This window comes from Streptomyces sp. MB09-02B (assembly GCF_033794485.1).
Taxonomy (GTDB): Bacteria; Actinomycetota; Actinomycetes; order Streptomycetales; family Streptomycetaceae; genus Streptomyces.
This window is the reverse complement of the sequence record NZ_JARGEE010000017.1, coordinates 1-46,680: the sequence shown is the minus strand read 5'-3', so window position 1 is coordinate 46,680 and position 46,680 is coordinate 1. Positions and strand designations below refer to the sequence as shown.

Annotated in this window: 36 protein-coding genes and 6 pseudogenes; 25 read left to right on the top strand and 17 right to left on the bottom strand. The window is 69.1% G+C overall.

Translation table 11 applies throughout. From position 1 onward, the window contains the following. The first annotated feature begins 164 nt into the window (after positions 1 to 164). The gene (locus P1P70_RS04835) at positions 165 to 557 is read left to right on the top strand and encodes a peptidoglycan-binding domain-containing protein (RefSeq protein WP_319234861.1); all 393 of its coding nucleotides are present in this window, start codon (positions 165 to 167) and stop codon (positions 555 to 557) included. A gap of 36 nt (positions 558 to 593) precedes the next feature. After that, positions 594 to 1,430 carry a peptidoglycan recognition family protein gene (locus tag P1P70_RS04830; RefSeq protein WP_319234860.1) on the top strand — a complete coding sequence of 279 codons (837 nt, stop codon included), beginning with the start codon at positions 594 to 596 and terminating at the stop codon, positions 1,428 to 1,430. Positions 1,431 to 1,448: 18 nt separating this feature from the next. Here P1P70_RS04830 and P1P70_RS04825 read toward each other — a convergent pair. From P1P70_RS04825 to P1P70_RS04815, 3 genes and pseudogenes are all read right to left on the bottom strand, one after another. After that, a pseudogene (locus P1P70_RS04825) lies at positions 1,449 to 2,159 on the bottom strand (sensor histidine kinase); the annotation flags it as partial. Positions 2,160 to 2,455: 296 nt separating this feature from the next. Continuing rightward, on the bottom strand, positions 2,456 to 4,939 hold the full coding sequence (locus P1P70_RS04820) for a NaeI family type II restriction endonuclease (RefSeq protein ID WP_319234869.1): 2,484 nt from the start codon (positions 4,937 to 4,939) through the stop codon (positions 2,456 to 2,458). Continuing rightward, complete coding sequence (locus tag P1P70_RS04815; protein ID WP_319234871.1) at positions 4,876 to 5,661, bottom strand: hypothetical protein; 786 nt, start codon at positions 5,659 to 5,661, stop codon at positions 4,876 to 4,878. The genes P1P70_RS04820 and P1P70_RS04815 overlap by 64 nt, the downstream gene beginning before the upstream one ends. Before the next feature lie 133 nt (positions 5,662 to 5,794). On the opposite strand from P1P70_RS04815, the pseudogene P1P70_RS04810 reads away from it, so the two are divergent. The 3 genes and pseudogenes from P1P70_RS04810 to P1P70_RS04800 form a co-directional block, all read left to right on the top strand. Next, positions 5,795 to 6,697, top strand: a pseudogene (locus tag P1P70_RS04810) (DNA cytosine methyltransferase); the annotation flags it as partial. Positions 6,698 to 6,707: 10 nt separating this feature from the next. Beyond that, a pseudogene (locus P1P70_RS04805) lies at positions 6,708 to 6,839 on the top strand (hypothetical protein); the annotation flags it as partial. 222 nt (positions 6,840 to 7,061) lie between these two features. After that, a complete protein-coding gene (locus P1P70_RS04800) occupies positions 7,062 to 7,487 on the top strand; it encodes a hypothetical protein (RefSeq protein WP_319234870.1) in 426 nt (141 codons plus the stop codon). 87 nt (positions 7,488 to 7,574) lie between these two features. Here the strand turns inward: P1P70_RS04800 and P1P70_RS04795 are convergent, their stop codons facing one another. The 3 genes from P1P70_RS04795 to P1P70_RS04785 form a co-directional block, all read right to left on the bottom strand. Beyond that, positions 7,575 to 10,274, bottom strand: a complete 2,700-nt coding sequence (locus P1P70_RS04795) for an RICIN domain-containing protein (protein ID WP_319234858.1) — start codon at positions 10,272 to 10,274, stop codon at positions 7,575 to 7,577. A gap of 164 nt (positions 10,275 to 10,438) precedes the next feature. Beyond that, positions 10,439 to 10,723 (bottom strand): hypothetical protein, encoded by a 285-nt coding sequence (locus P1P70_RS04790; RefSeq protein WP_319234856.1) that lies wholly within the window; start codon positions 10,721 to 10,723, stop codon positions 10,439 to 10,441. Between the two features lie 407 nt (positions 10,724 to 11,130). After that, positions 11,131 to 12,165, bottom strand: coding sequence for a LacI family DNA-binding transcriptional regulator (locus tag P1P70_RS04785; protein ID WP_319234854.1), 1,035 nt, complete (start codon positions 12,163 to 12,165; stop codon positions 11,131 to 11,133). 588 nt (positions 12,166 to 12,753) lie between these two features. Between P1P70_RS04785 and P1P70_RS04780 the strand changes: the two genes are divergently transcribed. After that, a complete protein-coding gene (locus P1P70_RS04780; RefSeq protein WP_319234867.1) occupies positions 12,754 to 13,773 on the top strand; it encodes a LacI family DNA-binding transcriptional regulator in 1,020 nt (339 codons plus the stop codon). Positions 13,774 to 13,881: 108 nt separating this feature from the next. Here P1P70_RS04780 and P1P70_RS04775 read toward each other — a convergent pair whose 3' ends face one another. After that, positions 13,882 to 14,076 carry a hypothetical protein gene (locus P1P70_RS04775; RefSeq protein WP_319234852.1) on the bottom strand — a complete coding sequence of 65 codons (195 nt, stop codon included), beginning with the start codon at positions 14,074 to 14,076 and terminating at the stop codon, positions 13,882 to 13,884. Between the two features lie 132 nt (positions 14,077 to 14,208). On the opposite strand from P1P70_RS04775, the pseudogene P1P70_RS04770 reads away from it, so the two are divergent. Continuing rightward, positions 14,209 to 14,453, top strand: a pseudogene (locus P1P70_RS04770) (hypothetical protein); the annotation flags it as partial. 352 nt (positions 14,454 to 14,805) lie between these two features. Here the strand turns inward: P1P70_RS04770 and P1P70_RS04765 are convergent. Then, positions 14,806 to 15,710 (bottom strand): annotated as a pseudogene (locus P1P70_RS04765) (LysR family transcriptional regulator); the annotation flags it as partial. Positions 15,711 to 15,839: 129 nt separating this feature from the next. Between P1P70_RS04765 and P1P70_RS04760 the strand changes: the two are divergent. Both P1P70_RS04760 and P1P70_RS04755 read left to right on the top strand, forming a co-directional pair. Beyond that, positions 15,840 to 16,336 (top strand): annotated as a pseudogene (locus tag P1P70_RS04760) (fumarylacetoacetate hydrolase family protein). Between the two features lies 1 nt (position 16,337). After that, positions 16,338 to 16,532, top strand: a complete 195-nt coding sequence (locus P1P70_RS04755; RefSeq protein WP_319234850.1) for a ferredoxin — start codon at positions 16,338 to 16,340, stop codon at positions 16,530 to 16,532. A gap of 36 nt (positions 16,533 to 16,568) precedes the next feature. Here P1P70_RS04755 and P1P70_RS04750 read toward each other — a convergent pair whose 3' ends face one another. Further along, on the bottom strand, positions 16,569 to 17,519 hold the full coding sequence (locus P1P70_RS04750) for a DUF1295 domain-containing protein (protein ID WP_319234848.1): 951 nt from the start codon (positions 17,517 to 17,519) through the stop codon (positions 16,569 to 16,571). 82 nt (positions 17,520 to 17,601) lie between these two features. On the opposite strand from P1P70_RS04750, the gene P1P70_RS04745 reads away from it, so the two are divergent. Both P1P70_RS04745 and P1P70_RS04740 read left to right on the top strand, forming a co-directional pair. Further along, positions 17,602 to 18,156: a QsdR family transcriptional regulator gene (locus P1P70_RS04745; RefSeq protein ID WP_319234847.1), complete on the top strand. Its 555-nt coding sequence runs from the start codon at positions 17,602 to 17,604 to the stop codon at positions 18,154 to 18,156. A gap of 221 nt (positions 18,157 to 18,377) precedes the next feature. After that, the gene (locus tag P1P70_RS04740; RefSeq protein ID WP_319234865.1) at positions 18,378 to 18,719 is read left to right on the top strand and encodes a substrate-binding domain-containing protein; all 342 of its coding nucleotides are present in this window, start codon (positions 18,378 to 18,380) and stop codon (positions 18,717 to 18,719) included. A 147-nt stretch (positions 18,720 to 18,866) separates the two neighbouring features. Here P1P70_RS04740 and P1P70_RS04735 read toward each other — a convergent pair whose 3' ends face one another. Next, on the bottom strand, positions 18,867 to 19,847 hold the full coding sequence (locus tag P1P70_RS04735; RefSeq protein ID WP_319234863.1) for a LysR family transcriptional regulator: 981 nt from the start codon (positions 19,845 to 19,847) through the stop codon (positions 18,867 to 18,869). Positions 19,848 to 19,976: 129 nt separating this feature from the next. On the opposite strand from P1P70_RS04735, the gene P1P70_RS04730 reads away from it, so the two are divergent. From P1P70_RS04730 to P1P70_RS04690, 9 genes are all read left to right on the top strand, one after another. Continuing rightward, a complete protein-coding gene (locus tag P1P70_RS04730; RefSeq protein ID WP_319234845.1) occupies positions 19,977 to 20,981 on the top strand; it encodes a fumarylacetoacetate hydrolase family protein in 1,005 nt (334 codons plus the stop codon). Further along, positions 20,978 to 21,949, top strand: a complete 972-nt coding sequence (locus P1P70_RS04725; protein WP_319234843.1) for a cyclase family protein — start codon at positions 20,978 to 20,980, stop codon at positions 21,947 to 21,949. Before P1P70_RS04730 ends, P1P70_RS04725 begins: the two co-directional genes overlap by 4 nt. A gap of 113 nt (positions 21,950 to 22,062) precedes the next feature. Then, positions 22,063 to 23,202 (top strand): FAD-dependent oxidoreductase, encoded by a 1,140-nt coding sequence (locus P1P70_RS04720; RefSeq protein WP_319234841.1) that lies wholly within the window; start codon positions 22,063 to 22,065, stop codon positions 23,200 to 23,202. After that, on the top strand, positions 23,199 to 24,218 hold the full coding sequence (locus P1P70_RS04715; protein ID WP_319234839.1) for an amidohydrolase family protein: 1,020 nt from the start codon (positions 23,199 to 23,201) through the stop codon (positions 24,216 to 24,218). The genes P1P70_RS04720 and P1P70_RS04715 overlap by 4 nt, the downstream gene beginning before the upstream one ends. Positions 24,219 to 24,269: 51 nt before the next feature. Then, positions 24,270 to 25,208: a VOC family protein gene (locus P1P70_RS04710; RefSeq protein WP_319234837.1), complete on the top strand. Its 939-nt coding sequence runs from the start codon at positions 24,270 to 24,272 to the stop codon at positions 25,206 to 25,208. A gap of 92 nt (positions 25,209 to 25,300) precedes the next feature. Then, entirely contained in the window at positions 25,301 to 26,266 is a 966-nt protein-coding gene (locus tag P1P70_RS04705) for a fumarylacetoacetate hydrolase family protein (RefSeq protein WP_319234835.1), read from the top strand. A gap of 356 nt (positions 26,267 to 26,622) precedes the next feature. Continuing rightward, positions 26,623 to 27,405: a CoA transferase subunit A gene (locus P1P70_RS04700; protein WP_319234833.1), complete on the top strand. Its 783-nt coding sequence runs from the start codon at positions 26,623 to 26,625 to the stop codon at positions 27,403 to 27,405. Then, complete coding sequence (locus tag P1P70_RS04695) at positions 27,405 to 28,040, top strand: CoA transferase subunit B (protein WP_319234831.1); 636 nt, start codon at positions 27,405 to 27,407, stop codon at positions 28,038 to 28,040. The genes P1P70_RS04700 and P1P70_RS04695 overlap by 1 nt, the downstream gene beginning before the upstream one ends. A gap of 243 nt (positions 28,041 to 28,283) precedes the next feature. After that, the gene (locus tag P1P70_RS04690) at positions 28,284 to 29,543 is read left to right on the top strand and encodes an FAD-dependent oxidoreductase (RefSeq protein ID WP_319234829.1); all 1,260 of its coding nucleotides are present in this window, start codon (positions 28,284 to 28,286) and stop codon (positions 29,541 to 29,543) included. 153 nt (positions 29,544 to 29,696) lie between these two features. Here the strand turns inward: P1P70_RS04690 and P1P70_RS04685 are convergent, their stop codons facing one another. The 7 genes from P1P70_RS04685 to P1P70_RS04655 all read right to left on the bottom strand — a co-directional run bounded on the left by P1P70_RS04685 (position 29,697) and on the right by P1P70_RS04655 (position 39,336). Continuing rightward, positions 29,697 to 29,990, bottom strand: coding sequence for a transposase (locus tag P1P70_RS04685; protein ID WP_319234827.1), 294 nt, complete (start codon positions 29,988 to 29,990; stop codon positions 29,697 to 29,699). A gap of 394 nt (positions 29,991 to 30,384) precedes the next feature. Then, positions 30,385 to 31,212, bottom strand: a complete 828-nt coding sequence (locus P1P70_RS04680) for a carbohydrate ABC transporter permease (RefSeq protein ID WP_319234825.1) — start codon at positions 31,210 to 31,212, stop codon at positions 30,385 to 30,387. An 82-nt stretch (positions 31,213 to 31,294) separates the two neighbouring features. Further along, a complete protein-coding gene (locus tag P1P70_RS04675; RefSeq protein ID WP_319234823.1) occupies positions 31,295 to 32,206 on the bottom strand; it encodes a sugar ABC transporter permease in 912 nt (303 codons plus the stop codon). Between the two features lie 30 nt (positions 32,207 to 32,236). Further along, positions 32,237 to 34,297 (bottom strand): beta-galactosidase, encoded by a 2,061-nt coding sequence (locus P1P70_RS04670; protein WP_319234821.1) that lies wholly within the window; start codon positions 34,295 to 34,297, stop codon positions 32,237 to 32,239. A gap of 70 nt (positions 34,298 to 34,367) precedes the next feature. After that, the gene (locus P1P70_RS04665) at positions 34,368 to 35,684 is read right to left on the bottom strand and encodes an ABC transporter substrate-binding protein (protein ID WP_319234819.1); all 1,317 of its coding nucleotides are present in this window, start codon (positions 35,682 to 35,684) and stop codon (positions 34,368 to 34,370) included. A gap of 550 nt (positions 35,685 to 36,234) precedes the next feature. Beyond that, entirely contained in the window at positions 36,235 to 37,263 is a 1,029-nt protein-coding gene (locus P1P70_RS04660) for a LacI family DNA-binding transcriptional regulator (protein WP_319234817.1), read from the bottom strand. Positions 37,264 to 37,536: 273 nt separating this feature from the next. Beyond that, entirely contained in the window at positions 37,537 to 39,336 is a 1,800-nt protein-coding gene (locus tag P1P70_RS04655) for an RICIN domain-containing protein (RefSeq protein ID WP_319234815.1), read from the bottom strand. A 464-nt stretch (positions 39,337 to 39,800) separates the two neighbouring features. Here P1P70_RS04655 and P1P70_RS04650 point away from each other — a divergent pair, with 464 nt between their 5' ends. From P1P70_RS04650 to P1P70_RS04630, 5 genes are all read left to right on the top strand, one after another. Further along, positions 39,801 to 41,801, top strand: a complete 2,001-nt coding sequence (locus tag P1P70_RS04650; protein ID WP_319234813.1) for a DUF4978 domain-containing protein — start codon at positions 39,801 to 39,803, stop codon at positions 41,799 to 41,801. 90 nt (positions 41,802 to 41,891) lie between these two features. Next, positions 41,892 to 43,616, top strand: a complete 1,725-nt coding sequence (locus P1P70_RS04645; RefSeq protein ID WP_319234812.1) for a substrate-binding domain-containing protein — start codon at positions 41,892 to 41,894, stop codon at positions 43,614 to 43,616. Positions 43,617 to 43,886: 270 nt separating this feature from the next. Next, complete coding sequence (locus P1P70_RS04640; protein WP_319234810.1) at positions 43,887 to 45,014, top strand: Gfo/Idh/MocA family oxidoreductase; 1,128 nt, start codon at positions 43,887 to 43,889, stop codon at positions 45,012 to 45,014. Then, positions 45,007 to 45,930, top strand: a complete 924-nt coding sequence (locus P1P70_RS04635) for a PmoA family protein (protein ID WP_319234808.1) — start codon at positions 45,007 to 45,009, stop codon at positions 45,928 to 45,930. The genes P1P70_RS04640 and P1P70_RS04635 overlap by 8 nt, the downstream gene beginning before the upstream one ends. Next, positions 45,927 to 46,670 carry a cupin domain-containing protein gene (locus P1P70_RS04630; RefSeq protein ID WP_319234806.1) on the top strand — a complete coding sequence of 248 codons (744 nt, stop codon included), beginning with the start codon at positions 45,927 to 45,929 and terminating at the stop codon, positions 46,668 to 46,670. The genes P1P70_RS04635 and P1P70_RS04630 overlap by 4 nt, the downstream gene beginning before the upstream one ends. The last annotated feature ends 10 nt before the right edge of the window (positions 46,671 to 46,680 follow it).

Sequence of the window (46,680 nt, the reverse complement as noted above, 5' to 3'; positions counted from 1 at the left end):
GAGATACGGAACCGCAGCCTCCTTTTGTTCGCCCTCCACCCACCCCCACCTGCGTGTTTTCGGCAGGATCGAACGAGCGTGACAGCCGTCGCGCACCACCGACACCATCAAGTCACACCGGAACGACTCCGTATGCGTGTACTGACGTCTGGAGTGACGCCTGTATGAGAAGCAACAGGGTGGTCGTCGCCGCCACGGCCATGGTGCTGGCCGGGGGGATCGGCGGTGTCCCGGCCGCGAGTGCCGCGCCGACGGCCGCCGACCACTGCGCCGGCTACTGGGACACGAGCTGGCCCCCTCCCGAGATCGACGAGGGCGACGTCGACACGACGAGCCCGTCCGCCGTCATGCTCGGGCAGTGCTACCTGAACCTCTCGATGTCGGGGGACAACCTGACGGTCGACGGCAGGTTCGGACCGAACACACGTCTGGCGACCGTACGTTTCCAGCAGTGCGCCGGAATCGACGACGACGGAGCCGTGGGCCCGGTCACCTGGCCGCTGCTCCGCTCCTGGGCGAACAGCTCGGGCTACCTCTGCCACCTCGACCTGCCCTGATCCCACCTCGGTCACCGCCGCTCCGGAAGGACCTCCATGCACCCGAGAGACACGACTCCGTCCGACTCCACCGCCTCCTCCCTCTCCCCCCGCTCATCCCTCTCCTCCCGCTCGTCTCTCTCCTCCGGCGCGTTATCCAGGCGCACACTGCTCGGGGCCCTCGGCGCCGTCACCGTGACCGGAGCCGTCTCCCACCCGGCCACGGCCGCGGGATCCACCGCGGCCGGCTCCCGCTCCGCAGGCTCTCGCTCCGCCGCCTACGTCCTGGTGTCCCGGCAGGCCTGGGGCGCGGACGAGAGCCTGCGCTTCGGCACGGACGGCAGCGAGACCTGGCCGCCCGACTACCACCCGGTGCAGACCCTGTCCGTGCACCACACCGGCAGCGCGAACGGCGAGGCCAACCCCGCGGCCCGGGTCCGCACGATCTACCGCGACCAGACCGTCGGCCAGCGCTGGGGCGACATCGGTTACCACTACCTGATCGACGCGGCCGGACGGGTCTACGAAGGACGCTGGTCCGGCACCGACGGGGACCCCGCACACAACGCGGCGGGACGGCTGGTCACCGGCGCGCACATCGGCACGTACAACACCGGGAACGTCGGCATCGCCCTGCTGGGGACGTTCACCGCCGCCGCGCCCACCTCCGCCGCGCGCGGCGCGCTCGTCCAGCTGCTGGCGGAACTCGCCACCCGGCACTCCATCAACCCCCTTCAGGAGAAGGTGGTCTACGTCAACCCGGTCAACGGCGCCATCTGGGACGGCCACGCCATCTCCGGCCACCGTGACTGGGCGGCCACCGACTGCCCCGGCGGCGTACTGCACTCCCAACTACCGGCGATCCGCGCGGACGTGGCGGCCCTGATGGCGTGACGCGGGCCGGCGTTCGCCTCAGGCGCGCGGCGGGCACACGGCGGGCAGTTCCACGGTGACGCTGATCCCGCCGACGGAGCGCGGCGTGACGGTGAGGGTCCCGTCATGTGCGTGGGCGACGGTCTTGACGATGGCCAGGCCGAGGCCGGCGCCGGCGCCGGCGTGATCGGTGTGCACGCGTTCGGTGCCGCGGCGGAACGGCTCGGCGAGGGTCGACGCCAGCTCGGCGGTCAGCCGCTCGCCGGTGTTCTCGACGGTGAGCGCCACGGTCGTCGGGCGGTCGCCGCCGTTCACGTCGCCGCCCTTCACTGCGGTACGCACCCACACGGCGCCCCGCTCGGGCAGGTTGTGGACGATCGCGTTGTGCACGAGGTTCATGGTCAGCTGCAGCAGGAGCGCCCGCGATCCCCTCGTGGGCGCGATGTCCCCACCGGTCTCGATGGTTACTCCGTGCTGCTCCGTCAGCGGGAGGAGGGTCTCGGTGGCTTCTTCGGCCATGAGGGAGACGTCGACGGCTTCCCGGGTGAAGGACTGCCGCTCGGTGCGGCTGACCAGGAGCAGTGCCTCGGTGAGGTCGATCGCCCGGGTGGTGACGGTGTGCAGGCGTGCGACGAGTTCGCCGGTGTCGTGGTTCGGATCGGTGCGGGCCACGTCGAGCAGCGCCTTGGAGATGGCCAGGGGAGCGCTCGTACGGGCCCGCGCCCGGGCCCGGCTGTCGCGCGACACGTGAAAGCCGCCGCGCGACACGTGAAAGGGGCTGTATCGGATCGCTCCGATACAGCCCCTCCACCTGCGACTCTCTCGAGTCGGGACGACAGGATTTGAACCTGCGACCCTTTGACCCCCAGGAGTGAGGGCCGCGGGAAGTACCTGCACATATCAGGCAGAACTAGGGTGCAGGACGTGCGTTCCCGCGCGTGCTGTTCAGGGTCGTGGGCACCGTGTGGTCCCCAACTGGTCCCCACGCCAGTGGTGCCAACCGGTCCGCCCACTCCCTGGCCAGCTGTGAGCCGACGAGGCCCCCATTACCCCCGGCGGGGTCCATCCCCATGCTCACTGCTTGCCTCCGTCGGCAAATGTGAGGGAAGCATCGGCGCGGGATGCTCAGGGTCTTCCGGGGAAGCCAGAGACCACAGCCCGCCATCCATCTCCGCGACAGGCTTGCCAGCCCCAGGCGCAACCGGTACCAACCGCGCGCTGACGAACTCTCCTTCCCGGGGGACGGGGAGGCCGAGTTGCCGGGCGATGTGCCGGTGTGCCTCGTAGTCGCCCAGGATGACGATTCCCTCGTCCCGAAGCGCTGAGCGGGATCCGCCGTTTCCGCGGATGCGCTTCATGTAGTCCCGCTGCTGCGCCACGGTGTGGACGGCGTTGCGTCCGATCCGGCGCCCCTGGAGGCGCCGGAAGAGCTCGTTGAGCCGAGTCTGGCCGGCCTGGGGGAGGAAAACCGCCTCGCGGTCGGCGTCGGACATGTGCAGGAGGACGTTCTCCGCGAGCTCGAAGTCGCGCCAGAGCCAGAGGATCTTGTCGCGGCGCTCGGCCTTGAGCGTGGCCTTCAGGTCTCGGTTGATCGCGGCATTGAGCCACTCCTCGTTGACGCGCACCAGGCCAGCGCTCCACCGGCTCTGGTAGTCGTTCGCCCAGACCAGGAGGCAGAGGTGGCCCAGCGTCTCGCGAGGGAACACCCAGCCGCCGAATACGAGGCTGAACCGGCAGTCGACATCAACGCCAGCGATGCGGAAGTCCATCTCCCGACCGTCCTCGAAGCGGAACTCGCGCTGGATCGCCATGTCCACCAGACTCCCGATATGCGTCTTCTCCGTCTTCGTGAGGCTCTTCATGTCGTAACGGCCCGTCACCCCGCCGTTCAACACCTCGTCGAAGGCGTCCCGCAGGACTCGCCCCATGCGTGCGCCGTTCGGGTCCACATTCCGCACTGCGCGGTAGGCCCGGAGGAGTTCCTCGTCGTACGCACCCGGACTCCTCAGCCGGTCCAGCACCTCGCCCGCGTCGGCCGGCCGGTCCTCTGGGTCGATCGCCATAAGGTCCGTGACCAACGCTTCGACGTCGGGAGGGAAGCCCGAGGGCAGTGGGGCCTGCGCGCCCACGACGGGCGAGACGCCGGTGGCCATGGCGTAGAGCAGAGCCCCCAGTGAGTACAGGTCGCTGCGGTGGTCGACGACGGGGGCGTTCGCGTCGAGCACCTTGGACGACAGGCGGGGAGGCAGGAAACCGGAAAGATCGTCGGTGGGCCGTGGATACCTCACCTGATCGATGCGCCGCGCGTATTCGAGGCCGCGACCTGGATCGGTCACAAGGACCCGACCGTCACGGCGCAGCACGAGGGCGGAGGGGCTGAGGTCCAGGTGGAGCAGGCCGTTCCTGTGGAGTTCGGCGAGCACTCCCGCGGTCTGTCGGCCGACTTCTGTGATCATCGCCAGAGGCAGAGGGCCGCGGGCCTGCAGCAGTTGCTCCAGATCCTCGCCGTCGACAGCGTCCGTCACGAGGTACGGACGACCATCGTGGACCCCGTAGCCGCTGACACGCGCCCATCCCTGGATGTCGAGTGCGGCCAGCCGCTCCGCGTCGGCGAGGAAGTGCTGCTCGCCCGACGCCGTGCCAGCCCTCAGCGCGTCGAAGAGCTTGAGAGAGACCTCCCTGCCCAGCAGCTCATCCGTCGCCCGCCAGGTACTCGATGTCGTTCCGTCATGCCGCCGCCGAGTGAGCCGGTAGCGCCCCTCGACGAGCGTGTCCGACTCGTCGGCGGGCACGGCCGGGCCACCGCGAAGCTTCCGTACGGTCTCCTCGGAAACCACAGCCAGCGGTTCTCCTGAGGCGCGGCCTCCCTCCGCGCCGTCCTCGTCCGACACCGCGACAGGCACCTCCCCTGCCCGGGACCCGGCGTAGCGCTGGATGACAGCACCGACTCGCGCTGCCGTCGAGCGAGGCAGGCTGCGCAGCAGCACCTCCCGTACCCCTGGACGGAACACGTAGTGGCCTGCGGCGGCCGGGCTGCCAGGGGCAGTCGTGAGCAAGCCGCTGAGGACCACTTCGGCCAGGTGCTGCGGCTCCGGCCTCGCTTCGGTGGCCGCCTGCACCAGCCGCATCACGGCAAGACTCGGCTCCCCCACCGCCAGATGCGCGGCGAGCCGGAGTGCCGGTGGCGAGGCGTGGGCGCGGAAGTTGAGGACCAGCTCCTGTGGGGAGAGGGCACGAGGGACGGGCCGTCCGAGGGCCACTGAGACCGTCGACGGATCCTTGAGCAGCATGGCTGCCACGCCTGGCACTTGGGTGCCGGGTGGTCCCGCCACGAGTTCGGCCCAGTGCGCGAACCAGCGGGCGGAGAGTTCCAGTACCGGCAGCGGCAGCCCGGCAGGCGCCTCGCCGACCGTGTCGAACGCAGTGAAGCGGAGAGCGGAGTTGGGGGAGGCCGGTGCACGTGCCGTCAGCAGCCCCGCGGAAACAGGGAGGGCCGTACGTCGCCAGAGCCGTTCCGGGAAGGGCTGCACGATCGCCAGCGACGTCGTTCGTGCCCAGCTGCCCAGCACGCGGTACCACTCCGCGGCCCCCTCGTTCCCGGCGTACCAGTGGGGGGGGCGCTGCAGTCGCTGAGGACGAGGGTCACGGCTCGGCCGTCGCGCGGGGGGAGGGTGGCCGGTCGGCCGCCGGGCGACTGGCGCAGCCGGCCGTCTTGAGTCAGTTTCAGGAGCTGGATCCCTCGGAAGGCGCCTGACTGGCCGATGGCGCGGTGCAGCTCCCGCAGCAGCGGGCGCCACATGGGCATCGTGGGCCCCGCGTCGTACAGGAGGTGGAGGGTGAGCCAGCGCTCCGGGCGCGCCCGGAGGACGGGCAGCCAGCTGCCGCGCAACGCTCCCTGACGGGCGATCCGGTAGGCGGTACTCCGCTCGTCCAGTTCGCTCTCCACGTGCGAAGGCACCCGGCGTCGCATCGGGCGCAGGGCCCGCTGGAGCAGCAGCGGGTGGGCCAGCATGGGGGGCAGTGGGGCGAGCAGGGACGCGCGCAGGCCGGCGTCCGACAGCTGCGCGTCGGACTCGTACAGCAGCGGAAGGCCGGGGGAGCCGGGCGCCTGCGGCGGTTCTGGGTCGCCGCCGGGAACTGTCGGCTCCGGTGGGTCGGCGGGCGCGGATGCCGGTGGTCGGCGCTCCGGCTGACCGGGGCCTGCCTGGGTGGCTTGAGCAGGTGTGCCGCTGTGCCCCGCCAACCAGATCAACTCGGCGAGCTCGGTCGCGGTGGCGCTCCGCCCGCCCGGTCAAGGACGTGCCAACTCCTGCCCCGGATCCGGGGCATGGTGCTGCTGTCGGCCACCGCCCACGGCGCGAGCGTTATGCCCGGCCGTGGACCGGGTGCGACGCCTGCTGCCCGACACCCACCGCTACACCCTCACCCCCCGCCCCAGCGCCGGACCGGCGAGACCGCCGCCGTGCCGCCACGGCGTACGCCACACCCCCACCGCCGATCTCGCAGCGCTCTGGCAGTCCCTGCGCCGCTATCGGGCCCGCCACCTGCCCGTGCTGGAGCACCTCGGCGAGCGGCTGCTGCTGATGGCCGGCGCGGACGACCAGCACATCCCCGCTACCCACACCGCGCAGCTGGCCGACCGCCTGGCCGGCACCCGCCTGGAAATCCTCCCGCGCACCACGCACGCCCAAGTCGCCGAGCCCGATTCACTGTTCGGGCCGGGCCGCACCCGCTGGGTGTCCATGGCCGAAGCCCTCGGCTGGGGCGCCACCGACCGCCCCGTCCCCACCGTGTGCGCCGGCGGCGGACCAGGAGGCGGCCCAGAACCCTTCCCCTCGGGCTCACGCAAGACCCTCTCCGACGCCCGAGATCGCGGCACCTGGGCACCCCGCGTCGGCGCGGAGATCGTCCTGGCCTCCCGGCACGAAGGGACGGGCTGGGCCACGCGCCCCGGAGAAAACCGTTCGGCCACCGCCCCGGCTCCCACATTCACCGCCGAGGCACACCGCTGGTCCTGGTCCCTGCGCAGCAACAACCAGGCCAACGCCACCGTCAGATCAATCGAGAGGCCGGCCGGGACGCTGTTCTTCGGACACCGCGCGAACGAGTGCACCTGGATCGCCGAGCCCATCGGCACGCGGCCAGAGGACGAGGCCCAGGCCGCGCCGGAGCCGATCCGGATCACCGCCCGCGAAGCCGGCATCCTCCAGACCTTCCCCGCCGACTACCCCTGGCAGAGCAACAAAGGCCAGCAGTTCTCCCAGATCGGCAACGCCGTGCCCCCGCTGCATCCGCTGGATGACCCCGTCCGGGGACGCTGGCATCCAGTTCGACGCTTTCGCCGCCCAGCAGCCGAACAGCACGCTCGTCACCTGGACCCTCTGGGCCGGCCTCAGCATCGACCGCCCAACCGGGAACGTCACGGCATCCCCCTATACCCCCAGCTCGCTGCTGGCCGACCTCGCCGAGACCCTCGCCCACGGCACCGGACCCCGGACGCACACCCCCGTGAAGGTGAGGCACACCACGTACCTCATCACCACTCCCACAGCACCGCCCCCGAGTGCAGCCACGGCACAGGCCAGCCGATCCCGCTGGCGTAAGTTGTGCTCGGCGTGTCCATCACTGCGCGTGCCACGGCCAGGTGGCTGGTTGTCTCGCGGCACGGACGTTTCGCAGACCGGGCTGCCGCAGCGCGAGATCCAGGCCGGACGCTCCTCCACAGATCCCGACGGAGCCACCGGAGAAGTCATCGAGGCACTGCGAGAGAAGCTGGACTATCCGGAAGTTGCCCGCAGAATGCGCGTGATCGACAACGAGCACTCCGTGGCCGTCGTCGTCATCCGCTCCCAGCTCACCCATGGGGAAAAGCAGGCCGCCCGGGACGCCATCGGGCAACTCCGCGACGGAGCGCCGACCCCGGAGACCTACCGCGCCCTCCAGGACCACATGGCATCGATCCCTCAAAAAGAACTGGAGGCAGCGATCAGTGCCGGTCACGCGGTCGAAATCGCCGGTGGCCTGTACGAGTGGACAGGCCCCTACCACCCACAACGAGGAATCGAGCCATCCCAGTAGAGCGCTCCGCAATCCCCAGTGGATCGCAGGCCACAGAACGGCAACGCACTCTGCCGGGCCGATGCGGCCCGGCAGAGTGCGCCTCTTTCAGGAGGTCAGCGTACTGACGCTCCACTGCTGGTTCTGCCCGGTGCCGCAGCTGTACTGGATGAGCTGGGCACCGTTGGCGGCCGAAGCGCTGGCCACGTCGGCGCACTTACCCGAATGCCGGGCCACGAGCTGGGCGTGTCCGCTGCCGGCATCGCGCAGCTGCCACTGCTGGTTCTGCCCGTTGCCGCAGTCGGACTGGATGAGCTCGGCGCCGTTGGCGGTGGAAGCGCCGGTCACACTGGCGCACTTGCCCGAATGCCGGGCCACGAGCTGGACGTATCCGCTGCCGGCATCGCGCAGCTGCCACTGCTGGTTCTGCCCGGTGTCGCAGCTGTACTGGATGAGCTGGGCGCCGTTGGCGGCCGAAGCGCTGGTCACGTCGGCGCACTTGTCCGAATGCCGCGCCACGAGCCTGCGGTGGCTGTCGTTGCCGAAGACGGCACCGCGCCGGACCCGCACGTCGTCGACGTGCACCGACCCGCGCTCGCCGCCGTTCGCGTACCAGGCGACCTTCGCGATCCCCGGCATCGAGGTGCGGAACGCGGCGTCGCTCAGCGCGCGCCGGCCGTCGATGTCCAGGTCGAAGCGCTGGTTCACCGTGTCGACGGTGAGCGTGACCCGATACCACTGGCCGGAGGCGTACGTCCCGATGACTCGGGCCGTGCTTCCCTCGTACGCGCGGATCTCGCCGCGCGCGAACGCGACGCTGACGGCTGGTGCGCCGCTGGAGTCGTACACGTAGGGCAGCCCGAACCAGCCCGCCTGCGTGTCGTTGCGCATCACCTGCGCCTCGACCGTCACCACGCCCTGCAGCGGGGTGCCGAAGACCCGGGCGAGGTTGGTCCCGTCGGTGCCGCCGCCCTCGATCGTGCGGCTCAGCCGGACGCTCTTGTCGGTGGCGGAAGGCGTCTCCGCCACGGCGACCTGGTTGTTGGTCGAGACGACCTGCCATCCGTTCGTACCGTCGGCGAGCGCGCCGGTCGCCTGACCGTCGAACGAGTCCGTGAACGCGATGTCCGTCGCCCCGCGCTCGAAGGCGCCGATGTCCGGACCGCTTCCGGTCGGTACCGGCGTCCCGTTGAGGTCGAGGCCGCCGTTGTTGGTGATGGCGGCACCGGCGTCGGCGAACACCGATCCGGCCTGGAGCGCGAAGTTCGCCGCCGTGCCGAGTTTCGGGCCGTTCTCGTCGCCGTAGGGCCCCGCGACGGCGGCGTTCACGAACTGCGGAGCGCCGACCACGGCGTTCACGTCGGACGCGGGCCGAGTGGTCAGGTTGGACGAGTACCCGTTGTTCTTGTAGACGATGCTCGACTGTTGCCTGAACTCGGGTGCGGAATTTCCGGAGATGAACAGGTTGTTGGTGAACGTCGCCTTGCCGGAGACACCGCCGGTCACCATGGTCGACGAATCGGTGTTGGCGAAGACGTTGTTGTAGATCTGCGCCACCGTGCCGCTCTGCTGCGACATGTGGATGTTCCACCGCGTGCTGCCGGTGATGACGTTGTAGCGGAGCACCACGCTGCCGAACTTGTACGTGGAGTTGCACGCGCAGAGCAGGATGCCGTCGCCGTTGTCGTGGAGGTAGTTGTACTGGAACACCTGGTTGGTGGTGCCGATGTCGGGGTCCATGCCGTTCTGGTCGGCACCACCCGACGAGAGGCGGGTGCCCATGATCTCGTTGTACTGGACGGTGACGCTGTCGGCCATGTAGGTCTCGACGCCGGAGACGCCGACCCGGTCGATCACGTTGCCTTCGACGAGTCCACCCCGGACGTTGGTGAGGTAGACGCCGTTGCAACCGAAGGGGGTGTTCTCCTGCGTGATGTAGTTGCCGCGGATCGTGACGTTGGTGTGCGGGGTGAAGTTGGAGTCGCTGGCCGTGGCGCGCCTGCCCCAGCCCGTCGCGACGGCACCGGGTGCGTCACCGACGTACTGCTTCACGACTATGCCGCCGAACGAGGTGTTCTTGATGGTGGAGTTCTCCACCGTGATGCCGTCGAGCACCGTGGGGGCGCCGGGCGCGGTGATGTCCTGGACGCCGGTGAGGAAGGCGATGCCGCCGGTGTTCTTCGAGCGGTCCCAGCCCTGTACGAAGGTGATGCCCGGCTTGTTGCCGGTACTGCTGCCGCCGATCCACTTGACCTCGCCGGTGACGTCGTGCACGTCGACCGAATCGATCACGAAGTGGCGCAGGGTCTGGCCGTTGTCACCGTGCACGCCGATGCCGCGGAAGTCGCCGAGCTTCGAACCGTCTGTCGTCCCCGTGGGTACCGTGTTCGACACGTCGAGGTTGCGGATCTCCCAGTACTGCTGGTTGTTCAGCCGCACCGCGTCGGCGACGGTGCCCTGGCCGGCGATCTTGGGCTTGGCGCCCGCCCCGTAGCTGTCGATGCTGATCGGGGCTCCGTCGACACCTGACCCCTTCGGCCACAGCTGCCCGGTCCAGCTGTCACCGGCCTCGAAGCGGATGGTGTCGCCGGGCTGGAACGTCGTCGAGTTCACCTTGCTCAGTGAGCGCCAGGGAGCGCTGGTGCTGGTCCCGGAGTTGCTGTCGCTCCCGGTCTCGCTCACGTAGTACGTGCTGCCCGCGGCGTAAGCCCGCTGCGCGGGGATGAGCACGATCGAGGCGAGCACGACGGCCAGCGCGCACAGTGCGGCGGCGGTCGCCCTCGGCACAAGTCTTCGGTAGGTGGTCATGGTCCTCTTCTTGTCGTGTGCGGTCGTGCGGTACCGGCTCCTGGAGTGACTCCTCCAGCCGAGACATCACGTAACGGCTCGGAGCGCGGGTGGTGCGGGTCCGGGGGACGGGTGCACCGACGGGTGGCGCCGTCGCGGGTGTGGACCGGGCCCGACCCGCCCTCTCAGAGGCCGGGCTCGGGCGGCGGCTTCGGCAGCGGACGGCCGTCCGTGAGCCCGGGGGTGAAGAGCCCGGGGGTGAACGCCTCCGTGTCATCGCAGCCCGGCGGCCGGATCATGTGCGGGTCGATGCGTCCCGGGGCAGGCGGCGCCACGACCGGAAAGGGGGCGAGGGAGGACGGACCCGCGCACCGGGCCGGCGGGAGGTCGAAGGCGGTTGTGTCGTCACGTTCGGACGGCACGTCGTCGGCGCTGCCGAACCGCCGCCAAGGTGTGCTGAGGATCCTCATGCTCCCCTCAAGGCGGGCACTGGGAAAACGTATTCCGCGCAGTGTGTCCAGAGATGATCGAGCCGTCAAGGTTTCCATCCGGATGAACCTCTCGGCGACGTGAGGGTGATGGCCGCCGCCGACCTACCGGAAGACGAACGGCCCGCCGGCGGGCCCCCTCCACGCTGACCGCACCGCGCACCGCGCACCGCGTCCTCGCCGGCAGGCACGCGCACGGAGCAGCGCGTCGGGCTGCCCTCCCGTACGCCGTCCTGATGCGGGAACACGGCGTCGCGCTCGGGCGGCGCCCGGCCCGGCTCCGGACGACGTGCCCCGATGCTCGCCTCGCGGTACAGGCCGGCCTCGCCGCACGGTGGCACGGCCCGGCCCCGCCGCACGAACCGGCCGGTATCCACAGCGGGGGCAGGTCAGGGGGCGTGGACCGCCGTGCTGTCGCGCACCACGAGCTGCCCGCGCATCATCAGGCGTGAGGCTTCCGCACGAGCCGCGAGCGCGAGGCGGACCGCCTCCGCGCCTGCCTCCGCCAGCGGCAACGACACGGTCGTCAGCCGCGGCGTCACATCGATCGCGAGCTCGATGTCGTCGAAACCGGTCACCGAGACGTCCGCCGGCACCGACACCCCCGCGGCCCGGAAGGCGGACATCGCGCCGATGGCGATGGTGTCGTTGGCGGCCAGGACCGCATGCGGTGGCTCGAGCCCTCGGGCGACCAGCCGCCGCGCCGCGTCGAATCCCCCTTGGCGGCTCACCGCACCGTGCGAGATGTCGATGTGCCGTTCCTCGAGGCCGGCGTCGCGCAGCCCGGCCACGAAACCCGCCGTACGGGCGGAGACGTTCCCGCGCCCGCGGACGCCGGCAAGGATGGTCACGTGCCGGTGCCCCGACTCGGCGATGTGGGTGGCCAGTTCCTTCGCGGAGCCATGGTTGTCGAAGCCGATGGCGTCGAACGGCATGTCGGTGTCACCGACGATCACCACCCGGCCCCCGTCGCGTTCGTAGCCGAGCAGTTCGTCGAGCAGGCGCCCGCCCAGGGCGTTCGCGTCCAGGCGGCTGGAGGTCAGGATGAGCGCCCGCGGCCGGAGCGCACGCTGCAGCCGGACGGTTTCGAGCTGGCGCTCGGCGGTGCCGTGGGTCGACGAGACGGTCACGAACGCCCCGGCGTCGCGCGCCTGCCGTTCCATCGCCGCGACGACCATCCCCATCGACGGGGTCGTGAGGTCGTCGGCGACCACCGCGATCGAGTCGCTCGCGCGCCGCATCGCCCGGGCCGCGGCGTCCGCGGTGTAGCGCAGCGCGGCCGCGGCGGTGAGGACCCGCTGCTCGTACTCGGGCGCGACCGTCCGGGAACTGCCGCCCAGGACTCGTGACGCGGTCGTGACCGACACTCCGGCGGCCGCCGCCACGTCGCGCAGGGTGACAGTCGGTCTGGCTGGATGGGGCATGCGCCATTCCCTCCCGCACCATGAGAACGCCGCCGGCGAGCCACAGCGGCCCGCACGGGCCGCCGCCGATCCGCAGCAGCCCTCACCAGCCGCAGCCGACGCCACCCGAGGATATCCATGGTCGGCCGCCGACGGAATTCGGACCGTACAGGTGACGCGGTGGCGTGCGGCTCGGCTCCACGGTGGACACGAACACGCCCCGGCTCCGGCGGGACGCTTCGTCGCGGAGTGCCGTGCCGGCGTCGCCGCGGCCCTGGCAGCGGCGCCTGTCGCACCGCCGGAACGCCGTCGCGTCGGCACTGGGGCGTGCTCAGGCACGCGGGCCGAGGCCACACGCCGTGTCACGTCCAGACAGGCACGGCCTTCGGGCCCGACGCCGTGTCGTGGCCCATGGGCGCCGGGCCTCAGGGGGAAACGCACTACGCCACGGGTGAGCGGTCTGCCACGCATCAGGCCCTCGTCACCCCACCGCCTTCAAGACGCTGTGCGTCCCAGTGCACAATGTGCGGCATGGAAGATGGGCCGGCAGCGTCTCCGCCACGGCGCGGGGCGGCCGTAGCCGGGGAGCGCCAGGCAACCTTGCGTGATGTGGCCCGGGCCGCGGGCGTCTCGCAGGCGACGGCGTCGCGCGTGCTCAACGGCAGCATCCGCAACGTCCGGCAGGGGAACGCCGCCCGTGTGCTCGCCGCGGCCGCGGAACTGGGCTACGCGCCGCACCTGTCCGCCCAGGCGATCGCGCGGGGATCGACGAACACCGTCGCTCTGGTCGTCAGCGGTGTCGACGACCCGTACTTCTCCTCCATCGCGGCAGGTGTGACGCAGGCGGCGGAGGCGGCCGGACTCATCGTGACCATGGCGGTCGCGGGCCGCTCCCCCGAGCGGGAACTCCAGATCGTCAGGACGCTGCGCGGCATGCGGCCCCGCGCCATCATCCTGACCGGCAGCCGCATCGACGGCAGCGACACCCGCGACGCTCTCGTCGAGGAGTTCTACGCCTACCGGGATGCCGGCGGCAGCGTGGTCCTGATAAGCCAGCACGATCTGCCGTTCCGCACCGTCAGCATCGACAACTACGGCGGGGCGCGGCAGCTTGCCCGCGCGTTGGCAGGCCTCGGCTACCGACGGTTCGCGGTGGTGTGCGCGGGCGGGGGACTCAGGACGTCCCGTGACCGGTGCGATGGATTCATGGACGGCCTGCGCGAGTTCGACATCGACATCGACGAACACCGCGTGGTGGAAGCCGAGTTCAGCCGCCGAGGCGGGTGTGCGGCCGCCCGTGAGCTGGTCCGTCGGGGCCTGGACGGCACGGAACTCGTCTTCGCCGTCAGCGACGTCATGGCGATCGGTGCGATGACGGCATTCCGCGACGCCGGACTGGTCCCCGGCCAGGACGTCGCCGTCGCCGGCTTCGACGACATCGGCCCAGCGGTGGACGTCGTCCCGGAGCTGACCACCGTGACCGTACCTCTGCGGCAGCTCGGGCTCCGCGCGATGGAGCTCGCGCTGTCCGACGACGACGCCTCGCGGATCGTGCAGGTCTCCACGAGCGTTGTCCTACGGGGCAGCACACGGCGTCTGCCACGGCCGCGGGCCGACGGCCGGGGCTGAGATCCTGCGGCAGCCGCCCGCGGCCCGTGGACGCCTTCACGGCGACGCCGTACGCCCCGGACCCGCACCCATGACCGACACCGAACGCCAGATCGCCACGCGGTCACCTCACTCGGGCCTCCAGACGCTGGCGAACCCGATCAGCCCACCCACGACGAACCGCCCGTCCCTCACACGGAGAGCGTTCCCGTCTACGCCGCCGATCCTGGCGACCATGACGCTGTCCTCGACGAGTTCGTCGCCGAGAAGAGCGACTGGGAGAAGTGGCGGACCTTCTCCGACGGCACCACCCACGTCATCCACGAGTCATTGGCGGCGTAGCCCCGAGAGCGGAAACGCGTATCTGTAGCGACGTTGTGGATACGCGCATCCAGGCCGAGCGATGCGCCCCGGAGACGTCGGATCCGGGGCCGCATGCTTGCTGCGGTCCCTCATATGACACTGCCCGCGCCTCGCGCTGTTGATCTACGCAGGGAATCGCTGGACAGAGTGCTGGACCGTGTAGAGCGGTCGCTGCAGGTGCGTCTCGACCGAGAGACGGTAGTGCGCAAGCGCCGGACCGTCGGGTCTCGGACGGACCGCGACACATGGGTGCGCATCGAGCGACGGGGTTCGACCGGATCGGCGCCCAGGGATGGCGCCTTCGTTGCCGAACTCGGCGAGATGGCCGTGCGCTACCTCTTGGTCGACGGCCCGTCCTGAGCCGACCGTCGCTGTCGGTGACCAGCGTGCCAACCAGTATGGAGCACATGGTGCCGGGGCAGGTTGCGCTTGGTTGCCGTCACGTGGTTGCGGTGTGTAGTCACGACGTGATCGGGAGCTTTCGGTTCAACGTGATCCAACAAGGAACCCTGCCCTTGCCCGAATAACTCATCCGCCCAGGTGGGAGGGGCTGTACCGGGTGTCGCGGTCTTCTGCCTGACCACCTACGCCGGCCACATCACCGAGGCGACCAGGAGCAGGCATCGTGACGGTGTCTGTTGAAGAGCCCAGCCCATCCTCAACTCGGCGGAACAGAGATGTGGGTCGCCCGGCCTCCACAGCCTCGGCGACCCGGGCCGCCGTCTCGCGCAGCCAGATGTGCGCCGCGTCGTGCGTGTGCACCGGGTTGCCACCACAGGGCTTCCTGGAGCGGTACGGCGTCCTAGGGCGGTTCCATGACGCGAACGGGGACGAGTCCGTCCCGCCGCTCGGCCAGACGTCCCTGGATGAGGGCCACCCCGCGAGTGCCTGCGACCCGGAGGAGGCATCAGCTGGAAGCTGTCGACGGAGACCTCGACGTGCGGCTCGATGCCTGGCATACCGATCTGGCGGGCGGCGGGTGCGTCGTAGGTGCGCTGTTACGTGACCCACAGCAGTCGGGCCAGATCGTCGAGGGTGGGGTGTTCGCCGACCTCGGGGTTGCCGTCGGCGACGACGTAGACCCAGCTGTCCCGGTAGAGCTCGACCGTGGGGAAGCCGCTGATGATGCCCTGTGGCATCAACAGGCCGTCGGCGGTGCTCAGCAGTCCCCCGGTGTTGTCGATGATTTCCGTCGGTGCCTGTTTGAACCGGAGTCGGATGCCTGGTGCCTCGGCGTGGGTGGCGCGGGCGAGTTCGGCGCCGAAGACGGCCACCGCGTGGTCGGAGGAGATCAGAGTGAACTCATGTTCCTCGCGAGTGGGGGTCGAAATCGGCCTGGCTGGTGAAGACGCGCTCCAGCAGGCCGCAGGCGGTGGCGGTGCGGTCGAGGAGGACCAGGCCGAGGGCGGTCAGTTCGTAGCGTCCGCAGGCCCCGGGAGAGCAGGTCGTCGCCGAAGTGGCGGCGCAGCCGTACCAGGGCGGCGCTCATGGCGGGCCGACTGTGCCCGATGCGCGGCCGGCATTGGTGACGTTGCGCCCTCCAAGAGAGCGCGCAGGGCGACGACGAGGTTGAGGTCGAGGCTTGCCAGATTCACGAAGCGTCCCAGTGCCGGGGCGGAAGCGTGTGGGTATTTCTCACTTGGATTCAGATATCCAGGGAATCGATTTCCCAGATCATAAGTTACGGGCCAAATTAGTGGCACCGCATTCGGGAGGACATCTCCGTGGAATCCGCTGCCGTGTCGGCGCCCTTCAACCCCATCTCCGGACCGTTCGTCATCGGCGCCCTTTCGGCACCGGGCGAGGCCCGGTGGCCGGGCCTCGTGGCGCCGGACTGGCTGCGCATCGAGAACGCCCCCGGCTTCACCCCGCTCGGCCCGTGGATCGTCCCGGCCGACTCCATCCCCGACCCCTCCGACCTACAGGCCACCCCTGAAACTCAACGGCGAGACCATGCAGGACGAGTCGGCCAAGGACATGGTCTCGACGTCGCACAGTTGGTCGCGTACATCTCCCAGAACGCCAACTGCTTCCCGGCGACCTGATCCTCACCGGCAGCCCGGCCGGCAACGGCATCCACTCGGGCCGACTGCTGCGCGACGGCGACGTGATGGACGGCTCGGTCACCGGGCTCAGCGGAAGCCGGCAGGCCTGGAACCAGACCGGCGGTGCGACCGCCGCGACTTCGCTTTCCGTCACCGTACGCATGGAAGGACAGTGAGATGACCCGGATCGTGGTCGACTTCGACCGCTGCGAGGGCCACGGGTTGTGCGAACAGACCGCGCCCGAGGTGTTCCGGCTCGACGACGAGGGCGAGTTGCACCTGACGCGTGAGGAGGTGGACGCGGAGCACGAGACTTACGTCGCGGCCGCCGTTCGGGTATGTCCCGTCGCGGCGTTGAAGGTGCAGCCGTGAAACGGATCGTCGTGGTCGGTGGGTCCATCGCCGCGGTCACGGCCGCGCAGAGCCTGCGTACCGAGGGCTACTGGTCCGTCGGGGCCCGGGAAAGAACCGGTTGGTGACGCGCTGATAGCGCATGTAGTCGGGGCGTCGTTGCCGGCTGAAATACTCGGCGGGAACGGCGCCGGTGTAGTGCACGAGCATGTGGTACGTGGTCCAGGAGATCCAGGCCAGGGCGAGGGCCGTGAGCAGGCCGAAGACGATGTGATGGTGTGGCCAGCGGTCGATCAGCGCGGGCAGCGACAACAGGATGAGACTGTTCCACTGCATCCACTGACCGAAGTAGTTGGGGTGACGGCTGTAGCGCCACAGCCCGATGTCGCAGGTGCGGCGCACACCGTCTCGTCGGGTACGGTCGGCGAAACGGGCCTTCTGCAGGTCCGCCACCGATTCGAGGACCCAGAACACCGCCCACAGCGCGATCGCCGCGACACTCACGACATCGAGGCCGGCCGTGCGCACGGTGGCGAGCGCGGCCGGGACCGCGAGCACAGCGATGTTGGCGCCGCACTGGACCATGATCTCGACCTGGAGCGACACCTTCTCGTTGCGGAACCCGTCCCGCTCCCAACGGCGCCGCTGGTACTGGTACCGCGGCAACTCACCAGGCAACCGCTTGAACACCATGAAACGCAGCGCCCAGGCGCCCATACGCATGCCCATCAGCAGGTAGATCGCCGCAGTGGCGACAGCCACAGGCGAGTCCAGACCGCCGAACGCCAGGACCTGCACCCCGATCAGGGCCAGGCCCCACGGCCAGGCCACATCCACGTAGGACATGAACCCGGTGCGATGGGCCGGCAAGCACGCACCCACGACGAAGACGGCGAGTTGCACAAGCAGGTTGCAGACCATGAACCCCGTGAGGTCGCCCTGAAGTGCAAGGGCCGCGAACATCACGACATAGATCGCGAACGGCATTGTCCGCCTCACTGTGGCCACGGTGACTCCCTCCAAGAGTGAGACACTGATACACACGTGTCTCGCCAGATAGGAGTGAGACACTAGGACGGTGATGTCTCAAATGCAAGAGGTTCCACCTCCGCTGCCCCCGGACGAGCCGGTGCTGCGCGCTGCGGTCGCGATGTTCCTGCGGGACGGCTGGATCGACGCACGGGCGCTGGCTGCCGATGTTGGCATCGGCCGCGCCACCCTGTATCGGCGTTACGGCGACCGCGACCGCCTGATCGGCGAGGCGATCTGGGCGATCGCCACAACCGAGTTCGCCCACATCTACCCCCGGAGCCGCGGGCAAGGCGCCGACAAGGTCGCCGACCTCGTGCACGCCATGCTGACCACCAGCGCACAACTGCCGGCCATGCGTCGGTTCGTCGCCGAACACCCCGACACCGCACTACGGGTGATGACCTCGCGTGACGGCGTCATCCAGGACCGCATAGTCGAGACCGTCAGCCGGCTCATCCAGTCCGAGATCGGCGAACCCGACGACATCGACGCCCCGACCCTCGCCTACGCCGTCGTCCGGGTCGCCGAGTCCTTCTATTACCGCGAGCTCCTCACCGGGCAGCCCACCGACATCAGCGCCGCCACCACCATCATCCGCAGACTCCTACGCTGACCGGCCGACCTGACGCTCGACCACGCGTGCGCTGTCGAGCCAGGCCGGATACGGACGGACCGGAAGTACCCGCCATCTGCGGGCTCGGTGGCAGATCGCCGCGGCCTGCCCGGCGACGACCGCACTCGCCGATCTCATAGGCGGCTTCGCCGCCCTGCTGAAACCGGGCAAGGACTACGACGTGAAACTTACCGAGTGAAACAAATGCATGGACTCGCCGGATTCGACCTCCTCCGCCACCGCACCCTCCTGCCCTGACGGCTACCCGATGTCACCGCCGTTTCTTCGCCGCCAACGACCAGACGGCCCTCGGGGTACTGCGTGCCCTCCGCGAGGCGGGCCGCGACGTGCCGGACGACGTCAGCCTGCTCGGCTACGACAACATCCCCGAGGCCGAATACGTATGGCCTCCGTCGACCACGGTGCGGCAGGACTTCGGCGAGGCCGGGCGTCGCGCGCTGGAACTCCTTGTCGCCCAGATCGAGGGCGAGCCGAGAACAGGAACCTTGGTCGCGCGGGAGCCCGAACTGGTTGCACGGGGCAGCAGCGGCCCTCCTCCCTGACTGCGGAGTCGGAACAAGCGGATCTTCCGGGACTACCTGCACGCCCATCCCGGGGCGCGAGCCGATACACGCGGCTCAAGCAGCGATCGTCACCGCCGGTACGGAACCGGCCGGCGAACCTTTTCCAGCCAGAGCAGCAGCAACTACTCAAACCGGCTCCACGCGGCGGCCGCCATTCGGCGTCGGCCGTGGCTCGGCGGTGTCTTTTGCCGATGCAGGCCGACCGGACTCCATCATCTCGGCGACCCGGGCCATCGTCTCCCGCAGCCACATGTGCGCCGCGTCGTGCATGTGGACCGGATGCCACCACAAGGCCTGCTGGATCGGCACGGCGTCATAGGGCGGTTCCATGATGCGGACGTGTGCGAGTCCGTCCAGCTCGTCGGCGAGACGCCGCTGAAGGAGAGCTACCCGGCGGGTGCCCGCGACCAGGAGTGGCATCAGCTGGAAACTGTCGACGGAGACAGCCACGCGCGGCTCGATGCCGAGCGTGGCGATCTGGCGGGCGGCGGGGGCGTCGTAGGCTCGTTGGTACGTCACCCATGGCAGTCGGGCCAGGTCGTCGAGGGTGAGCTGCTCGCCGACCTCGGGGTTGTCGTCGGCGACGAGGAAGACCCAGCTGTCCTGGTAGAGCTCGACCGTGGGGAAGCCGCGAATGATGCCGTGGGGCAGCAGTAGCCCGTCCACGGTGCTGAGCAGCGACCCGGTACTGTCGATGATTTCATTCGGTACCTGCTTGAACCTGAGCCGGATGCCTGGTGCCTCGGTTTGGATGGTGCGGGCGAGTTCGGCGCCGAGAACGGCAACCGCGTAGTCGGAGGCGATCAGCGTGAACTCATGGTCCTCGCGGGAGGGATCGAATTCGGCCTGACTGGCGAAGACGCGCTCCAGCAGGTCGCAAGCGGTGGTGGTTCGGTTGAGGAGGGCCTGCCCGAGGGCGGTCAGCTCGTACCCTCCGCCCACCCGGGCGAGCAGGTCGTCGTCGAAGTGGCGGCGCAGCCGGGCCAGGGCCGCGCTCATCGCGGGTTGACTGAGCCCGATGCACTGGCCGGCTCTGGTGACGTTGCGCTCCTGCAGGAGGGCGCGCAGGGCAACGACGAGGTTGAGGTCCAGGCTGGCCAAGTTCACGAAGCATCCCAATTCCGGAGCCGGCACCATCGGTATTCACCGGCTGGATTCTCATATACAGGAAATCGATTTCCCTGATTGCAATCTACTGGGCCAGATTAGTGGCACCGCAATCGGGAGGAAATCTCCGTGACATCCGCAGCCACGTCGGCACCCTTCACCCCCTTCTCCGGACCGTTCGCCATCGGCACCCTTTCGGCACCGGGCGAGACCAGGTTCCCGAGCCTCGTGACGCCGGACGGCCGAGCGCTCGACCTGCGCACGGCACTGGACGAACCCGCGCTGACCACGCTAGCGCTCCTGGAGCGCTGGGACGAGGAGCTGCCGCGGCTGCACACCCTCGCCGGGGACCCGACGCGCGACTGGCGACCGCTGGCGGACCTGACGGTGCACGCGCCCGTCGAGCCCCGCCAGATCTTCCAGTCCGGCGCCAACTACCGCCAGCACGTGATCGACCTGGCGGTCGCACACCGCGCCCCCGACGCCCCGGGCACCATCGAGGAGGCCCGCGCCCAGGTCGCGGCGGTCATGGACAAGCGGGCCGCCGAGGACCTCCCGTACGTCTTCATCGGCCTGCCGACCACGATCAGCGGCCCCTACGACGACGTGGTACTTCCCACCTGGGCCGAGAAGCCCGACTGGGAGCTGGAACTGGCCGCGGTGATCTCCCGCCCCGCCTACCGGGTCACCGTGGACGAGGCGCTGGAGTACGTCGCGGGCTACACCATCGCCAACGACCTCACCGACCGCGCGACCGTCTTCCGCCGGGACATGCCCCCGATCGGCACCGACTGGCTGCGCAGCAAGAACGCCCCCGGCTTCACCCCGCTCGGCCCGTGGATCGTCCCGGCCGGCTCCATCGCCGACACCTCCGACCTGCAGGTCACCCTGAAACTCAACGGTGAGGCCATGCAGGACGAGTCCACCAAGGACATGGTCTTCGGTGTCGCACGGTTGATCTCCTACATCTCCCAGACCGCCCAACTACTTCCCGGCGACCTGGTTCTGACCGGCAGCCCGGCCGGCAACGGCATCCACTGGGGCCGGCTGCTGCGCGACGGCGACGTGATGGACGGCTCGGTCACCGGACTCGGCGCCCAGCGCACCCGCTGTGTCGCGGAGAAAGAGCAATGAGCCCCGCCCATATCGACCGTACGGATCCCGAGGCGGCGATCGCCGAGGCCGCGAAGGCGTACTCGAACTGGGGCCGCTGGGGTAAGGACGACGTGCTCGGCACGCTCAACTTCCTCGACGAGGCCAAGCGCCGCGAGGGCGCGGCCCTGATCCGCGACGGAGTCAGCTTCTCCTTGTCACAGGCCTTCGACATGGACGGCCCGCAGAAGGGCTGGCGGCGGCGTACGAACCCGGTGCACACGATGCTCGCCACCGGCACCGACGCCGCTCTGGGCGGCCAGGGCTTTCCGCACGGTTTCGGTGGCGCCGACGACGTGATCGCCATGCCCCTGCAGTGCTCCACCCAGTGGGACGGGCTCGGGCACATCTTCGATCACGGCAAGGCGTGGAACGGCCGCCCGGCGGAGAAGGTCGTCACCTCCGAAGGCGACCTGGTCACCGGCATCGAGCACATGGCTCCGCACGTGGCCGGGCGGGGCGTCCTCCTCGACGTGGGTCTGGTCGTCGGTCAGGACGGCGAACTTCCCGACGGCTTCGCCATCGCCGAGGAGCACCTGACCGCAACCGCCGAGGCGCACGGCGTGACCGTCGGTCGTGGCGACCTGGTCCTCGTGCGCACCGGGCGGCTGGCCCGCGCCCGTCACGAAGGCTGGGGCGACTACGCGGGCGGGCCGGCACCCGGGTTGAGCTTCAGTACGGCCGGCTGGCTGCACCGGAGCGAGATCGCCGGGATCGCCACCGACACCTGGGGTTTCGAGGTGCGGCCCAACGAGTTCGAACACGCCTTCCAGCCGCTGCACCAGGTCGCCATCCCTCACATCGGTCTGCTCATCGGGGAGATGTGGGACCTCGACGCCCTCGCCGCACATTGCGCCGCCGACGGCCGGTACGAGTTCTGGCTCACCGCCGCGCCACTGCCCATCACCGGGTCGGTCGGCTCACCGGTCAATCCCATCGCCGTCAAGTAACGCCCTGGACGGCCGGGCGGGCCGCGCCAGGACGGCTACGCACCCTCGCCAGCCCGGCCCGCAACACCCCCTCTGCCGCTCGAAGTCGCGCGGCACCTTCTCAGGGAGAACCCATGAATGGCCCTCGTCCCCGCACCGTCCTCGTCATAGGCGGCGGCGCGTCCGGCAACGCCGTGACCGTGCTGCTGCGGCGGGCGGGCATCGCCGTGGAACTGATCGAGGCCAAGCCCGACTGGAACGTGCTCGGCTCCGGCATCACCCTCCAGGGCAACGCGCTGCGCGTGCTGCGCGAAGTGGGCGTATGGGACAAGGTCCGGGAGAGCGGCTACGCCGTCGACGCCGTCGGCCTGGCCGCGCCCGACGGGACCGTGTTCCATGTCCAGCAGGACATCCGCACCGGTGGGGACGACCTGCCCCCGATCTTCGGCATGCAGCGGCCCCGGCTCCAGGAGATTCTGTGTGAGGCCGTCCTCGAGAGCGGCGCGGCGATACGCCTGGGCACCACCGCCGAGGAACTGGTCCAGGACGCGTCCGGCGTCACCGCCCGGTTCAGCGACGGCACCGAGGGCCGCTACGACCTCGTCATCGCCGCCGACGGCGTCAGCTCCCACACGCGCGCGATGATCGGCATCAGCGACAAACCCGAACCGACCGGCATGGCCATCTGGCGCGTCCCCGTGCCCCGCCCCGAGCGCGTGGAGCGTATGGACCTGTCCTACGGCGGACCGTGCTACATCGCCGGCTACTGCCCCACCAGCAAGAACACCATCTACGCCTACCTCGTCGAGGCCAACCGCGACCGCGCCTCCATCGACCCGGCCTCGTACGCGGACGAGATGCGGCGGCTGGCCGCGCCCTACGGGGGTGCGTGGCCGGAGATCGCCGCGAGCATCACCGACCCCGCCAAGGTCAACTACACCTGGTTCGACCGGCTGCTCGTCGAGGGCTCCTGGCACCGCGGGCGGGTCGTCCTGATCGGTGACGCGGCCCATGTCTGTCCTCCCACGCTCGCCCAGGGCGCGGCCATGTCGCTGGAGGACGCCTCCGTACTGGCCGAGATGCTGACCGCGGAGCAGGACTGGGATTCCCTGGACGCTCTCCTGACCGGCTTCTACGAACGCCGGATCGACCGTGTCCGCATGGTGGTCGAGGCATCCGTGCAACTCGGTCAGTGGCAGCTGGACGGCGTCCGTGACGCCGACGCACCCGGTCTGATGGGCCGCACGATGTCCGTCCTGAAGGAGACCCCGTGAACCCCGTGAGTCCCCAGAACGGCGCACCCACGATCGACGTCCACGCGCACGTCCTGCTCCCTCAGGTCGAGGACGCCGTCGCCGGACACTCCGGGCTGGCCGCGGCCCGCGATCTCGACGCCCGCCGCAACGGCCCCGAGGCCATCGCCGTCAGCGGCCCGATGTTCCGGGACCGCTTCCCGAGGCTGACCGACGTCAAGGCCCGGCTCGCCGCGATGGACGCCTCCGGGGTCGACGTCCAGTTGGTCTCGCCCTCTCCGTCGCACTACCACTACTGGGCCGACGAGGACCTGGCCCGTACGGTGTGGGAACTGGCCAACGAGGGCACCGCCGCGCACGTCGCCCAGGACCCGGAACGGCTGCACGGCCTCGGCCTCGTCCCGCTCCAGCACCCGGGCCTCGCCGTCGAGGCCCTCGAACATGCCCTCGGCCTGGGCCTACGCGGTGTCGAGATATCGAGCCACGCGCCGGGACGCGAACTGTCGGACCCCGCGTACGAACCGTTCTGGACACGGGCCGAGGAAACCGGCGCGATCCTCTTCCTGCACCCCTTCGGCTGCACGCTCGACGAGCGCCTCAACCGCTGGTACCTGTCCAACACCGTCGGCCAGCCGACCGAGAACGCCGTCGCCCTGTCCCATCTGATCTTCTCCGGGGTCCTGGACAGGCACCCGGGGTTGCGCATCGTCGCCGCCCACGGCGGCGGCTATCTGCCCACCCACATCGGCCGCTCCGACCACGCCTGGCTCGCCCGCACCGACACCCGCGGCTGCGCGCACCCGCCCAGCAGCTACCTCAAGCAGCTGTACTTCGACTCCCTCGTCCACGACCCGGATGTCCTGCGCGAGCTGATCCGGGTGGCCGGCCCCGACCGGGTACTGCTCGGCTCCGACTTCCCCTTCGACATGGGCACCGACGACCCGCTCGGCGCGCTGCGCGATGTCACGGACCTGCCCGCCCCCCACTTCCACGCCGTACGCGGCGGCAACGCGGCAGCGCTGCTCCGCCTTGTCTGAAGCGTCCGCACCGTCTGAACCGTCCGAACCGCACAGAGGAGAACCCCCACCATGAGCACACGTCTGCTCACCCACCTGCGGCACGTCGACCTGGCCGTGCCGGACTACGACAAGCAGCTCGACTTCTACGCCGGCGTCTGGGGCCTGACCAAGGTCGCCGAGGACTCCGGCATCTCCTTCCTGGCCGCCGAGGGCTCCCCCGAGCAGTACATCGTCCGGCTGCGCAAGGCCGAGGAGAAGCGCCTCGACCTCATCTCCTACGGCGCGGCGAACCCCGCCGACGTGGACGCACTCGCCGAGCAACTCCTCGCGGGTGGAGTGCAGTTGATCTCCCAGCCGGGCAAGATCGACACCCCCGGCGGCGGCTACGGCTTCCGCTTCTTCGACATCGACGGCCGCACCATCGAGGTCTCGGCCGACGTCGAGGCACGCCGGCACCGTCGTATCGAGGAGAAGGAGTCCATCCCGGTCCGTCTCTCGCACGTCGTCCTGAACTCCCCCAATATCAACGCCACCCGCGCCTGGTACGAGCAGCACCTCGACTTCCGGCTGTCCGACACGATGGCCTTGCCGCACATGGGCGACGTCATGCACTTCATGCGGATCAGCAACCAGCACCACTCCATGGCCATCGCCAGCGGTCCGCACACCTCCCTGCAGCACCTCTCCTTCGAGATGCGCGGCATCGACGAGTACATGCGCGGCTCCGGCCGCGTGATGCGCTCCGGCGCCCGCAAGATCTGGGGCCCGGGGCGGCACATGGCGGGCGACAACACCTTCACGTACTTCCTCGACCCGCACGGCAACACCGTGGAGTACACCACCGAGCTCGAAAAGCTGGACGAGGACACCTGGCACCCGCACATCTACGACCTGACGAAGCCCGAGAACGGCGACCAGTGGGGCACGTCCAACCCGATGAACGAGATGGTCGCCAAGGAAATGCTCAACGACGTCGACCGCGGCGTCTTCGTCGCTCCGCCGGTCTGACCGCTTGACCCCGGGGGCTCGGCGCACTCCCCCGCCTGCCATGCCGCCGGGCCCCCGACCTGTGTCAACCCTCCCAGCTCCCTAGGAATGCCATGCGTTTCGCCACGTACGAACAGCACGGCCGCAGCCGTCTCGCCACCGTCGAGGACGACGGCACCCTCTACCCTTGCCCCGGCACGGGGACGCTTCTCGACCTGATCCAGGCCGGTCCCGAGGCACTGCGCGAGGCGGGCAACGCAAGCCTGGACGTGCCGCGCGGCCCGCACGTCTCCCAGGTGCGACTGCTGCCGCCGCTCCAACCGCCGTCCGTACGCGACTTCATCACGTTCGAGGAGCACGTCGAGGGCGTACGGCGAAACATCGACGGAATCTCGGGCGCCCCGGACGCCTGGTACGACGCGCCCACCTTCTACTTCACCAACCCCTACGCGGTCATCGGCGCTCACGAGGACGTCCCCGTGCCGCCCGGCAGCCAGGCAATGGACTTCGAACTCGAAGTCGCCGCGGTCATCGGCCGCGAAGGCCGGGACCTCACCCCCGAGCAGGCCCGCGACCACATCATCGGCTACACCATCTACAACGACTGGTCCGCACGCGACCTCCAGTCCCGCGAGATGCAGGTCAGCCTCGGCCCCTGCAAGGGCAAGGACACCGCCACCACCCTCGGCCCCTACCTCGTCACCGCGGACGAGCTGGAGCCCTACCGCGACAGCGACGGCTTCCTGCGCCTGTCGCTGACCGCCGAGATCAACGGCGAGGTCGTCGGCAAGGACCTGCTGTCCAACATGAGCTGGACCTTCGAGGACATGACCGCCTACGCCTCCCGCGGCACCTGGGTCCGCCCCGGCGACGTACTCGGCTCCGGCACCTGCGGCAACGGCGGCTGCCTCGCGGAGCTCTGGGGCGTGCGCGGCCGCCAGGACCCGCCGCCGCTCAAGCCCGGCGACACCGTCACCCTCACCGTCGAGGGCATCGGCACCGTCTCCAACACCGTGGTACCCGGTGCCGAACCGGTGGCCGTCCCTCGCGCCCGTACACGCCCACGCACGCGCCCGTGAACCGCGCGGCGGAGAGCAGGCCGGCCGACAAGGTCGTCATCACCGGGGCCGTGCACGGGCAGGGCACGGTCGAGGCGCCGGCCCGGGCGGGAGCCGACCGCCACCGATGTGACACAGGCACCCGGCCCACTACGTCACCCCGAGAATGATCGGCGCCGAGGGCCACGCGCGGCGACGTGCTCGCCGATGACCACCCCGATGCGCGCCGTCGGCCGCCACATCCCACTCCGCCGGACCGGCCCTCCTGACGAGGCCTCGTACTTCACCGGCGCCAGCCTCGACGGCGGCTGGGCGACTGCGCTCTGCCCGGCTCCTCCGTTCGCCCCCGGCCGACCTCCGGCTGAAAGGACCCGCACGTGAACAAGGTCAGCGCGAGCGCCGCCGAGGCGGTCGCCGACATCTGCGACGGTGCCTCGCTCGCCGTTGGCGGCTTCGGCCTGTCCGGCATACCGGCCACCCTCATCGGCGCCCTGCACGTCCAGGGCGCCACCGGCCTGAAGGTCGTCTCCAACAACTGCGGCGTAGACGGCCAGGGACTCGGCCTCCTACTGGCCGCCGGCCGTATCAGCCGTGTGACCGGCAGTTACGTCGGCGAGAACAAGGAGTTCGCCCGCCAGTACCTCAGCGGCGAGCTGGAGGTCGAACTCGTACCGCAGGGCACCCTGGCCGAGCGGCTACGGGCCGGCGGGGCCGGCATCCCGGCCTTCTACACACCGGCAGGCGTGGGCACCCAGGTCGCTGACGGCGGCCTGCCCTGGCGTTACGCGGCGGACGGCAGCATCGCCCTCGCTTCCCCCTCCAAGGAGAAGCGCTCCTTCGGCGGCCGCGCGCATGTCCTCGAACACGGCATCACCACCGACTTCGCGCTCGTCCGCGCCTGGCGCGGCGACACTCACGGCAACCTGGTCTTCAACAAGGCCGCCGCCAACTTCAACCCGCTGGCCGCCATGGCCGGCCGCATCACGATCGCCGAGGTCGAGGAACTCGTTGAGCCCGGCGAGCTGCCCCCCGACGCGATCCATCTGCCGGGCGTCTTCGTCCAGCGGGTCGTCGCCCTCACGCCCGCGCAGGCCGCCGACAAACTGATCGAACGGCGTACGATTTCCGCGCCCCAGGCACGAGAGACGGTGCACAGCTGATGCCCTGGACCCGCGACCAGATGGCCGCCCGCGCCGCCGCCGAACTCACCGACGGCTCCTACGTCAACCTCGGCATCGGCCTGCCCACCCTCATACCCGGACACCTCCCGCCGGGCGTCCATGTCGTCCTCCACTCCGAGAACGGCATCCTCGGCACCGGGCCCTACCCCACTGAAGGCGACGTCGACCCCGACCTCATCAACGCCGGCAAGGAAACCGTCACGGTGCTCCCGGGAGCAGCCTTCTTCGACTCCGCCCTGTCCTTCGGAATGATCCGCGGCGGCCACATCGACACCGCCGTGCTCGGTGCCATGCAGGTCTCCGCGACCGGCGACCTCGCCAACTGGATGATCCCCGGAAAGATGATCAAGGGCATGGGCGGTGCCATGGACCTCGTTCACGGCGCCCGCCGCGTCATCGTCCTCATGGATCACATCGCCAAGGACGGCAGCCCCAAGATCCTCGACGAGTGCACCCTGCCCCTCACGGGCCAGGCCTGCGTCCACCGCGTCATCACCGACCTGGGCGTCATCGACGTCACCGACAACGGCCTGGTCCTTGTCGAAACCGCCCCCGGCGTCACCCACCACGACATCACCGCCGCCACCGCCGCGAAACTGCGCACCGCCGCTTGAGGCACGACAACCGATAGCACCAACCAGTTCGGTTCGCCGACTTCACCGACGCCAAAGGCATCGACCGGAATCGGGTGGCAGTTTCAACCGTGGATGCACCGCGATTTCCGCCGCGGCCATCCCTGTTCACAGAGGTACACATGCTCGCAATGACTGGCAGCTGGCCGGGCACCGAGCGTGTATGGGACAAGCCCTCCCTCACCATCTACCAGGTCAACGACGACCAAGGCTGAGGAACCCACCATGAAGAAGCTTCCCGCCCAGCGCGGCCGCGTCGCCGTCATCGGCGCCGGGCCCGGCGGCATGGCCGCCGCACTCTCCGTCCACCAGGCCGGCCACGACGTCGTGCTGTTCGAGCGCTACCCGCACGCCAGACCCGCCGGCAACATCCTCAACCTGTGGCCGCCCCCCATCAAGGCACTCGGGCTGCTCGGAGTGAACACCGAGGACCTGGGTGCGCCCTGTACGTCCGAGTTCCGCAACGCCCGCGGCCGCCGCCGGGTCCGCGCGGCCCTTCCTGAGCAGGTTGTCCGCGACTACGGCGGCGGCTTCATCGGCCTGCTGCGCCCCGAGCTGTACGAGAGGCTGCTCGACGCGCTGCCCAAGGGTGTCCTGCAGGTCAACCACACAGTGGAGCGCATCGAGCAGGACGAGAACGGTGTTCGACTGCACCTCGCGGACGGACGAGTCCACGAGGCGGACCTCGTGATCGGCGCGGACGGCATCGATTCCCTGGTCCGCCGCACTCTGTGGGGCGACAGCCCCAAGCGCGAGCACAACCTGCACATCTTCGGCGGCTACACCTTCGACGAGAGCGTCGAGACCGAGCCCGGGATGTGCGTTCTCTCTCACACCCGCACTGTGCAGGGCAGCTGGACCGCCATCCGCGACAAGGGACGTGACGGCCACCAGTGGTGGATACTCGAAGCGTTCGACGCAAGGCGGGAGTTCTCGGGGGACCTGCACTCGAACGCGACCGGCCTCGGCCAGGACTTCGCCCGTCCGCTCCCCCAGCTGATCGCCGCGACCGACCCCGCGCACGTTCAGCGCTGGGTGATCCGCGACCGCAAGCCGCTGAAGCAGTGGTCCAAGGGCCGCGCCACTCTCGTCGGCGACGCCGCGCACCCCACCTCCCCGTACGCGGGGTACGGCGCCGGCATGGCCACCGAGGACGGCTATTTCATCGGCCGCCGCCTGGCAGGGGTGGACCTGAGCGACTACGCCGCTGTCCGCCGGGCACTCGACGCCTTCGAGGCCCCCCGCAAGCCGCACACCGCCCGGCAGTCCCAGCACGCCTATGCCCTCGGGCAGGTCTTCCATCACGCGCCGCGCGCTCTGCAACCGATCCGGGACGTGATCCTGGACCGCACCCCACTGATGCAGAAGGTGGTCGGTGACTCCACCCCCAGTTCGATCCTCACTCAGCTCGAGGAGATCGACCGGGCCGAAGCCCGCTTCACCGCACTCCTCGGCCTCGGCGAGGCGCACGGCACCACTCCGTGACCTCGTGGCTGGGACCGCGCCCGGCGGGGCGCGCGGAAGATGTGGCCACCGGTCCGCGACGTGAATCGCGTCCGGGGCGCCGAGCCGTCCGGCCTCGGCATATGCGGTGGACCGGTCACGGCAGATCAGCTCGACGCCGGGATGGCCGGCGAGTCAGGCGACCACCGTCGGCGTGGTCCGGTCGGGCAGCAGATCGATGGGACGGTGCGTGTCGATGTCCACCAGGATCGTGCCGTAGTTGTGTCCCTTGCGCAGAGCGAACTCATCCACCCCGAGCACCCGTGGAGTGTGCACTTCGGGCTCCGGCAGACGACGTATCAGCCGCAGGAGCGTCGACCGGCTCGCCCGGACCGCGAGCGCGTTCGCCAAACGGGCGCCGGCCCGGCCAGCCAGCATCACCCCTACCTGTTGCAGCACCGTCTGCAGCCCGGGGGCTTCGCCTCCCATGCCGGAAAGTGAGTCCGTCGACCTGCTCGACGAACGTGGCCTGTCGGCAGTCGCGGTCACGGCAGCGGAGCCGCCGGACCTGTAACTCGAGCGACACGGGACGCCCGGCGACCGGAGTATCGGAAAGGTGGCGCACGTATCGGCTGTGCACCCGGCCCGACACCGTCCCGCAGGCGGGACATGCGGCCCGCTCCGCCGATGCGCGGGCCCGCACGACCACCAACTCGCCGTCGACCACTGCGTTTTCGATCACTACACCTTCGATCTGGTGGAACCTCAGGTCCTGGAGGAACACATCACCCACGACCGTTCATGATCGCGCTTGTGGTGACCCTCCGTGGCCCCGGCACTGAAAGTGATCCAGAACCACTCTTCAGCCGTCGTCGACACAGAGCTACTTCATTCCCGTGGTGGCGATTCCCTTGACGAGGTAGCGCTGGCCGACGAGGAAGACGATGAAGACCGGGATCAGCGTGATGACGGACATCGCGAACAGCGATCCCCATGAAGCCCCGCTGGTGGCGTCGACGTAGTTGCGCAGGGCCACGGGTGCCGTCTGCAGTTCCGGCTTGGTCAGGTAGATCAACTGGCTGAGGAAGTCGTTCCACGTCCAGATGAAGGTGAAGATGGCGGTGGTGGCCAGGGCCGGCAACGAGATGGGCAGCAGAATTTGGAAGTAGATACGCCAGTACCCGGCTCCGTCGATCTTGGCTGCCTCGTCCAGCTCGGTGGGCAGACTCCGGAAGAACTGGATCATCAGGAAGATGAAGAATGCGTCCGTGGCGAGGAACTTGGGAACGATCAGCGGGAGAAACGTGTTCACCCATCCGATCTCCGAGAACATCACATACTGCGGAATGATGAGTACGTAGATCGGCACCATCAGAGTCAGCATCATCATGCCGAAGAAGAACGCCCGCCCGCGGAACTTCAGCCGCGCGAAGGCGTAGGCCGCCATGGAGCAGCTGACCAAGTTGCCGAGCAGTGCCCCCAGGACGACGATCGCCGAGTTCATCAGGTACGCCCCGAACGGGTGCGACAGCGCGTTCCAGCCGTCGGAGTAGTGCCCGAAGTCGGTCTCCGTGGGCAGCAGGGAGGGCTCACGGAAGATGAGAGCGTCCGGTTTGATCGAGCTGGCGATCATCCACAACAGCGGGTAGACCATCACGAGGCCGAAGGCGATCAGCACGACGTGCTTGATGAGCGCGCGTATCCGAGCCACCCGCCTACGGCGCTGCGCGGCGGGAGCAGGCGCAGGAGTTGGAGCAGGCGAAGGAGTGTCTTCGGCCTTCAGGAGTGTCATCTCACTTACCGTCACCGTAGAACACCCATCTCTTGCTGAAGTAGAAATTGATTGCGGTCAGGGCGCCGACGATCACCACGAGCAGCCACGCCATGGCCGAGGCGTAGCCCATGTGGAGTCGGCCGAAGCCCTCCTCGTACAGGTACAGCGAGTAGAAGAGGGTCGAGTCCGAAGGACCTCCCGTCCCCCCGCTGACAACGAACGCCTGGGTGAAGGACTGGAAGGAGCTGATGACCTGGAGAACGAGGTTGAAGAAGATGATCGGCGTGAGCAGCGGCACGGTGACGTGCCGGAACTGGTGCCAGCGGCCGGCGCCGTCGAGGGCGGCGGCTTCGTAGTACTGCTCGGGGATCTGCCGCAGACCGGCCAGGAAGATCACCATGGAGGAGCCGAAGGTCCACACGTGCAGGACGACGAGGCTGTACAGCGCGGTGTCCGGGTTGGAGATCCAGCCGGGCCCGTCGATGCCGAAGAGACCGAGGAACTTGTTCACCAGGCCGTCGGTGCCGAAGACCTGTCGCCACAGGATGCCCACGGCGACCGAGGCGCCGAGGAGCGAGGGCAGGTAGTAGACGGACCGGTAGAACGCCAGCCCCTTGATGCCCCGGTTGAGGATCATCGCCAGGGCGAGGGCGACCGCCAGCAGCAACGGAACGCTCAGGGCGACGTAGGCGAAGGTCACGCCCAGGGATGTGCGCAATCGGGGGTCGTCGAGCATCTTGCTGTAGTTCTCGAAGCCCACCCACTCGGGAGAGCTCAGCAGGTTGTAGTCCGTCATCGAGAAGTACAGCGAGGCGATCATCGGGCCGAGCGTGACGCCGGCTATGCCGACGAACCACGGCAACAGGAAGACCCATGCGGTCCGTTCTTCTTTTCTGGCCGCCTGGCTGAGGGGGCTGCGGAGCACAGTCATCGTCCTCGGGTTCTTGGTTCGGGTGCGGGTTTAGGAGTCGCTCGACGACGGCTCGGCGTGCTGCGATGCGGACAGCGGACAGCGCACGACGGCGACGTCCGCCGCGTCGAGGACGAGCGTCTGCCCGGCCTCCAGGCGGCGTCCGGTGATCAGGTCGGTGCCGGAGCGGTCGAGGGTGACGGTCGCCTTGTCCTGCCGGTGGTTCAGCAGGAACAGGTACACATTCGTGTCCGTCCGTCGCTCGGTGACCTCGACGCCTCGTGGTGCGGCGTGCACCGGTCGCACCTCGGCACGGTCCAGGACGTGCCGCACCAGGGCCTCGAGGGCGTCGTCGTCCAGACGTGTGCCGACGTACACGGCGCGGCCCTGGCCTAGTTCGTGCTCGACCACTGCGGCTTTGCCGGTGAGATGCCCCTTTCGGTAGACGGCGAGCGGTCGGGCGGTCTCCGTTTCGAGGTCGTCCTGCCACAGGGAAGCGGTCGCGAGGAAACCGGTCAGGGCGGCCTGTTCGGCTGCCGCCTGGACCGGCACCGTGGCCTCGGCGGGCAGCGGAGAGAACTCCTGCACGTGCGCGCCGATGATGTCGCGCAGGGCTCCGGGGTATCCGCCTTCGACGATCCGGTCGTCCTCGTCGACGATCCCGGAGAAGTACGAGACGACGAGATGGCCGCCGTCCTCCACGAACCTGTGCACGGCCGCACTGTGTTGACGTGTCATCAGGTACTGGTTGGGGATGACCAGGACGCGGTAGGGCGACAGGTCGTCGTCGAGGGTGACGACGTCGACGGCGACCTGGCTGTTCCACAGGGCCCGGTAGTGCCGGGCGACGGTGTCCCGGTAGTCGAAGGCGTTGTCCGGGTGGGCGCAGCCTTCCACGGCCCACCAGTTCTGCCAGTCCCAGACGATCGCGACCTGGGCGCTGGTGCGCGCTGTGGCGATCTCGTCGATGGCCCGCAGTTCGTTGCCGAGGGCCTTGACCTCCTGCCAGGTCCGTGTCTTCTCTCCGCCGTGCGGGAGCATCGCGGAGTGGAACTTCTCCTGCCCCTGGCGTGAGGCCCGCCACTGGAAGAACATCACCGCGTCGGAGCCGTGCGCGACGGCCTGGTAGGAGCCCAGGCGCATCCGGCCCGGCTGTTTGACCTGGTTGGTCTTCCACTGGCTGACCGCGCCGGCCGCCTGTTCCATCAGCATCCAGGGCTGCCCGTCGCGCAGGGTGCGCATCAGGTCGTACTGGAAGGCGGCGACGGACATCGAGTGCGGCTTGCCGGGGTCGGGGTAGCAGTCGAAGGCGACGACGTCGAGTTCCTTCGCCCACCGGTGGCTGTCGGTCAGCCGGCACCCGAAGAAGTTGGTGGTCGCCGGCACGTCCGGCGTGACCCCGTGGAGCAGGTCGCGCTCCTGTGTGAGCAGTTCCAGCAGGAGCTCGGAGGTGAACCGGGAGAAGTCCAGCTCACGGGAGGGATTGACCGAGCCGCGCACGGGCCGGGGCAGGTGCACCTGGGACCAGTCGCCGTAGCACTGGCTCCAGAACGCCGTGCCCCACCGGTGGTTGAGCTCGTCGAGGGTGCCGTACCGCCCCTGCAACCAGCCGCGGAAGCGCTCGTCGCAACGGTCGCAGTAGCAGTCGGAGTGGTACTCGTTGCCGATGTGCCACATGGCCAGTGCCGGATGGCTCCCGTACCGCTCGGCCAGCTTGGTGGCGATGCGCCGGCTGCGGTCCCGGTAGACCGGGGAGGAGGGGCAGAAGTGTCCTCGACTGCCGATGCCGTGCCGCACTCCCTGCCGGTCCACCGACAGGATCTCGGGGAAGTCCGTGGCGAGCCACGGAGGTGGCGCGGCGTTCGGCGTCGCGAGGTTGACATGGATGCCGTTCGCCCACAGCAGGTCCATGATCTCGTCGAGCCATGAGAAGTCGAACTCGCCGTCGGCCGGCTCCAGCATGGCCCAGGAGAAGACGCCCAGGCTCACGAGCCGCACGCCCGCGGCTCGCATGAGCCGGACGTCCTCCTGCCACACCTCCCTCGGCCACTGCTCCGGGTTGTAGTCCCCGCCGTAGACGACTCCCGGCAGTCGACTGCGAAAGGTGTTCATGCGCGGATCGTTCGTGCGCGGATCGGACACAGCGGGGATTCCTTCCGGAGGCGCTACTACATGTGGCAGCTCAGAGCTGGGACTTGATCTCGGAGATGAACTTCTTGGCCGCCGCCTTCGGCGACAGGCGGTCGAACAGCACGTCCTCGTTGAGGCGCTGGAAGATCTCCGGGACTGCGGGGCCGGCCTCCGCGTTGGGGAGGTGCACCGCGGTCGGCTTCAGGGCGTTGACACGGCCCAGGTAGTCGGCGATCCGCTTCTCCGCGGGGGACAACTCGGGCGTGATCGCCTTGAGCACGTCGGGGTTGACGGGAACACCGCGGTCGAACTTCCCGATCTTGCCCGCCTCGGGGGAGTTGACCAGGAAGTCGAGCAGCTGCGCGGCCTCCTTGGGGTGTTCCGTCCGCGCCGAGGCCCCGTAGAAGACGCCGGGCTTGGTGTAGGCACCGACCTGGGTGGCACCGTCCTCGCCGGGGAAGAGCAGCAGCTTGGTCTCGCGCCCACTGGCGGCCTCCAGCGCGCCGAGCTGGGTGACGGACATCTCGGTCATTGCCGCCTTGTGCTGGGCGACCAGGTTCTGCTCGATACCGGCTCCTGAGGCCAGGGCCTCGACGGCTGCCTCGGGGCTTGTCGTGGCACCGCTGTCACGCAGGTTGACGACCCACTCCCAGTAGCCGGTCATGGTCTTCTCGGTGAAGCCTATTTCGCTGCCGTCCTCGGTCCAGTAGTCCTCACCGTGCTGCCGCAGCCACGGGCCCACCATGTTGGGGTAGAGAGGCATGACACTGCCGACCAGCTTCGACTTCGACTTGGCGACGGCGGTGGCGGTCTTCACGTAGTCGTCCCACGACCACTTGGTGTCGTCCGGAATGGGCACACCGGCCTTCTTGAACGCCGCCGGATCCACAGCGACGCCGAACGCGCTGTCGCCGGCCGGGACGCCGTAGAGGCCGCCCTTCACGGTCGTCATCGACATCGAGTTCGGGGGCAGCTTGTCGGTGTTCAGCACGTCCTTGACCTTCTTCAGGTCCATCAGCTGCCCGTTGTCGATGTACGAGTACATGAACGGGTCCGTGATCTGCAGGACGTCGGGCATGTCACTGGCCGCGGCGCTGGTCGACAGCTTCTTCCAGTAGTCGTCCCAGTTGGAGTACTCGACCTGGACGCTGATGTTCGGGTGCTCCTTCTCGAACAGCGCGATCATCTGCTTGGTCTGCTCGTGCCGGACGTCCGACCCCCACCAGTTGAACCGGATGACGGTCTTGCCGCCGTCGTTGCCGGAGGAGTCCGCGGCGCAGCCAGCGGAAAGGACGAGGGCGAAGACCGAACAGGTCAGCCCGACTGCCCGGAGTCGAGAGCGTCTGCTCGGACGGGACGAGTGGTTCATGGTGGGGCTCCTCTGCTGCCATCACTGGGCGGTGTGCCCAGACGGGGGAAACGTCGTCTCAGGAAGTCGGCGTAGGACGCCGGCTGTTTCGCCGCGTGGCGGCCAACTGCACAACTCGGCTGCTTTGCGGGCCGCGAAAGTTACTTGCGATCCGGTTGCCTGCCGCTCGCCCGGCTCGTCGGGATCCCGGGTGGGCCGCAGCGGGTCTGACAGGGTTTGTTGTGAACGTACGCTGGAGCCTTGGGTCGGTGTGCCGAGCTGATCCGCGAGGTTGACCGCGAGCGTCGCGCCGAGTTGAGGGCTGTGTGCGTCAGCAATAGTGAACGTTCACGCGGCGAGCGTAGTAACCGGCCACATCTCGGTCAAGAGGTCTCTGCATAACGCTTGGGTACTTAGTGCGACTTCACCGGTTCCGGACCGGTACGGAAGCGGAACGGGCCGCGCGGGAACATGCCGGGTCAGCGTGTTCCGCGCGGTGCGGACAGGGGTTCGGGCGCGTATGTCCGCCCGGACGCCCGTTGTACGACGGCCGGTTGGTGGGGCCGACGGGCTATATGGTGTGGTTCGTCCTCGCCGGTCCGGACGACTCGCGCAGCACGAGGCGGCAGTCGAGGTCCAGACGCAGTTCCGGCTCGGTCTCCTCGCGGATGCGGGCGAGCAGGGCACGCATGGCCCGGCGGCCCAGGGCCTCGCGGTCGAGATCCACGGTGGAGATGGACGGGTTGAAGTACGCGGTGAACTCCTGGTTGTCCCAGCCGAAGACACTCACGTCGTCCGGGACGCGCCACCCGCGGTCCTGGAAGCCACGGATCACGCCCATGGCGACGTCGTCGTTGGCGGCGAGGACCGCGGTGACACCGGAGTCCGCCGACAGGCCCTGGGCCGCCTCGTATCCGGACCGCACGGACCAGTCACCGTCGATGACGGCGTAGTTCTCCAGGCCCCGCTCGGCGACCGTCCGCAGATAGACCTCGCGTCGCTTGCGCGCCGACATCCAGTCCGTGCTGCCGGCGACGTGGACGAACCGCCGATGCCCCAGGGAGACGAGGTGATCGATGATCATGGCGGCCGGCTCGCCGTCAGCCGTGATCCCGTGGGACCGCATCTGGTCGTCGTACTCCCCTATGACGACGGTCGGAGTATGGTCCAGCCCCAGCTTTTCCAGGTCGCCGATGGGGGTGAAGGTCAGCACTCCTTCGGCCTGACCGGAGTCGAGCAGGGAGCGGACGCGGTCGCCCCTGACCCGTTCGTCGCCTTCCAGGCCGACGATGTCCAGCAGGTAACCGGCCGCCTGTGCCTCGGCGGACGCTCCCCGCAGGATCTGCGAGGGCACGAAGGTCGTCATGGCCGGCAGGACCACGGTGACGCGGTTCGACTTGCGGGTGCGCATCGACCGCGCCACCAGGTTGGGCCGGTAGTCCAACTCGGCCACGGCCTGCTCTATGCGGGCCACCGTCTGCGGCTTCATACCACCGTTGCCCCGCAGGAAGCGCGAGACGGTCTGATGCGACACCCCCGCGCGCGCCGCGACGTCGAGGATGGTGGGACGCTTTCCGAACGGCGGCTTCGGCCGTTTCACGTCCCGCTCCGCTCTCTCCGGTCCCGTGTCCGCGTCCACCGTGCCGCCCCCCGCCGCATCCCCACGCCCCGTACGCCCGTCGGTACTGTACTGCCGAGTTCTCCATGGCAGGCCGGGTCCCTTCCTCTTGCCGTCTCGCCGGACCCGAGCGCATGGGCCGGTCGAGCTCGGCTGCCCCGCTGATCGTCCGGCCTGGCCGGCCGCATGGTCCCTGTCCGGGCCATGCGGCCGGCCGCCGGATCCGCCGTCACCCGGCGGCTCGCGTTCCTCATGTCAGACCTGCACGGTCCAGTGCTGGTTCGTGTGCGACTCGTCGTTCCAGCACGTGTACTGCAGCAGCCGGGCGCCGTCCGTCGAGAGAGCCCGGTCCACGTCGAGGCACTTGCCGGAGTGACGGGCGATGATCTCGACGTAGCCGGTGCCGGTGTCGCTCAGCCGCCACTGCTGGCTGGTGCGGCCGTCGCAGGTCTGCTGGACGATCGCGGCCGAGTTCGCCGTCGAGGAGCCGGTCACGTCCAGGCACAGTCCCGAGTGCCGGGAGAGGATCTGGTAGTAGCCCCCGCCGACTTCGTGCAGCTGCCACCGCTGGTCGCCGCCGCCCGAGCAGCCGGCCTGTTCGATCGCGGCGCCGGCCGTGGTCGAGGAGCCGACCGCCTCGGCGCACTTGCCGGAGTGCCGCGCCTTGAGCGTCGTCGTGTCGGCCAGCTGGGACAGTGTCGATGTGAGGACGGGCACGTAGAAGTCGGTGATGCCCGCGATGTTCGGGTGCGTCCCGGTGCCGCCACTGCCTGGGAAGGTGTTGACGAGGTTGTCGAACGTGTACGCCACCCGCTGGGCGTCAACACGCGTGTCGAGGGTCGCGTCCGCGAAGACGTCGGCCACCGCGATGCCCCACTTCTGTGCGGCTTGCAGGTACACCTGGCGCAGGGCGAGTTGGGTGTCCCAGTCCCGTGAGCCCATTTTGTGGGCGGCCACGTACACGAGCTGGGCGGACGGCCACTTCTGCCGCATCGTGCGGATGGTGGTTTCGAGCGTTCCGGCGTACGTGCCGGTGTCGAACGTGGCGGGGTCCTGGGAGGCGCTGACGGTGCCGACCGCGTAGGTGTGGTTGGTGAAGATCTCGCCGGCGTCGTTCGTGCCGCCGTCGAAGACGACGAAGTCGGGCGCCTGCGCGTTGGCGTTCTTCACCTGGGTGAGGATCTGGTTGCTGGTGGGACCCACGGTCGCACCGTTCACCGCGTACTTCGTCAGCGTCATGCCTTCACGTTCGGCGAGGAAGTTCATGAAGCTGCGGGAGTACTTGTGCCCCCAGACGATGCTGTCACCGAAGGCGTAGACGGACGAGCCGGTGAGGGATCCGTAAGCGGGGTTCGCGGGGCGGGTCAGGCGGAAGTTGTCGATGGACTGCACACCGGTGCCGTAGTAGTTGCAGGCGACGAACTTCGCCAGGTTGGTCCCCGTGATGGCTTTCGTGCCGGAGGCCAGCACGATCGGCGCGGCCTCCTTGCTGGTGATCGTGTACTGGACCTTCTGGAGGGTGAAGTCCATGTGTAGATCGACCGTGTACCACTTGGTCCGGTCGAAGCTGATCTTGGTCCAGGTGGGATTGAGTGAGTCCGGAGCGGAGGTGGAGTCCGAGTCGGGTCCGGTCACGGCGTAGCGGACTTCCGCTGCGGTCGCGGCCAGCCCGAAGACGAGGTGCCCGGCGTCGTCGCGCAGTTCCAGACCGGTCTTCATCCCGGTGCTGGAGATGGCCGTCTTCCAGTCGAACCGCAGGTCGAGCGTCTTCTCCTGGGTGATCGAGGACGCGAACGGACGCACGGACGTCGTGTAGTTGCCCATACCCTTCGTGACCTCCAGTACGCCGTTGCCGATGGCGGCCCCGACCGGGAAACCGAAGTTCGCGGGGGTCGTCTGGGCGTCGAACGTCTCGTTGATGAACGTCGTGCCGGGGGTTTCGGCGGCGGAGGCGGCCGGAGCCGTGAGGAAAGTCGCGAGGAGGAGGATGCCGGCGGCCAGGGAGCCGGCCCATCTTCGGGGCCGACGGCCCGTTCTGCGCATGACCGTATACACGTGATCTCCCTTGATCTGGTGATACCGACCGGTGCCCGGCGGGGAGGAAGGTACCCGGCCATGGCTCGGCCCGAGGGCGCACAGAAAAGCCACGAAGTACCGGGGCGATGAAGTGTCCGATAACAGCAGGGGCAATTTAGTGATCGTTCACCTGAGCGGTCAAGATGTCTGCGGGTGATCGTTCACTACGTGGGGGTCCCACCGGCACGACCTGAGGCGACCGGCTCTGGGCTGCGAAGCAACTCTCCCCGTTCACACCGTTGACACACAAGCGTTTCAGCCAGTCTTATGTGCGCCATCGTTGGTTTCGGCCACTATCTGATCGCCAGGGCCTCGCCATCGCCTGTCGGCTCGATCACGCTGCGCCCGACCCCCCTGCCTCGAAGGTTCCTGACGGGCACCGTCGAACCCTCAATCGTGATCGTTCACTATCCGGCAGAAGTTCACCACACGGAGGTAGTGCAATGAAGTCGAACACCGGCCCTTGGTCGCGCCGCAGATTCCTCGCCACGAGCGGGGCGGCAGTCCTCGGGGGCATGGCGCTGAACCTCGTCGGCGGTCTCCCCCGGGCTGCCGCGGCCGGCGGCGTGGTGTCCCACGTCGACACCTCGAAGTCCACGTACGACAAGATCACTCTGATGGTCGACGGGAAGCCCTTCTTCCACAGTGGCGTCCAGTTCCGGTACGAGAAGCACAAGTACACGTTCGGCTGGACGGACGCCCAGCTGAAGCCGGTGCTCGGGATGATCCGCGACGACGGGTTCACCGTGGTGAACATCCCGATCTGGTGGTCGAAGGTGGAGACCTCGAAGGACGTTTTCGACTTCACCGACATCGACCGGTACCTGGCCTGGTGCGGGGAGTTCGGCCTCAAGCTGGAACTCCTGTGGTTCGGCCACGAATCGACCGGTTCGTCCCTGGCGGCCCGGATGCCGGCCTACGTGATGAACGACTACCAGGCCGTGGTGAGGTCCGACGGCACCAAGCTGACCCTGAACGGCAACCCTCTCCTTGACAAGACCGATCCGAACCTGCTCGCCAGGGAGAAGTTCGTACTCGGCCGGCTCATGACCCACCTCGCGTCCGCCGACACCGCTCACACCGTGGTCGGCATCCAGGTGCTGAACGAACCGAACGTGTCGAAGCAGCAGGGCGGCCAGTCCATCGCCCGGAGTTTCAGCACCTACAGCACCGACCTGTGGAACAGCGGCGGATACACCGACACGACGAAGTTCCGCAAGGACGTGCTGCTCAACTACCTGACCCAGCTGGGACAGGTGATCAAGCAGTCGGACTACTCGGTGTACACCCGGACCAACCTCGCCGGCAGCGCGGACACGGTGCCGGTCGCCGAGAACGAGGCCCTCAGGGCCCAGGGGACGGCGACCATCGACTTCTTCGGGAAGGACCCGTACACCACGGGCCTCGACACGCTCTACAACTACGGGAGGGACGCCGTCTGGGCCCAGGGGAAGAACTTCCCCATGATCATGGAGAACTTCGGCGGATCCGCGGCGGCGGACGTCGAGAAGTTCAACGCCATCGCCGGGAACACCGCCCACAATCTGTACGCCGCCCTGGACCCGGACTCCAGCACGGGCAGCAGCAGTCACGGCCTGTACGACTTCAACCCCACCACCAAGGTCGTCACCCGCAAGGCCGTCTCGGACAAGGTCGCCCGGCTCAACCACGTGCTGAACAAGATCCACCGGGACCTCGCCAGCAAGCGTCCGGTGGAACGCGGCGGAACCGACCTGCAGACGTTCAACCGGAGCGCGACCGCCAGCACCACCACCACCAAGACCGTGGGCGGCGTCAACATCGCGTTTACGACATCGAGCGGTGCGCAGGCATTCGGCGTCAGGCGCGGTGCGGCCGAGTTCGCCTTCACCACCACCACCGAGGCCACGTTCACACTGCCGGGAAGCATCGGTGTCGTACGGTCCGTCGAAATCGGCCAGTACGACGCGAACGACACCTGGGTGAAGTCCGGCACCAAGGCGTACAGCACGGTGTCCGGGGACACCGTCATCGCCCTGGCGGCCGGCGAATGTGTGCGGGTCGCCTACCTCGTCAGCGGCGCGCGGTACAAGCTGAGGAACACGTCCTCGGGCAAGTACCTCGACACCGATGCGGACGGTGCGGTCATCCTCGCGTCCGCGACCACCTACGACGACCAGGACTGGATCGTCGCCAAGGACTCCTCCGGGTCCTGGACCATCAGGAACGTGCGGACGGGACGCTTCTATCTGGAAGCCGCCGCCACCGACAACAACGTCATATGGAACACCGGCACTGTCGCGGACGCCTCGCTCTGGACCCTGGAAGGGGTCGCGGCAGGCGGGCTCCGTGTCAGGAACACCCACACGGGAAGGGCCTACCTGTACGGGAACTCCGCGGGTGAGGCGAAGTGGAACACCGGAACGCAGGACGCGAACACGGTCTGGGAGTTCCAGCCGAAGTAGCCGCCCCCGCCGTTCCTTCCCCCGCGAGGCCGGAACGGCGGTCCACGCGGGGGAAGGGACGGCGCAGGAGGCCCGTGTAATGATTGCTGCATGACGCAGGCCGAGGTGTTGCGGGCTCTGGATGCCAGGGCCGCCGACCAGTGGGGTCTGGTGACCACCGCGCAGGCGAAGCTGGACGGTGTGCAGGGCGTCCAGCTCCTGCGGCTGGAGCGGTCCGGGGCACTGGAGAGCGTCGGCCACGGGGTGTACCGCCTGGCCGCCTCTCCCCAGCCGGAGCACCTCAGGATCAAGGTGGCGTGGCTGCGGCTGGATCCCGGGACCCCGGCGCGGGACCGCCGTACCGACGGCCCCGGGGCGGGTGTCGTCTCCCACACCTCCGCGTGTGCGGTGCACGGCCTGGGCGGCCGGCCCACCGACCCTGTGGAACTGACGGTCTCGTCACGCCGTACCACGCGTGACGAGACCGTCGTGCTGCACCGCGCGGCCACGGACGCCCAGGACATCACCACCGTCGACGGGCTGCCCGTCACCACCGTGCCGCGTACCGTCGTCGACCTGCTGGAAGACCGTGCCGCCGCGGCCCGTACGGGCACGTTCGTCGCCGAGGCCGCCGCCCGTGGCCTGGTGCGCGTCGACGACCTCGCGCCACGGGTCGCGGCCTTCGCCGGTGCCTACGGGCTGCCCGCGGACGCGTCCGGCGCGGAGCTGCTGGAATTTCTGTGCGAGCAGGCGGGTCGTCCTCTGCGGGCCGGTAGGGCCGGTCGGCCCGCCGCGAAGGGCGCCGGTCCGGGGGCGGCCTCCGGCCCGGAGCGGAAACGGCCGACCATCTGGGAGGTCGCCAAGCGGGCCGGCGTGTCGCACCAGACCGTGTCCCGGTTCCTGAAGAACGACAGCGGCATGAAGCCGGCGACGCGAGAGAGGATCGAGCGTGCCGTCGCCGAGCTGGACTACCGGCCCAACCTCATGGCCAGGTCGATGCGCACGCAGCGGTCCCACCGGATCACCGTCGTGCTGCCCGAGTTGAGCGGCTTCGTTCCGATCCCTCTGCTCAGGGGCGCCTCGGCGGCGGCGCACGAGGCCGGGTACATGACCGACGTCGTCGGGCTGGAGGGCGGCGAGTCTCGGCGCGCCCGCAGCGTGCTGTCCCTGCTGGAGACCCGGCAGGCGGACGGGGTGCTGTCACTGGTGCCGTTGGGAGACCTCGGGGACCTCGCCGGCGGCAGGGGCGCCGGGCACTGGCCCGTGGTGGTGCTGGGCGAGTACGACGACAAGCTCCAGTCCCGGGGACGGCTTGCCGACGGGCGGCCCGCCGAGGAGATCCTGCGTCACCTCGCGGACCAGGGACACCGCCGGTTCCTCCACGTCGCCGGCTCGCAGGACTGGGCCTCGGCACGCAACCGGCGGGCGGTCTACGTGGAGGCGATCGAGCGACTGGGTCTTACGTCCTACGGCGTCTTCGACGGGGACTGGTCCGTGCGCTCCGGCTACGAGGCCGCGCGGGACCTGCCCGCCGACTCCGGCGTGACGGCCGTGCTGGCCGCCAACGACTACGTCGCCCTGGGGGTACTCCGCGGCTTCCAGGACCGCGGAATGCGGGTGCCCGAGGAGATGAGCGTGTTCGGCTGGGACGACGAGGAGTTCACCCGGTACTTCTCGCCGAGCATCTCGACGGTGCACATCAACAAGGAAGAGGTCGGCCGGCAGGCGATGCTGTCGCTGCTCGCTCTCCTGCGCGGTGAGCCCGAGCCGAAGTCCGAGGTGACGGATCTCTTCCACCTCGTGCCGCGCGGGTCGAGCGGCCCGGTCCACCGCTGAGCCCGGTCAGCGTTCCGGTAGGGCGTCACGCAAAATGTGAACGATCACTACGCAACCCTTGACCACGAAGGTGATCGTTCACTACGTTCGGGCTGCCACCCTGTTCGTGTCGGCGAGAGCCCAGTCCGTCCGACAGAGCCGTTCCCCTCGACCGCACGGTCACGCGTGCACGCCCTGGGCTGAGCAGGTCGAACCGACCTTCTTCGTCAGCGGTTGACGAACCCCCGGTGCCGCGCCCAGGCACCGCCCGAGCTTCCCCGAAAGAGCCCCATGACTGAGTACAGCCAGCCCGCGAGGGTGGCGATCGTCGGTGCCGGCAACATCGCCGACGGCTGCCACATGCCCGCCGTCCAGGCCCAGAACGGCGAGGCGACCGTCATCGCCGTCGTCGACGTCGACCTCCGGCGCGCCGAGGCCTTCGCCGCCCGCTGGGGCATTCCCGCCGCCTACGACAGCCTCGACCGGATGCTCCAGGAGCAGCACCCGGACCTGGTCGTCGTCTGCACACCCCCGATCGCCCACGGCGAGGCCATCACCGCCTGTCTGGACGCCGGCGCGTCGGTGTGGTGCGAGAAACCCCCCACCCTCTCGGTCGCCGAGTACGACGCCGTCGCCGCCCACGAGCGCGAGGGCGGCCCGTACGTCTCCTACGTCTTCCAGCACCGGTTCGGGTCCGCCGCCCGAGCCCTGCGGGAGCACATCCGCAGCGGCAGCCTCGGCGCTCCGCTGATCGGCGTCTGCCACACGCTGTGGTACCGGGACGACGCCTACTTCGACGTCCCGTGGCGCGGCAAGTGGGAGACCGAGGGCGGCGGTCCCACCATGGGCCACGGCATCCACCAGATGGACCTCATGCTGTCCCTGATGGGGGACTGGACCGAAGTCCGCGCCGCCATGGGCACGCTGGCCCGCGACGTGGAGACCGAGGACGTCTCCATGGCAATGGTCCGCTTCGCCAGTGGCGCCATGGTGTCCATGGTCAACAGCCTCCTCTCCCCCCGAGAGACCAGCTACCTGCGCTTCGACTTCCCCGAAGCCACGGTCGAACTGTCCCACCTCTACGGTTACGACAACACTCACTGGACGTGGACCCCCGCACCTCACCGGGCCGAGGCCACGGCCGCCGAGCTCGGGGCACCGCTCGACGACGAGGCCAGTTCGCACGCCGCGCAATTGCGCCTGCTGTTGCGCTCCCTGCGCGCCGGGCAACGCCCCGAAGCCAGTGGTGACGACGGCCGCCGCGTCCTGGCCTTCATCGCCGCCCTGTACCAGTCGGCGGCGACCGAACGCCCCGTCACCCCGGACATGATCACCCCGGACAACCCCTTCTACCACTCCATGAGCGGCCGCCTCCGCGCCGCCCAGGACAACACCGACAAGGAGAAGACCGGTGTCTGACACTCACTTCCGGATCGAACACGACGAGGCCGGGACCGAGTTCGTGGTGTCGGCCGCGGGCACAGACCTCGCCACGTACGTCTACCGGCCGGCTACCCCCCTCGAAGAGTCCCCCAAACCGTATCTCTACCCGTTGAAGACCCTCTCCGGTGCGCCCGTGGGTGTCTACCGGCCCTGGGACCACCGCTGGCACAAGGGCCTGCAGATGACCTGGTCGCATCTGTCCGGCGACAACTTCTGGGGTGGGCCCACCTTCGAGCAGGGGGCGCCGGGCCACGGCTACGTCTGGCGCGAGAACCACGGACGGCAGGTGCACCGCGGCTTCGACCGGCAGGAGGACAGCGGCAGCGAGGTGTCGATCTCCGAGGTCCTGGACTGGGTCGCCTCCAGCGACGAGGTGTGGATCGACGAGACCCGCACCCTTCGCTTCCACAGCGCCGATACCGGCGACGGCGTCTGGGCGCTGGACTTCACCACCGACCTGACCAACGTCCACCACGAGCCCCTGGAGATGGGCAGCCCCACCACCCACGGCCGCACCAACGCCGGATACACCGGACTGTTCTGGCGCGGGCCCCGGGCCTGGACCGGCGCGGACGTCATCGCCGACGGGGGCCATGACGGCGACGCCGTCATGGGCACCCAGGGCGCCTGGGCGGCCATCACCGGCGAACACGACGAGATCGACGGCGGTGCCACGGTCCTCGCCTATGCCGGCACCACCACGGCCGCCGTCCCGCTGAAGTGGTTCGCCCGCAGCAGTGCCTTCGCCTGCCTCAACCCGTCGCCCGCCTTCGACACGGAGATCAAGCTGGAACCCGGTGAGACCCTGTCCCTGAGCCACCGCTTCGTGTTCATCGACCGCATGGTGGACCGCCGTGAACTCGAGCCGATCGCCCAGAGGTTCACGCTGTGACCGGCCTCCCCGACTTCCCCGGAGCCGTGGGACTGAGCCAGCTCGAGGTGTACCCCTGGCCCACGGCGGACGACGAACACGGCGGCTCGCCCCACATGCACCTCGTCTGCTCGGAGTGCTACGTCGTCGTCAGTGGCCGCGGCCGACTGGAAACCCTCAACCACAATGGGCACACGACGACCGAGCTGCACCCCGGAGACACGGTCTGGTTCACCCCGGGCACGATCCACCGCGCCATCAACGACGAAGATCTGCGCGTGATCGTCGTCATGCAGAACAGCGGCCTCCCCGAAGCAGGCGACGCGGTCATGACCTTCCCGTCCGAGTACCTCTCCCCCGAGACCTACCCGGACGCGGCCTCGCTCCTCGACGCCGAAGGCAGCCCCGGCCCCGAGCGCGCGCAGGCCCGCAGGGATCTGGCCATCGAGGGGTTCGGGGAACTGACGCGGCAGTGGCGGCGCGGCAATCGCTCGGCGTACGAGGAGTTCTGCGCGGCAGCCGTGCGACTTGTCCAGCCACGCCTGGACGTCTGGGAGAAGACGGTCAACGACGGTGCGCTGGCCGTCGCACAGGAGGCACTACGGCAGATCAGCGCGCTACGGAAGGGCGACTTCAACCACCTGTTCGAGGCGGCCCTTTCGCGTATCGCCCAACCGCCTCGGCAGACCCTGGGCATGTGCGGTTTCCTGCGCGCCTACGACCCGGTCCGCCGGGCCGGCACCTCCGCCGACCCTCAGTGACGCCCCCGCC

What these genes read in the sequence shown, in the direction of transcription:
- P1P70_RS04830 (WP_319234860.1), top strand. Translation starts at nt 594, where the DNA reads ATGCACCCGAGAGACACGACTCCGTCCGACTCCACCGCCTCCTCCCTC.
- P1P70_RS04835 (WP_319234861.1), top strand. Translation starts at nt 165, where the DNA reads ATGAGAAGCAACAGGGTGGTCGTCGCCGCCACGGCCATGGTGCTGGCC.
- P1P70_RS04745 (WP_319234847.1), top strand. Translation starts at nt 17,602, where the DNA reads ATGCAAGAGGTTCCACCTCCGCTGCCCCCGGACGAGCCGGTGCTGCGC.
- P1P70_RS04690 (WP_319234829.1), top strand. Translation starts at nt 28,284, where the DNA reads ATGAAGAAGCTTCCCGCCCAGCGCGGCCGCGTCGCCGTCATCGGCGCC.
- P1P70_RS04720 (WP_319234841.1), top strand. Translation starts at nt 22,063, where the DNA reads ATGAATGGCCCTCGTCCCCGCACCGTCCTCGTCATAGGCGGCGGCGCG.
- P1P70_RS04755 (WP_319234850.1), top strand. Translation starts at nt 16,338, where the DNA reads ATGACCCGGATCGTGGTCGACTTCGACCGCTGCGAGGGCCACGGGTTG.
- P1P70_RS04665 (WP_319234819.1), bottom strand. Translation starts at nt 35,684, where the DNA reads ATGAACCACTCGTCCCGTCCGAGCAGACGCTCTCGACTCCGGGCAGTC.
- P1P70_RS04670 (WP_319234821.1), bottom strand. Translation starts at nt 34,297, where the DNA reads ATGAACACCTTTCGCAGTCGACTGCCGGGAGTCGTCTACGGCGGGGAC.
- P1P70_RS04685 (WP_319234827.1), bottom strand. Translation starts at nt 29,990, where the DNA reads ATGGGAGGCGAAGCCCCCGGGCTGCAGACGGTGCTGCAACAGGTAGGG.
- P1P70_RS04650 (WP_319234813.1), top strand. Translation starts at nt 39,801, where the DNA reads ATGAAGTCGAACACCGGCCCTTGGTCGCGCCGCAGATTCCTCGCCACG.
- P1P70_RS04675 (WP_319234823.1), bottom strand. Translation starts at nt 32,206, where the DNA reads ATGACTGTGCTCCGCAGCCCCCTCAGCCAGGCGGCCAGAAAAGAAGAA.
- P1P70_RS04645 (WP_319234812.1), top strand. Translation starts at nt 41,892, where the DNA reads ATGACGCAGGCCGAGGTGTTGCGGGCTCTGGATGCCAGGGCCGCCGAC.
- P1P70_RS04710 (WP_319234837.1), top strand. Translation starts at nt 24,270, where the DNA reads ATGAGCACACGTCTGCTCACCCACCTGCGGCACGTCGACCTGGCCGTG.
- P1P70_RS04640 (WP_319234810.1), top strand. Translation starts at nt 43,887, where the DNA reads ATGACTGAGTACAGCCAGCCCGCGAGGGTGGCGATCGTCGGTGCCGGC.
- P1P70_RS04695 (WP_319234831.1), top strand. Translation starts at nt 27,405, where the DNA reads ATGCCCTGGACCCGCGACCAGATGGCCGCCCGCGCCGCCGCCGAACTC.
- P1P70_RS04790 (WP_319234856.1), bottom strand. Translation starts at nt 10,723, where the DNA reads ATGAGGATCCTCAGCACACCTTGGCGGCGGTTCGGCAGCGCCGACGAC.
- P1P70_RS04725 (WP_319234843.1), top strand. Translation starts at nt 20,978, where the DNA reads ATGAGCCCCGCCCATATCGACCGTACGGATCCCGAGGCGGCGATCGCC.
- P1P70_RS04795 (WP_319234858.1), bottom strand. Translation starts at nt 10,274, where the DNA reads ATGACCACCTACCGAAGACTTGTGCCGAGGGCGACCGCCGCCGCACTG.
- P1P70_RS04785 (WP_319234854.1), bottom strand. Translation starts at nt 12,165, where the DNA reads ATGCCCCATCCAGCCAGACCGACTGTCACCCTGCGCGACGTGGCGGCG.
- P1P70_RS04705 (WP_319234835.1), top strand. Translation starts at nt 25,301, where the DNA reads ATGCGTTTCGCCACGTACGAACAGCACGGCCGCAGCCGTCTCGCCACC.